Here is a 56587-nt window from a genome sequence, read left to right on the forward strand (position 1 = left end):
GTCGAGGACTTCATGAGCATCATCAAGTACAGCCACGTCCAGCACATCGAATCGACCGTCTCGGGGACGCTCGACCCCGACTCGGACGCCTTCGATGCCACGCGCGCGACGTTCCCGGCGGGAACGCTCACCGGCGCGCCGAAGGTCCGGGCGATGGAGATTATCGACGACCTCGAAGACGAGCCCCGCGGCGTCTACGGCGGCGGCGTCGGCTACTACTCGTGGACCGGCGACGCCGACATGGCTATCGTCATCCGGACCGCGACGGTCGAGTCCGACGGCTCGGAAGACACCATCACCGTCCGCGCGGGAGCCGGCATCGTCGCCGACTCCGACCCGACCGCGGAGTACGAGGAGACCGAACAGAAGATGGGCGGGGTGCTCGACGCCGTCCGCCGCATCGAGTACGGGACCGAGGAGGTGTCGCAATGACGGCGATTCGACTCGTCGTCGTCGACAACTTCGATTCGTTCACGTACAACCTCGTGGAGTACTTCTCCGAGCAGACCGTCGAGGGCGAACCGCTCGACATCGAGGTGCGCAAGAACACCGCGTCGCTCGACGAGATTCGCGACCTGAACCCCGACGCCATCGTCATCTCGCCGGGGCCGGGTCATCCGAAGAACGACCGCGACGTGGGCGTGACGAACGACGTGCTCACGGAGCTTTCGACCGAGATTCCGACCCTCGGCGTCTGTCTCGGCCTCGAAGCCGCGGTGTACGCCTACGGCGGGACCATCGGCCACGCGCCGGAGCCGATTCACGGCAAGGCGTTCCCGGTCGACCACGACGGCGAGGGCGTCTTCGCCGGCCTCGAAGACGGTTTCCCGGCCGGCCGCTACCACTCGCTCGTCGCCACCGAGGTTCCCGACTGCTTCGACGTCTCGGCGACGACCGACCACGACGGCGAGGCGCTCGTGATGGGCGTCCGCCACCGCGAGTTCCCCATCGAGTGCGTCCAGTTCCACCCGGAAAGCGTGCTCACGGGGTCGGGACACGGCGTCGTCAGAAACTTCCTCACGGCGGTCGCCGGCTTCGACGTGGCCTGAATCGGGTCAGACACGCCGAGGCGCGGTCGCGGTTTTTGCCGTTCTCTTCGCCCGATGGCCGTGCAGCCACCTCAGAGGACGTTGATGCCGAAGAACGAGAGCAGCAGCAGCGCCCCGACGACGATGGCGGCGATGGTGACCAGTCGCCACGCGACTTTGAGGAACAGTCGCCCGACGAGGATGACGACGGCGACGGCCACGAGCACCACGAGCATCTGACCGAGCGGCCCGGAGAGCAGGCCGCCGAGCTGTAACGGTGTGAGCGCGAGGGGAGTCAGTACCATACCCCGATATGACACCCGTAGAGCGGATAAGCTTGTGGGCGGTCTCGTCTCGCGGTTCCGGTGCGATTCCGCCGTCGAAACGACCGATTTCGGCACCCCTGAGCGGTTGGGTGATTTGAACATACGAATTCTGATATTTATCTGCATGTCGACTGTCCGGTCTCCCTTTATATCCTCTCCGGTGATGCGGCACTGTTCACCATGTGACCGATTCAGACGGCTCGTCTCCCCCCTCACGTTCTACTGGATATCACCGTTACGTCTGTCGATTTTCTCCGCCGAGATTTCACTTCCGCTCCGCTCTAACTACGGTTATGTGGCTTCCGTCCGTTCTATGAATCCGTGCACTTCGGACCCGGTCGTCGGCCGCCGACGTAATTGCACTAATTATGATACGTTCGGCGGTCGAACCTCCGAGTTCGAAGCCCTTAACCAACCACGCAACACACACCAATATCGTCACCAATGAGCGGAATTTCCGGACACTATCGACGCGACCTCGCCCGAACGCGGCTCGGGCGGGAGGGACAGTAAGATGAGCGACGCGAACCTCTCGACGGACGAACTCGTACTTCCGGTCAAGCGGACCGAAGGCGAGACCCTCGAAGAGCGGATGACGGGCAACGCCTACAACAACATTCTCCCCGCCCGTTACCTCCGCAAGGACGCCGACGGCGACCTCGTCGAGACGCAGGAGGACCTGTTCCCCCGCGTCGCGAAGAACATCGCGCTCGCCGAGGCCGTCTTCGAGGCCGAACAGCGCGACATCGAAATCACGGTCACTCCCGACCTCATCAAGCCGGACCACCCGCGCCGCGACGAACTCGCCGAGGAGGTCTTCGGCAAGGGCGTCACGGCCGACGACGACGAGGCCGAGACGACGCTTTCGGTCTACAACGTCAACAAGTTCGCCTACGAAACCCTCGTCCCCGAACTTCCGGAGGGCGTCCGCGAGGTCGTCGTCGAGAAGCGCGAGACGTTCGAAGAGATGATGGGACAGCTCTCGTTCATGCCGAACTCGCCGACGCTGATGAACGCCGGCGACGAGCTTCAGCAGCTTTCGGCCTGTTTCGTCGACTCGCCCGGCGACGACATCACGGACATCCACCAGACGGCCAAGGAGGCCGCCGAGGTGTTCCAGTCCGGCGGCGGCATGGGCTACGCCTTCTGGAAGCTCCGCCCCTACGGCGACGCGGTCGGTTCGACCGGCGGCATCGCCTCCGGCCCCATCACGTTCATGCGGACGTTCGACCAGATGTGCGAGACCATCGCGCAGGGCGGCGCGCGCCGCGGCGCGCAGATGGGCGTCATGCGCGTCAGCCACCCCGACGTCATCCAGTTCCTCCACGCGAAGAACAAGGACGTCTCGCTCGCGCACACGCTCCGCCTGAACGACCCCGACGACTTCACCCACACCAAGTTCGTCGACGCGCTCGACGAGGCGCGCGAACTCATCGACGAGGACGGTCGCGTCCCCAAGCACCTCCGTAACGCCGTCGAAGGCCATCTCTCGAACTTCAACATCTCGGTCGGTATCACCGACGGCTTCATGGAGGCGCTGTACAACGACGAGGAGTTCGTCTTCACGAACCCCCGCACCGAAGAGCCGCACGTCGCCACGCCCCAGACGAAGGAAATCTACGACATGTTCGGTCTCGGCGAGCACGTCGAGGTCGGTGAGGTCCTCTCGGTCCCCGCGAAGAAACTCTGGGACCAGATTATCGAGGGCGCGTGGGAGAACGGCGAACCCGGCGTCGTCTACCTCGAGCGCGCAAACAAGCAGCACTCCTTCGACGTCGAGAAACATCCCGACCACCGCATCCTCGCGACCAACCCCTGCGGCGAACAGCCGCTCGAGGAGTACGAGGCGTGTAACCTCGGCCACATCAACCTCTCGACGCTCGTCGCGGAGGACTCGCCCGACTGGCGCGTCTGGTACGACGCCCACGGCGACGAGTACGACTCGCTTGAGGCCGCGACGGACGCCTTCCTGGAAGACGCCGTCGACTGGGAGGAGTTCGACCACCGCATCGACAACGGCACGCGCTTCCTCGAAAACGTCGTCACGATGTCGGACTTCCCGGTCGAGAAGATCGAGGAGAAGGTCCGCGAACTCCGTAAAATCGGGCTCGGCATCATGGGGCTCGCCCAGATGTACATCCAGCTCGGCGTCCGCTACGGCTCCGACGAGGGCAACGAAATCGCCCAACAGCTCATGACCCACATCAACCACGGGTCCAAGCGGGCGTCCCACGAACTCGCCGAAGAACGCGGCCCGTTCGAGGCGTGGGAGGACTCGAAGTACGCGAACCCGACCGAGTACCGCGAGTGGTTCGAACACCACACCGGCGAGTCCGCCGACGACTGGGAAGACGGCTACCCCATCCGCAACCACAACACGACGACCATCGCCCCGACGGGTACCACGTCGATGGTGTCGAACACCACCGGCGGCTGTGAGCCCATCTACAACGTCGCCTACTACAAGAACGTCTCCGACGACGTGCAGGGCGACGAGATGCTCGTCGAGTTCGACGACTACTTCCTCCGCGTGCTGGAGGCCAACGACATCGACGTCGAGGCCGTCAAGCGCGAGGCCCAAGAGCAGATGGCCAGCAACGAGTTCGACGGCGTCTCCTCGCTGTCGACCGTCCCGGACGCCATCTCCGAGCTGTTCGTCGTGACCTCCGACCTCGCGGGTATCGAGCACGCGGGCGTCCAGTGCGCCCTCCAGAGCGGCGTCGACTCCGCCATCTCGAAGACCTGTAACTTCCCGAACAGCGCGTCGAAGGAGGACATGGACGAGGTCTACCGCTACATCTACGACCACGGCGGCAAGGGCGTCACCGTCTACCGCGACGGCACCCGCTCGAAGCAGGTGCTCACCACGCGCGCGAAGAACACCGAGTTCTCCGACGACGAGGAGGCCGCAGAGGCCATCGTCTCGCAGATTCGCGACGTGTTCGGCGACGTGGAGGCGTTCCTCGAATCCGAGGAGGTCTCGGACCTCATCGGCAGCGAACTCGAACTCGCCTTCGCCGATTCGCCGAGCGACGTCGGCAAGAAGCGCCCCCGTCCGGACGTGCTGTACGGCGTCACCCAGCGCATCGACACCGGCTACGGGAAGCTCTACGTCAACATCAACGAGGACGAACACGGCGAGCCGTTCGAGCTGTTCGCCAACATCGGTAACTCCGGCGGCTTCACCGCGTCCTTCACCGAGGCGCTCGCCAAGACCGTCTCCACGTCGCTCCGCTCGGGCGTCGACCCCGAGGAGATCGCGAACGAACTGAAGGGTATCCGGAGCCCGAAGGTCGCCTGGGACAAAGGCGAGCAGATTAACTCCATCCCGGACGCCATCGGCACCGCGATGCGCCGGTATCTCGACGGCGACATCGACAAGGGCTACCCGCAACAGCAGAACCTGACCGAGGTCGAAGCCGAGGCCGCCGCGACCGAGGACGCGGACACCGACGGCGGCGTCGCCGTCGACGACGGCCCCGGTGGCAGTTCCGACGCCGTTGCGGACCTGCTCGCCGCGGGCGAGAGCCCCGAGTGTCCCGAGTGCGGCGAGATGGACCTCTACTACTCCGAAGGCTGTAAGACCTGCCAGAACTGCGGCTGGTCCGAGTGCTGAACGCGAGACGGTAACTCGCCGCCGTCGCCGTCTCGTCCGTCACTCGATTTCCGCTCTTTTCTTTTGCGCTCCTCGACCCCACGAGTCTGCACTGTCCAGTCTCGTTGGCGTGTTCGACGCGAAGGTGTCGTCGAGGCCGGCGGGAGAGACACGCCAATCGTGGACTCTATCGCTCGCACAGTACCCTCATCTCTCGGGGACAGCCATCGCTCCCTCCGTCCCTCCGGATGGACCGCCCGTCGACAGCGGGAGAGATGTGGTGAGATAGAGTGAGATAGAGTGCGACTGTGGAGCCCGCGCTCGTATCGCTCCGGTGACCCGACGCTGTTCGAGACGAGATGTATCGACCGACGAGACGAGAGACGCAGTCACTCGACCGTTCCCTCGACTGCGTAGTACGGCACGTCGTGAACTGCGAGCGCGTCGGCCCACGTAGTCGGTCACGACTGCCATCGGTCTCGGCTCACTCACGGCGGTCGACCGGCCGCCACCCGGTGCAATTCGTTCTCCGCACGTCGCCGACGGAACGCGAAGACCGGCCTTCGACGAACCCAAACCACGCACAGCGACTGGGAAGGACAAGAACCACCTCGGTACGACCGTGCGTCTCGGTTCTGTACGTCGTCTGGTCGTCAAGCGGAGTCGTCGCCACTAGCTTTAGCTTTCTACCTTCGAGGGCTGCACGTCGCGACGTTACTCGCCGTTTGAGTGCGTGACGACTGTCGACGCGAGTGCTGCGGCTGTCGGGTCAGCGTCGAAAGAAAGGAAAAACGCCGGGAAGGGTCCCGGTGGTTAGCTATCGTTAGTTGTCGCGGCGGACCGCGAGGAGCGCAGCGGCGACGAGCGCGACGAGGGCGACAACGACACCGAAGCCGGGCGTCTGGGACGACGTGGTGGTCGTCTCGTCAGCCGTCGTGGTGGCGGCGGTGGTCGTCGTAGCCGCAGTCGTGGTCGTCGTGTCTGCGGTCGTCGTGGTGTCAGCCGTCGTCGTGGTGTCCTCAGCCGTCGTGGTGGAGGTTTCCACGGACTCGACGACGTTGCCGTCGACTTCCTCGTCGGACGCGACGCCACCGTCAGCCGTCACGGTGAACGTGTCGCCGACGCTCTGCTCGGAGAAGTCGAAGCTACCGGAGAACGAGCCGTCTGCCTGGACGTAGACCGTAGCGGTCTTCAGGAAGCGCGGCTGCGTGTCACCGTCGGACTCAACGCGGAGCGTGAGTTCCGTACCGGGCGCGACGTTCGAGGAGCCAGAGATCATCTGGTCCGCAGCGTTCGTCACGTTGACCGGGTCAGCGTCGAACGTGTGTTCGGCTTCGACGTGCTCGTAGGAGTCAGTCTGCGACGAGTTGTCGTCAACGAGCGCAAGGTTGGAGGAAGAGACCTCGTCTTCCTCGATCATCTTGAACTGGACGTTGAACGAGTCGTCGTCGTCGACGTCGACAGCGTTACCGGAGGTCTTCTCAGAGGACTGGAGAACACCGTCGTCGTTCTCGTCGCGGTACGCGTCAATTTCGTCCGAGTCGAACACGACGAAGTACGTGTCGTTGTCGCCGTCTGCGACAACAGAGGCGTTAGCGACGTCGAGGATCTTCGGGTCGCGGTTCGGGTCGGGGTTCGTCTGGTTGATCGTCAGACGGTAGGAGTCGTCGTAACCGTTGCCGGTCGCGAAGAAGTTAGGCGTCTCGTCGTCCTGGGCACCCGTCGTGCCCTCGAGACCGGAGGCCTCGATCTGGACGACAACCTGGTCTTCGAACGCGATCTGGCTGTCTTCAGTGATGTTGCCGTTCTCGAGCGCCTCGGAGACCTCGTCGAGGTCCGTCAGCGACTCGCCGGCCGGAGCGGTCCACGTGCGGACCGCGGAGACGCCGCCTTCCTCGAGGACGAGGGTCGCGACGTTCTCGCTGTCAGAGACTGCGCTGCCCGTGCGGACTTCGAGGTCGTAGTCGCCAGCGTCGATGAGGTTGCTGGTCGCGAGGCCGACTTGGGCCACGCCGTCGTTACCAGACAGGACGTCATCGTCGCCGTCTTCGACGTCGAAGACGCTGCTCGGGTTGTTGTTACCGCTGGAGGTGGACTTCGAGGAGTCCCAGAGGAGGATGACTTCGCCGTCGTCGTTACCGTCTTCGACGGTGACGTTAGCGGCGTAGCCCTGTTCGAAGCTACCGATGGAGACCGTTGCGGTGTCAGTGTTCTCGACGGTCACCGGGATGGCGACAACGTCGCCGCGCTGCTCGGTGATGACGGACTCGCCGAAGTCGGCGGAGCCCTCACCGGCGTCTTCCACGGTGATGGTGTCGGATTCGACGGAGACACCGGAGGCCGTGTCGGTCACTTCGACCGTGTAGTCGCCAGTGTCGAGGTCGAGTTCGCTCGCGTTGAACTCGAAGTCGTATTCACCCTGACCGTTGAGGTCGACAGTCATGCTCCCGTCGTCGACTTCGTCGCCGTCGTCGTCGAGGAGAGCGATCTTGACGTTCTCGCGGTCGGAGTTCGCGTTAACCGTACCTTCGATGAGGTCCTCGTCGGTGACGTTCAGGTCGTCGATGGAGACCTCGAGACCGAGGTCACGGACCTGAATCTTCTCGTCGAGGGTGCTACCGATGGTGACGTTGTAGCGCTGGAGTTCGCGGTTGGACGTATCGAACGTGTAGACCGCGGAGGTCGAGCCGGTCGAACCGGAGCGGAAGAAGCTCTCGACGTCGTCCTGACTGTCGTCAGATTCGACTTCGACAGTCGTGCCGAGGTTACCGTTCGTCGCTGCAACGGTCTCGCCCTTGTAGGCGTCGGTGACGGAGACAGAGTTGTCGTCCGTGACCGTGACCGTCGCGACGGTGACCGTCGAGTTGTAGTCGTCGTCGAGACCCTCTTCGAGTTCAGTATTGTCGAGGTCCTCAACGCCTTCGAGGTTCACGACGATATCGCCCGTCGCAAGGTCGTCCGTAGCGACGACGACCTGACCGGGGTTGGGCTGACGAACGTCGTTAACGAAGGACGACGGAACCGGGGCGTCGTCCTGGTAGAGCTGAAGGTTGCTCTGGACGTTCTGAACTTGCTTGTTGAACGAGAGCTCGAGCACGGTGTCGCCGCTCGCGTTGCGGTAGTGAACAGCCGAGATGAGCTCAGGCTCATCGTCACTGCTGATGGTAACAGAGTTACCCTGAACGTCAGCAGCCGACGGGTCGGACTCGTTGGTCACGACACCGACGGTGTACGAGCCAGCAACCACACTGCTGGCGTCGAGCGTCTCGTTAAGCTCGGTGTCCCCACCGAGCGAGCTGTTAGACGTGGACAGTTCACCGGAGTCGAACTGGCCGTTTCCGTTCGTGTCGAGATAGGCCGTTGCGTTGTTTTCGAATCCACTGAGCGTCGCGTTCACGTACACTGTGTCGTCGGACACAGTACCGGAAACGTTGGACGCATCAGCAGCAGCACTACCCGTAAACGCGATGGACCCGGCGAAAACCGAGAAGACCATCAGCGCAGCGAGGAGTACCGCGCGGATTTGCTTATTGCGTGTCATTGTTGATGGTGTTGCAGTCGGGGACATCGTTTTCATCGACCCTCGGACGGAACCAAGCCGGGCAGAACCCGGGCCGAGGCGAGGTACTCACAGATGCCTCCGTGGACAGGAGTACAGTTTGCTCTGTTGACCGTTCGCGGTAAATACTTTGTGTGATTGAATGGTCTCTGAAACGTTACCAATCGTGTCACACAGGCCTCGAAACCCGATTCTTCCCCACAAAGCATATGTACGTCTGTTGAAAATATATCTAGCGCGTGCGCACGCCACCTTGGGTAGGAACGGCGTCCCCGGTTCGCCGGGGGCGTACTCGTTCTCGATAACTAATCGTCGAGCCCCGGCTGTCGAAGCTCGACGTCGGCACTTCGCACAGATTTGGATGGCGACCGCGACCACAGGTGCACGTCCCTCGCGTGTACATTGGCGCTCCACGCGTACGTGCGAGAAACACATATCCTTCTGTCGTCGTTTATCATCGCCAGACGACAGCCACACCGAGTAGTGAAAAAGAACGACCGAGAACGTGTCAGAGATTCTTTAAACCGATTCGACGACGGAGTACCATCGCCCCCTTAAACGACATATAAACACTATATTAATGCCCGAATTGTTCGGAGAAACCATCCATTAATCTGGCACGTACATTTAAGTTACCCCGGAGATACGAGTCGGTTGGACACACCGCGACGGGTGCCGGGCAGGGATGACGGTTGCGCAGCGATGAACGCGTGCGCACCGGCGTCTTCGGCGAGCGATACCGTCCCGGGTGTCGGACACAACGCATGCAACTCAAACATCTCTTCACGGAAGACCGTGCAGTCAGTCCTGTCATCGGGGTTATCCTGATGGTGGCAATTACAGTCATCCTCGCGGCCGTTATTGGTACCTTCGTTCTCGGTCTCGGCGACCAAGTGAGCGAGACGTCCCCGCAGGCGAGTTTCGCATTTGATTACGACGGCACTGAATTGACCATCACGCATGAGAGTGGTGAGCAGATCAACGGTGATCTCGTCACCATCACGGGCGACGTGAACGTTTCGTCTCCGAACAACAAGTGGTCTGACCTCGGTTCAGGGACAATCTCCGCCGGTGAGTCGGTCGTCATCCAAAGTTCTAGCGACGACGCATTCACGCAGGATGAGACCGTTCGCGTCGTCTGGACCTCCGAGAGTGGGAGTACGTCGTCCACCCTTCAGAAGTGGACCTACAACGGATAGATGAACTTCAAGCAACTCCTCGCTGAGGACGACGCGGTCTCACCGGTTATCGGCGTTATCCTCATGGTCGCGATTACCGTCATCCTCGCGGCCGTCATCGGAACGTTCGTCCTCGGTCTCGGCGACCAAGTCGGCGATACGGCCCCACAGGCCAGTTTTAGCTTCGACTATCAGGATGCATCCGGGAGCAATCCGGACAACCTAACGGTGACTCACGACAGCGGTACTTCGATAGATAGCGAGAACATCAACCTGACCGCGTCTACGAACTTCGACTTCATCACGTCTGGAACGCCGGACGGAACAGAAATGAACAGCTCGAAGTCCTTCGCAGACATGGGCGTCTCTGACGACGTGACTGCGGGAACGTCCGTCCAAGTCGGAAACAGCACCTTCGACAGCGCAACGTTCCGCATCGTCTGGACCTCCGAGAGTGGCAGTAACTCCGCCACGCTCCAGAAGTGGTCCGGTCCCGACGCCTAAACGCGACACAACCTTCGCGGCAACGTTTTCTTCGGACCGACTGACTGCGCAGCGTTGCGGCTGGCACGACCACGGAACGCGTCGCTACCACGGCTGCGGCGAACGAAACGTGCTCTCACGAGAAAAGACGGTTTTAGTCGGTACGACGGGCGAGTGCCGGACTCAGACCGGACGGCCGCCCTCGGACGTGCCGACCAGCCACGTCCCGAGCGTGAGCGCGCCGGCACCGACGGCGAGCGCGTAGGACATCACCTGTGCGGCGTTCGGCAGCATTCCCGGCAGCATCGCGAGCGTCCCGACGATCATCAGCGCCATCCCGATGACGGCTTGCTTCGAACTGAGCAGTCCCATGTCCGTCTCTCCGGAAGCGTCCGATATGGAACTTGCGCTTTTGCTTCGCCGGTTACTCGTAGTCTCGCTCCCCGGCGGGGACGACTACGTCGAGCCAGTTCTCCTCGGGGGGAAGCGGACACTCGAAGGTGTCGGTGAACGCGCAAAACGGGTTGTACGCGAGGTTGAAGTCCACGACGACTTCGTCCAACTCGTCGAGGGGCGCGTCGGGCGTGAGTTCCATGTAGCGACCGCCGTTGTAGGTCTGCTGACCCGTCGTCTTGTCGCGGAAGGGGACGAACAGCGTCGGCGAGTCGTCGTGTTCCTGACGATACGCGCCGAGGGTCAGTTCGGCGTCGCGGAGTTCGAAGTGGAACGTGGCGACGCGGAGATACCGGACCTCGCCGTCGGTCGAGGTGTCCATCGTCACCGGCTCGGGGTCGTCGTGCGTCTCGACCGACGCGGTCACCCGGTAGTCGGGGTCGGGGTCGAAGTAGTCGAGGCCGTCGAAGTCGTCCCGTTCTTCCGGCGGAATCGGCGACTGAGGATGCGACCCGAAGAAGTCGTCTTTCTCCTCGCGTTTCGCCCGGAGTTCGGAGACGTAGGCGTCGGCGTCGAACGCGTCGTCGGTCATACGCGACGGTACCCACCGGCGACACCTACACCTGACGGTTCGAAGGCGCGTTCGAACTCGTTACGCGGACAGGTGGCGCTTGGCGGTCGAGATGCGTTTGAACTGCTCGTTCGTGAGCTCGATGTCCGCGGCCACGACGTTCTCGCCGAGCTGGTCGACGGTTCGTGCCCCGATAATCGGCGCGGTGACCTGCGGGTGGTGCATGAGCCACGCGAGGCTGACCTGTGCGGGCGACGCGCCGACCGCCTCGGCGACCCCCTCGATAACCTCGAGCGCGTCGAAGTTCGACGGCGTGAGGTAGGAGTCGGCGAACCGCTGGTCGTTCGCCGCGCGAGAGTCCGCAGGCGGGCGCTCGTCGCGGGCGTACTTGCCCGTGAGAAAGCCGCCAGCCAGCGGCGACCACGGCACGACGCCGATGTCGTAGTCGGCGCACATGTCGAGGTAGTTCCCCTCTATCTCGCGGTTGACGGCGTTGTACCGCGGTTGGGCGATTTTAAACGGCTCGTAGCCGCGCTTGTCGGCGAGTTCGTTCGCCTTGACGACCTTCCAGGCGTTGGGTTCGAGCGTCGAGGTGCCGAGGTAGTTCACCTTCCCGTCGCGGACGAACCCGTCGAGCGTCCGCATGAACTCCTCGACCGGCGTCTCGTCGTCCCACCGGTGGATGTACAGCAGGTCGACGTAGTCGGTGCCGAGCCGGTCGAGGATGCGGTCCATCTGGCGGCGGAGGTGTTTCCGGTTGAGCCCGCGGCCGTTGGCGTCTTCCCGCGTGGGCCAGAAAACCTTGGACGCGACGACGAAGTCCTCGCGGTCGCGCGCTTCGAGCCACTCGCCGATGTACGTCTCGCTCGCGCCGTCGCCGTACATGTCGGCGGTGTCGATGAAGTTCCCGCCGGCGGCGGCGTAAGCGTCGAGCAACTCGTGGGCGCGGTCGCGGCCGACCTCGACCTCGCCGTCGTCGGCCTGTCGACCGAACCGCCACGTCCCGAACGCGAGTTCGGAGACCGTCGTTCCGGTCCGTCCTAGTGGAACCATCGCGAGCGACATACCGAATCCGAAGACCGGACCGCGGTAAAGCCACTCGATTCACGATGGTCGAAGATGAGAAACCTGAGGCCGTGGCAGGTCGGCGCATCGAGCGTCTGAGGAGCGGGCGAGAACCTCGATGGAGGCGCGTGGCGAGCGCTCGCGAGGTCGAGAAACGGAGAGCGGGAGGTGGAAAGCGAGAGGTGGAAAGCGGGAAGTGGAGGGAGAACACCGCGTCTGTTTGATTCGCCGTGTCAGGCAACGCACGCACGATTACGGACAGGCGTGTCGGCGCGACCGGGTGACTACGACCGGGCGTAGTTGTGCCCGAGCACGAGCGCGAGCGCGTTGAGCGCGAGAAGCGCTCCGAAGACGGTGAACTCGCTCGCTTCGAGGCCGCCGAAGAGCAGGGGCACATACAGGAACGGGAGGGCGACCGCGGCCCAGAAGCCGACGAACCGAAGCGGTGCGGCGACGAGTTCGAAGCCGAGGCGGAGCGGTTGTTCTTCCGTTACGACCTCCCGGAGTTGGGAGAGGCGTTCGCGGGGGACCGTGGATGGGGAGTTCGACATTGGTTGGGGGGCACCTACGAGCACAACATGGAGTGGAGGGGTCATAATTACGTGCGAGAATTCCGTTCGTTTCATACTCGTTTACTTGAGACTATTCGGTAAACGTGAAATTTCACGGACCGACGAGCGGCGTTCTAATACTTCACAAACGCCGCTAACTCTTTTATTCACACAACAGTCAAGCGTTCTTGAACAGTCGTCGAATCCTGAATTTCCACGGTTCGACCGAGCGGACTCGGTCCTCGGTGCGCTCGGTGGCCCCCGTGTGGACCGTCGGGCGGGCGACGCTTCGACCGGCATCGTCCCGCAGGGAGCAGGGATTTAGCCCGCCGGCGCGACTGTCGATGCGATGCCAGACCTCAATCGCGTCGCAAAGCGCATGTACAACATCCACCCGAACGCCATGCACCTCACCGTCGGCGAGGAGATAGACGGCACGTTCACGCTGGAGAGCGCGGAGTTCTTCCAGACGGAGTTTCAGGCCGAGGGCCGACGCGACGGCGACGACGCGGTCTACCGGTTCGCGACGACCGAGGACAACGACGCTGTCGTCGTCGGTCAACAGCGACCCGGTGAAAACGGGTGGAGGATGGTCGGCGAAGTGGACTCGGTCGAGCGGGCGGACGCGTAGCCGCGCTTTTCAGTCGGTCGCGCGGACGCCGTCGCCGAACCGATAGCGGAGTTCGCGCCGAATCGCCCCGCGCTTCAGGAGGAGGAACCCGAGGAAGATGAGCGCGAACCCGCCGACCGTCGACGGGGTCGGAACTTCGCTCAGGAACGCCCACCCCGAAAGCGCCGCGAAGACGGGCGCGACGTACGAGACGAGGTTGATTTCGATGGGGCCGAGGCGGTCGAGCAGGTCGAAGTAGATGAGGAAGCCGAGCGCGCTCGCCGCGAGCGAGAGGTACCCGAGCGCGGCGACGGACTGGACGTTGAAGACGACCGAGCCGAGACGCTCGCCGAGTGCGACGGACGCGACGTGCATCAGTCCCGCCCCGAGGAGCATCGACCACGCCTCCATCGTCTCGATGGACAGCTCGGAGTCGACCCGGCGGGTCAGCACCGACCCGAGGGCGAAGGCGGCGGCCGCGCCGAAGATGAGGAGCTTCGCGACCGTGCCGCCGGCGAGGAGGTTGCTCGGGTCGAGCCCCGAGAGCACCGCGACGCCGACGAGGCCGAGGAGGAGGCCGACGACGCCGAGCGCGGTGAGCCGCTCGCTCGGGAGCAAGAGCCGCGCGAATCCAGTGGTGAGCACCGGGCTGAGACTCACGATGACCGCGGCGGCGGCGCTCGTCACGCCCGGGTCGGTCTCGCCGATGAACAAGAGCGCGTGGTAGGCGGCGATGAGGAAGACCGCGCCGATGGCGACTTCCGTCCACTCGGCCCTGCCGCGCGGAAGCGGCGAGTCGGTGGCGTACAGCGCGTAGGCGAGCATCACCACCCCCGCCACGTCGTACCGGAGGGCGGCGAAAAGCACCGGCGGAAAGAACTCGAGTCCGGCTTTGATAGCCATGAACGCGGACCCCCAGACGGCGGCGAGGACGACGAACAGACCGAGGTTTCGGTACCGTGTCACAGCGATGGTGCGCCCGGTGGGGGCCTGAACGTTTCGTTACGGGGTGGTTTCGCCGGTGCCGCGGGGCGAGAATCGCCCACCGGCCACCGCCAACACACCAGTCGTCCGTCGTCGCTCAGTCGTCGGCCTCGGCGGCCGCGCCGGCGTTCGTCTCGATGACGGTCACCTCGTCGGAGCCCTCGTAGAGGTGACACGCCGCGGGGTGCGGCGCCTCGCCGACGGCGGGGCGACGCGTCTCACAGGGGCTCTCGAAGCGTTCCCGAAGCGTCTCGCCGGCGCGGTCGGCCTCGCCCTCGGCGAGGTGGCCGAGCGCCGTGTCGACGACGCCCGCGACCTCGCCGCGGAGTTCGGCGTCGACGTGTCGCGCGCGCGCCTCCTCGATGAACGCTTCCGTGTCCGCTCGGTCGGGGTCGGCGGCGTCCCAGATGTGGTCCGGGTTGACGTCACCGACCGCCAGGGCGTCGCGGAGGTCCATCACGGCGCGGTAGGTCCCCTGTTCGATGTCGAGGTCGTCAGGGGGGATGACCTGCGGGCACCGCGTCCGAAAGCGACAGCCCGACGGCGGGTTTCGCGGCGACGGCACGTCGCCCGACAGCGCCTCGACCCGCCGGCCGTGTTCGGCCGTGGAGGGCCGGGGAACGCTCTCCAACAGCGCCTTCGTGTAGGGGTGTTTCGGCGACTCGAACAGCTCGTCTGTCGGGCCGAGTTCGACCACGTTGCCGAGGTACATCACGGCGACGCGGTCGCAGATGTGGCGGACGACAGAAAGGTCGTGGGCGATAAAGAGGTACGTCAGCCCGAACTCCGATTGGAGGTCGTCGAGCAGGTTCAGCACCTGCGCCTGCACGGACACGTCGAGCGCCGACACCGGCTCGTCGAGCACGATGAAGTCCGGTTCGAGCGCGAGCGCGCGGGCGATACCGATACGCTGGCGCTGGCCGCCGGAGAACTCGTGGGGGTAGCGGTCGAGGTGGTTCGCCGAGAGGCCGACCCGCTCCAACAGGTCGGCGACCTTGTCGCGCCGCCACTCGCGTTTCGACTCGCCGTCGGCGGACTCGGGAATCCCGTGAATCTTCAGCGGTTCGGCGACGATGTCGCCGACGGTCATTCGCGGGTCGAGACTGGAAAACGGGTCTTGGAAGACGATTTGGGCGTCCCTGCGGAACGCCTTGAGTTCGTCGTCGTCCATCTCGAAGACGTTCGCCCCGTCGAAGGTGACCGCGCCGCCGGTCGCCTCGCGCAGTCGGAGCAGCGTCTCGCCGGTCGTGGACTTCCCGCACCCGGACTCGCCGACGAGGCCGAGCGTCTCGCCGCGTTCGACCTCGAAGGAGATGCCGTCGACGGCCTTCACGCTCGTCGGGTCGCGCCCGAGGAGGCTGTCGACGAACGAGTCCTGCTCGAAGTAGTACTTCTGGAGGTCCCGAACCGCGAGGAGCGGCTCAGTCATCGGCGTTCACCTCTCGGTCGACCGCATCGGCCGCGTCGGCCGAATCGACGGCGTCCGCGGGGTCGTACTCCTGTTCGGCGAGGACGCACCTGACGCTGTGTCGGCCGTCCAGTTCGTACTCGGGGATGCGGGTCAGACAGTCGGTCATGGCTTTGGGACACCGGTCGGCGAAGTAACACGCGTCGGGCATCTCCGAGTCGAGAAGGCTCGGCACGTTGCCCGAGATGGGTTCGAGGCGACCCGAGGGGTCGTCAACGTCCGGAATCGACCCCAACAGTCCCTGCGTGTACGGGTGGACGGGGTTGTCGAAGATGTCGGCGAGCGGGCCGCGCTCGACGACTTCCCCGGCGTACATGACGCCGACGCGGTCGCACATCCGGGCGATGACGCCCAAGTCGTGGGTAATCATCAGGATGCTCATCCCCTCCTGTTCCTGCAGGTCGCGAAGCAGGTTGAGAATCTGGGCTTGGATGGTCACGTCGAGCGCGGTGGTCGGCTCGTCGGCGATGAGGATGTCCGGTTCGCCGGCGAGCGCCTGGGCGATCATCGCCCGCTGGAGCATCCCGCCGGAGAACTGGTGAGGGTACTCCTCGGCGCGGTCCTCGGGGTCGGGGATACCGACCTGGTCGAGCAGTTCGACCGCGCGGTCCATGCTCTCGTCGTCGACGTAGCTCTTCGAGGGGAGAAGCGAGTCCACGAGGAGCGAACCGAGACCGTAACCCTGCGTCCGCGAGCGCGTGCTTCGCGGGTTCGACCGGGCGCGGCGCTGGACCTCGACCGCCTCGGCTATCTGCTCGCCGACGGTTATCGAGGGGTTGAAACTGCTCATCGGGTCCTGAAACACCATGCTGAACGACGGGCCGCGGAGCGACCGCCGGACGCCCTTCGGGAGCCGCCGGATGTCCACGAGGTCGCCGTCGACGGCCTCGGGCTTCGACCCGCGGAACTCCTCGGCGAGGTCGGCGTTGCGGTACCATATCTCGCCTTGGGTCACGCGGCCGGGCGATTCGATGAGGTCGATGACCGAGAGCGCGGTCACGGACTTACCGGACCCGGACTCGCCGACGATGCCGAATATCTCGCCGTCTTCGACGTCGAACGAGACGCTCTCGACCGCGTTGACCTGCCCCTCCTCGGTGAAAAACCGAGTGGAGAGGTCGCGGACGCTGAGAATCGTGTCGGCCATCTCAGACGCCCCCCTCCCCTTCGATGCCGGGGTCGAGCGCGTCTCTGAGCCAGTCGCCGACGAGGTTCAGCCCGATGACCGTCACCACGATGGCGAGGCCGGGCATCGTCGAAATCCACCACGCGGTGGACTGGTACTGCCGGCCGAGGGCGATGTCGAAGCCCCACGACACGTCGGCGCCGGAGAAGCCGAGGAACGACAGCGCCGATTCGAGCAGGATGATGGCGGCCACCTGAATCGTCGCCAACACGAGGATGGGCGTGATGGCGTTGGGAAGGACGTGTCTGAGCATCGTCCGCCCGTCGCTCGCGCCGAGGGCCTTCGCGGCCTTCACGTACTCCTCCTCGCGGATGGAGAGCGCTTCGCCGCGGGCGACGCGGGCGAACCACACCCAGTTGACGAGCGCGACGACGACGATGACCGTCCCCGGGAGGACGACCGTCTCGGGCATTCCCGTCGGTAACCCGACCGCCGAGCGGAACGCCGGGGCGAGTCCGGTGGCGACGAAGGGGTCGGGGATGGGCGCTTGGGCCTGCCCCCAGACGCCGACGAGGGCGATCGCGAGCACGAGCGAGGGGAACGCGAGCATGATGTCCGCGCTCCGCATCAGGAGGTCGTCCACGCGACCGCGGTAGAACCCCGCTGACAGCCCGACGAGGACGCCGATGAGCGCCGCGAGCGACGTGCCGAACAACCCGACGAGGATGGACGTTCTCGCGCCGTAGATGATGCGCGAGAGGATGTCCCGCCCATTGCCGTCGGTGCCGAGCGGATGGGCGGCCGTCGCGTTCGTGTAGACGGTCTGCGTCTCGGTGACGACCTGACCGTCCTCGATGACGACGCTCCCGTCTTCCATCTTCGTCACCTCTTTCGTCTCTTTGGTGCTGAAGCCGAGCGGCGGCTGTCGGGAGTTATCGAGATTCTGTTGAGACGGGCTATACGGGGAGATAAACGGGGCGAAGACGGCCATCGCCACCATGAGGATGACGACGACGATGCCGAGCTTCGCGAGGAGACTCCGTCTGAGTTCCCGACGAAGGTTTCTGCGTGTGCGTTCCGATATCATAGAGCGTTAATCGTAGGCCACCTGCGGGTTGACGTAGGCGTACAGGGCGTCGACGAGGATGTTCACGAGGACGAACCCGACCGCGACGACGATGAGCGAGCCCTGTAAGACCGGCCAGTCGCGGGCGTTGATGCTGTTGATGATGAGCGTCCCGAGCCCCGGCCACGCGAAGACGGCCTCCGTGATGACGGCCCCGCCGATGAGCGTGCCGAGCTGGAGGCCGATGACGGTGATGACCGGAATGAGCGTGTTCCGAAGCGCGTGTTTGTAGCGGACCAGGGTCTCCGGGAGCCCCTTCGCCCGCGACGCGCGGACGTACGTCTGCCCGAGCTGGTCGAGCATCCCGCTGCGGGTGAGTCGCGTGATGAGCGCGGTGAAGTAGGTCCCGAGCGTGATTGCTGGCAGTGTGATGTGCCACAGCCACGTCACGAAGCCACGTATCGCCGCGCCCGCCTCACCGCCGACGAGAAGCATCGCGATGCCGTCGAGGCCGATGGGGCGCTGGCTCGTCGGGAACAGGTTCAACTGGACCGCGAGCACGAGGATGAGCATCACCCCGAGCCAGAAGTTGGGCGTGCTGATGCCGACCAGTGAGAACACGGTCGCGCCGTAGTCCGCGGGCTGGTGACGCCGCGTGGCCGACAGGACGCCGAGCGGAATCGCGATGACGACGGCGACGACGGTCGCCGCGATGGCGAGTTCCAGCGTCGCCGGGAGCTTCGCGACGACGCGCGCCGCGACCGGCGTTCGGGTCACGAGCGACAGGCCGAGGTCGCCGAACGGGATGCCCGAGACGAACTGCCAGTACTGCACGTACAGGGGCTCGTTCAGCCCGAGTTCGGCGATGACCTGCGCCCTTACCTCCGGGTCGACGTCGGGCGGTAACAGCACGTTCGCCGGGTCCCCCGGCGAGATGAACCGGAGGCCGAAGACGACCGTAATGACCCCCCAGATGACGAACAGCCCCTGGAGCGAGCGTTTGATGAGGAACCTCGACAGCGACATCGACTACTGCTGGCTCATCGCGTACGCGTCGATGCGCTCGTCGGAGCGGGCCTCCCAGGCGATGGCGTCGTTGACGCCGTAGACGCTGTACTGCTGGTTCAGGAATATCCACGGGCACTGCTCGTGGGCCATCGCGTTCGCCTCCTGGAGGGTCGCCTCGCGCTCCTCGCCGGACTGGTTGCCGGCCTGTTCGAGCAGCGCGTCGAACTCCTCGTTTTGCCACGTCGTGAGCGTCCCGTCGGAGGCGAGAAGCGCCTCCATGACGAGGCCGCCGTCGAACGTCGCCTCGCCCCAGCCGATGAGGAACCACGGCGGGCGGGCCTCGATGCTGCCCGCGAGCAGTTCGTCCACGAGCGACCCGAAGTCGCGCTGGCGAACCGTCGCCGTGACGTTCGGTAGCTCGTCGATGTAGCCCGCGACCGCCTGCGCGATTTCGAGGTCCTTCAGGTAGCGGCCGACCGGCGTGTTGAGTTCGATCTCCGCGCCGGCGTAGCCGGACTCTTCGACCAACTGCTCCGCCTGGTCCGGGTCGTACGGGTACGGGTCGAGGTCGGGGTTGTGGCCGACGAACTCGGGGAGCGTCGGCTGGCCCGTCTGCGCGCCGAAGCCGCCGAGGACGTTCTGGACGATGCTCTCGAGGTCGATGGCGTAGTTCATCGCCTGCCGGAACTCGACCGAGTCGAACGGTTCGACGTCGTAGCGCATCCCGTTGTAGATGATGCGGGTCGACGGGGCCGCGGCGACGCGCGCGTTGTCGGAGTTGGTGACGCGCTGGACCTCCTGGGGCGGGACGTTGACGATGAGGTCGGTCTCGCCCTGCAGGAGTTGGTTGACGCGAGTGCTGGCCTCGGACGCCGCGCGGAAGGTGAGGGTGTCGACCGCCGCGGGCTCCTGCCAGTAGTCCTCGTACGCCGTGAGGACGACCTCCTCGTCTTCGGTGTACGAATCGAGTTGGAACGGTCCGGTACCGTTCATGTTCTGACCGATGTACGCCTTGTCGTTCTCCTCGACCCACGACTGCTGCATCACGTCGAGGTAGGTCGCGAACTCGGAGAACACGATGGGGTTGAGCGAGGAGTTGTTGACCTTGACGGCGTTCTCGCCCTCGATGACTTCCGCGCCGGCGACGCCGGCGAGTTGGTCGCTCTGCGGACTGGCGAAGCTCACCTCCTCGTCGACGACGCGGTTGATGCTGTACGCGACGTCCTCGGGGGTGAGTTCGTCGCCGTTGTGGAACGTGACGTCCTCGCGGAGGTCGAACCGGACCGCGTTCTCCCCGTCGATGCGCTCGTAGTTCGTCCCCAGTGCGGTCTGAATCGACCCCGCCGCGTCGCGGGTCAGGACGCCCTCGTACGCGTGGAGGACGACGATGTCGGTCGTCGTCTCGCGGTGGTCGTGCGGGTCGAGGCCGGAGGGCATCTGGCCCTGCGTGATGGTCACGTCGAACGAGCCGCTGTCCTCGGTCGTCGTCGTTTCGGTGGTCTCGGTCTCCTCGCCGCCGGTCGTCGTCGTTTCGGTGGTCTCGGTCTCCTCGCCGCCGCCGCCGGAACAGCCCGCGAGCGCCGCCGACGCCGCCGCGCCGCCTGCCAACTTAATGTACGACCGTCGACTAATGTGTGAATTGGTATCAGCCATCGAAGGTAGATTGCGTCGGTCGTTCTTATATCCATTGCCTGTGATTCGGCTCCCGCATAGCGTTCTGCCCATATATTGTGCGCAGTTATGCTCCCGAGTCATCACCCCCCGAACACGGGGTACGTTTATTAGGGACTATCGCCGAACGATTCGTATGGCCGTGACCGGCCGTCCCACACTTCGGGACTTGTTCGACGAGTCGCCGACGCCTCACATCGCACACCCGCCGCGCACGCACCAACGACACTTCTACGTCGCGACGGACGGGTCGTACCGCCCGAACGGCGGCGGACTCGGTGCGGTGATAGAGACCCGCGACGGCGAGCGAGTCGCCCGTATCGCGCTCCCAGACGTGCCGCCGAACAACAACGTCTCGGAGTATCGCGCGCTCCACCTCGGACTGGACGTGCTCGCCAATCGCGCGCCGCCGGGCGCTCGCGTCGGCGTCCTCGTCGACCACGACGACCTCGCCGCGAACGTCAACAACGCGGTGCTCGCCGGCGACCATCCCGACTGGAAGTCGCCGAAGCGCATCGTCGTTCCCGCCGGCAGCGAACACCACTGGCGGGGGATTCAGGCCCGCATCGCCGGGTTCAAAGAGCTTCGCGCCGCGCGAATCGACAGCCGCGAGAACCCCGCGCACCCGCTGGCGAACGCGCCGGGGGAGTACGAACACGTCAACCGGCGGCCCGACCGCTGCGTGCTCCCCGACCCACCGGAGTTCGACACGGACTCCGGCACGGACGTGAGCTATCTCCCGCCCTCGCGGTTCGAGGGACGCGCGAGCGACTGAGCGCGAGGCGTCGACGGCGACCGCGTTCGCCCCCGCCTCCGTCGGGTGGGCCGCCGAGCGCGAGCCGTCTCATCGGGCCGTCGCCTCGTCGACGGCCGGTCACTACTTCGTCAAAAAGTTGACAACGCGGAGCGACGACGCTATCGCATGGACTCCGCGGAGACCGTCGACACGTTCGACCCGCGGCGACGCGGACTCTCGCCGCTCGGCGCGGCCGCGAGACGCCACGCACGCCGACTCGTCGCCACCGGCCTCTCGACGGCCGGTTTCGTCTTCGCCGCCGTCCGCGACCCCGGAATCCTGTCACCGGCCGCCGGCGTCTCACCGACCGCCGGTGTTTCGACGGATGTCGTTACCGCCGGCGGCCCGGCCTTGCTCGTTCGCCTCGAACTGGGCGTGCTCGCCGGCCTCCTCGCCGCCGGCGCTTCGCTCGTGTTTCTCGCCCAGCGCGACCCCGCAGTCGATATCCGCGCCGCGTGGGGCTGGTTCGCGCTCGCCGCCGCGGGGTTCCTCGTCGGAACCGCCGCCGCGCGTCAGGTCGCGCCCGCGCTCTTCGACCTCCTGGTCGAGTGGGGCCGCGTTACGGCCGACTCCCGCCAGTCGGCGCTCGAACTCGAACTGTTCTTCCCGGCCGCGGTCGGCGGCGGCGCGGCCGTCGCTCCGCTCTTGCTCGGATTACGCCGCGCCGGCGCGCTCTCTCGTCGACTCGCCGGCGGGACGAGAGGGCTGTCGCTCCTCTGTCTCGTCGCCTTCGCCGCGTGTTTCTCGCCGCCGGACTCGACGACGTTCGCGCTCTACGCGGCCCCGCCCGCGGTCGGACTGGGCGTCGCCGTCGCGTGGGTCGAGTTCGGGTGAGCGACTCGCCGAAAAATCCGAAGACCGACTGCGCGTTACGTTACTCTTCTTCCTGCGCGTCCACGACCGCCGTCGCCGCCAGCTCGAACGACCAGCTTTTTTCGGTTCGGGTTCGCTCCGCTCACCCTCCCCGGAAAAAGCTGGACCAAAAAATCCCTCGCTTCGCTCGGGTCCGTTACTCTTCCTGCGCGTCCACGACCGCCGTCGCCGCCAGATTGACGATGTCTTTGACTTCGTCGCCGCGCTGGAGGACGTGGACCGGCTTGTCCATGCCGACGAGCATCGGACCGATGGCCTCCGCGCCGCCGAGGCGCTGGAGGAGCTTGTAACCGATGTTACCCGCTTCGAGGTTCGGGAAGACGAGCAGGTTCGCGGGGTCGTCGAGCTCCGCGAAGTCGTAGGTGCCTTCGAGGATGTCCTCGACGAGGGCGGTGTCGGCCTGCATCTCGCCGTCGACCGGGAAGTCAACGGCGGGGTCGTCCTGCAGGAGCGCCGCGGCGTCGCGGGGCTTGCGCGTCCCCTCGTTCGTGACGCTCCCGAAGTTGGAGTACGAGAGCAGCGCCGCGCGGGGTTCGACGTTGAACTGGCGGGCCAGCTCCGCCGTGTGCTTCGTAATCTCCGCGAGAATCTCCTCGTCGGGGTCGAGGTTGACCGTCGTGTCGGCGCAGAAGACGACGCGGTTCTTGAACGTCATCATGTAGACGCCGGCCGCGTAGTTGGCGTCGTCGGCCGTGCCGATAATCTGCAGCGGCGGGCGGAGCGCCGAGGGGTAGTGGTGAGTCAGCCCCGTCAGCATCGCGTCCGCGTCGCCGACCTCGACCATGACGCTGGCGAAGTAGTTCGAGTCGCGGCGGACGAGTTCCTCCGCTTCGGACTTCGTGATTCCCTTGCGCTGGCGAAGCTCGTAGAGGCGGTCGACGTAGTGGTCCCACTCGCCGTCGCGGGGATTGGCGATGGTCGGGTCGAAGTCGAGGCCCAACTCCTCCGCCTTGCGCAGAATCGTCGTCGTCTTCCCGACGAGGATGGGCTCGGCGATGCCCTCCTCCTGCATCTGGTAGGCGGCGCGAATCATCTTCTCGTTGGAGCCCTCGGCGAGGGCGACCCGCTTGGGGTTCGACTTCGCCTTGTTGAGGACGACGCGCATCATCTCGCGGGACTTCCCGAGCCGGGCTTCGAGGCGCTCGCGGTACGCGTTCATGTCGAGGCGCTTGCGAGCCGCGCCGGAGGTCATCGCCGCCTGCGCGACCGCGGGTGCGACTTCGAACAGCACGCGGGGGTCGAGCGGCTTGGGAATGACGTAGTCGGCACCGAACTGGAGCGGGTGGTCGCCGTAGGCCTTGACGACCGCGTCTGGCACGTCCTGTCGGGCGAGTTCGGCGAGCGCCTCGGCGGCCGCGCGCTTCATCGCCTCGTTAATCTCGGTCGCGCGCACGTCGAGCGCGCCGCGGAAGATGAAGGGGAACCCGAGGACGTTGTTGACTTGGTTCGGGTAGTCGGAGCGCCCGGTCGCCATGATGACGGTGTCCTCGCGGGCCTCTTTCGCGTCCTCGTAGGTGATTTCGGGGTCCGGGTTGGCCATCGCGAAGATGACGGGGTTGTCGGCCATCGACCGCACCATCTCCTGGCTGACGACGCCGCCGACCGAGAGCCCCGCGAGAACGTCCGCACCCTCCATGGCGTCGGAGAGCGAGCCCTCGTCGACCGGCTTGGCGAACTCGGCTTTGTACTTGTTGACGTCGCCCGCTTCGACGCGCGACTCGGTGATGATGCCCGAGGAGTCGCACATCGTGATGTTCTCCTTTTTCGCGCCGAGGGAGACGTAGAACCGCGCCGTCGCGAGCGCGGACGCGCCAGCGCCGGAGAAGACGATGTCGAGGTCGTCGAGGTCCTTGTCCACGATGTCGGCGGCGTTCAGAAGCGCCGCGCCAGAGATGATGGCCGTGCCGTGCTGGTCGTCGTGGAACACGGGGATGTCCATCTGTTCACGGAGCTGTCGTTCGATTTCGAAGCACTCCGGGGCCTTGATGTCCTCCAGATTGATGCCGCCGAACGTCGGCTCCATGGCCTTCGTCGCCGCCACGAAGTCGTCCACGTCGGCGATGTCGAGTTCGACGTCGAACACGTCGATGTCGGCGAAGCGCTTGAACAGCACGCCCTTGCCCTCCATCACCGGCTTCGACGCCTGCGCCCCGATGTCCCCCAGCCCGAGGACGGCGGAGCCGTTCGAGACGACGCCGACGAGGTTGCCCTTCGCCGTGTACTCGTAGGCGGCGTCTTCGTCCTCCGCGATGTCGAGACACGGCGCGGCCACGCCCGGCGAGTACGCCAGGCTCAGGTCGCGCTGCGTGTTCGTCGGCTTCGTCGTCGCAATCTCGATTTTTCCGGGCGGGTCTTGTCTGTGATATTCCCGTGAGTCGTCGTCCAGTCCCATGACCCACACGTCCTCACGCAGGGGGCAAAAAGCTATTCAACAACGTCGAATTTTGACTTCGACAATAGTCGAATCCTCACCGGACGGCGGCGAGGTCGGGACGGCGAATCGACGCCGCTCCGCTCGAAAAATTACTCCGTTTCGATGTGAAGAATTTCCGGGCGTTCGAGTTCGACGGTCCCCTCGGCGTCGGTCACGGTCCGGGTCGGCCAGCGACCGGTCGCGGTCAGCACTTCGACGCCCTCGTCGGTGACGAGCGCCGTGTCCTCGCTTTTCGCCCCCTGAATGGTCGGGTTGTAGGCGTAACCCATCGGCGCGCGGACCTCGTCGTCGGCGTCGGGCGTGGCGAACCACTCGCGGCCGGCGAACCCGGCCGCGCCGCCCTGGTGGTGGTTCAGCCACTCCTCGGACTCGCCGACCGAGTCGTAGGCGTCACGGATGGCGTCGAACACGTCGCCGGCGGTGCCGCCTTCCACGGCGGCCTTTCGGGTCGCGGCCAGCGCCTCCGTCTCGACCCGCATCGCCCCCTCGTGCCGGGTTTCGAGCCACTCGGGCGCGTCGAACGCGACGGTGCGCGTGCAACTCGCGTAGAGGCCGCCGCGCTGGGCCGTCACGGAGACGAGCGCGTAGTCGCCGAGTTCCTCCTGTTTGGGCGTGTAGTGGCGGTACTTCTGGACCCGCCGCCCGCTGCCGACGAGCACGACCGGCGCTTCGATACCCATCGCGCTGAGCGTGACTTTCAGACCGGAGGCGACCTCGTGTTCCGTGTCGCCCGGTTCGAGTTCGCGACAGACCCGCTCGACGGCGCTCGCCGCGTCGCGGCCGAGTTCGCGGTAGGCCTCGATGTCGGCGTCGGAAAGCGGCTGGCGGACGGCCGCGGCGTCCACGTCCTCGAAGCCGGGCACGTCGAAGTCGGCGGCGGCGGGGGTCGGCGAGACCGCCTCGACGCCGGACGCCAGCGAGCCCTCGTACCACTGGAAGCGGTGGACGCGAACGTCCTCGTGGGGTACTTCCTCGTGGAGCAGCCGGGTCGCTTCGATGTTGTCCGTCACGACGTGGAACTCGTCGCCGTCGTAGCCGGCGGCGGCGACGCCCAAAGGCGAGTCGCGGTCGACGACGTTGTCGCCGCCGAGGAGCCACGCGAAGGAGTTCGGTCGGGCGAACCAGACCGCTTCGAGGCCGTTGTCGTCGAGGTAGCCATCGAGTCGGTCCGCTCGGGATTCGAGTCGCTCGTCCATGTTCGCGCGTCCAACCGAACCGACTTGAATGGGACGGCTCGGACAAGTGGGACGAAGCCCGTCGGGGCGTCCGGAGCCGACCGGTTCCGACCGGTGCCAGCCACGGGGCGGCGCTCCGGGGTGACGCCTTCGAGGACCATACCGACGAGATATAAGTTCGCGCGGTCCCGAGCCACGCGTATGACACCTCGGCTTCGCCGCCTCCTCGCGGGGGCCGCCGCGATGACCGGCGTCCTGATGGTCCTCGGCGTGTACACCGCCGCCTCGGGGGCCGGCCTCACCTGCGCCGGGCGCTGGCCGTTCTGCGACGGCTTCCTCGGCCTGTTCCCGGCCAACTGGGGCAGCTTCATCGAGTGGTTCCACCGCCTCGTCGCCATGCTCACCGGCTTCCTCATCCTCGGGACGACCGTGCAGGCGTGGCGCGAGGGCGTCGCGAAAGGCGTCCGCTACGCGCTCGTCGTCGCCACGGTCATCCTCCCGTTCCAAATCGTCCTCGGGGCGCTCACCGTCACCGAGTACGAGTGGGTCATCCTCACCGCCCACTACGTGGTCGCGACCTCCATCTTCACCGCCGTCGTCGCCGCCGCGGCGTGGGGGCTCGTCGACCGCGGCATCCCCCGCATCGCCGACGCGGTGAGACTGGCGCTCGTCGGCGCGCCCGTCATGCTCGTCCTCGCGCCCCACGCGTTCGTCTCCTTCGGCCCGACGACGCAAGCGGTCTACTACGTCGTCGGCCTCGCCACCTACGCCGCGCTCCTCGCGGTCACTCTCTGGGCGAACGCCGCCCACGGCCCGCGGGCGGACGCCTACGGCCGGCTCAGATTCGTCACCGCGCCCGCGAGCGTCGTGGTCGTCGCGCTCCTCATCGCCGGCCGGCAGGTGTACGGCCCGGCGCTCGAACTCGCCCACCTCGGCGGGACGGTCCTCGCGCTCGTCCTCGTCGTCGGCGCGGCGGTGCTCGTCCGCGGCGGGCTTCCGGTACCGCAGGCCGGCGCGACGAACGACGCGGACTGACGAGCGGACCGCAACCAGATCTGTCGTGCGCTCGCCCGGGTGTCGGAGATGCCTTCAATACTCGTCCCAATCGAGGCAATATTTACAACAGTATTGCCAGAAGTTGTACGACAATCCGAGACCAACGAAGGGGTGACGACGTTTCGCGGTTGGAGATATATCCCACCCATCTACACAATTCCCGGATATTTTTCGTCAATATCGGAACGAATTGACGAACGGACCGAAGAAGTGTTATACGGGGCTGTGCTACCTGAGGGCTGTTATGGAACGTCGCACCTTTCTGAAGGGCTCCGCCGGGGCCGCGGCCGCGTTCACGCTGGCCGGCTGTCTCGGCGGCGGCGGCAGCGGTAGCGAGACGATTACCATCGGCTCGGACATCCCGTACCGGCCGTTCGAGTACGAGACGACCGAGGGCGAACTCGTCGGCTTCGACGTCGACATCGCGCAGGCCGTCTTCACCGACGAACTCGGCTACGAACACGAGTTCCAGAAGACGAGCTTCGACAGCATCATTCCCTCGCTCAACAACGGGAACTTCCGCGTCATCATGTCCGCGATGACCATCACCGAGGACCGCGCCGAGCAGATCGACTTCTCGGACCCGTACTTCACGGCGTACCAGACGGTCATCGTCCTCAACCAGAGCGACATCTCCTCGAAGGAGGACCTCCGGGGCGTCACCGTCGGCGTCCAGAAGGGGACGACCGGCGAGAGCGCCGCGACCAGCCTCAAAGAGGAGTTCGGCGGCGACCTGACGATTCAGAGCTACGACCAGGTGACCGGCGCGTTCGACGCGCTCCGGAACAACCAGGTCAGCGCGGTCGTCAACGACAACACCGTCAACGCCGCGTTCGTCGAGCAGAGCGACAACGTCCGGTTCCTCGAGGGAGCCGGCGCCGCCGAAGAACAGGGCAAGGAGAACGCCCCACCGTACCTCACCCTCACCGTCGAGGAGTACGGTATCGGCTTCCGGAAGGACGACGACGACCTCCGCGAGGAGGTCAACGGCGCGCTCCAGACCATCCGCGACAACGGGACGTACGACGAGATTTACTCGGAGTACTTCTCCGGGTAACCCGAACCAGGACGCGTTTTTTATCCCACTACCGTGAGAAACACTACCAATGGCTGAATCTTACTCCGAGGGGCGAACCGGCGACGGTGAGTACCAAGAGCAGTTTTTGAACGACAAAACGCTCAGGCGACTGGGGGCGGCTGTCGCGGGACTATTCACGCTCGGAGTCGGCGGGTTCATCGCGGCGATTATCTTCACGCAGGTCGATTTCGAACTCTTCGTGGAGATTATCCACCCGCAGTTCGTCAACGCGTTCCTGCGAGTGCTCGGCATCGTCCTCGTGGGGAGCCTGCTGTCCGTCACCGCGGGCGTCTTCGTCGGACTCGGTCGGGTGTCGAACACGAAGTTCACGAACTCCGTTGCGACCGCCTACGTCGAGTTCTTCCGGGGCACGCCCCTTCTGTTCCAGTTGCTCGTCATCTACGTCGGGATTCCGGCGTTCTGGCCGCCGGGGCAGTTCCCCATCTCAGATTGGGGGTACCCCACGGCCATCATCGGACTGACGCTCAACCACGCCGCCTACGTCGGCGAGGCCGTCCGCGGCGGCATCGACGCCGTCCCGGAGGGACAGATGGAGGCCGCCCGCTCGCTCGGGATGTCCTACGTGCAGGGCATGCGCGAGGTCGTCCTCCCGCAGGCGTGGCGTAACGCGCTCGCCGCCATCGGCAACGACCAGGTCATCCTCGTGAAGGACACGTCGCTCCTGACGGTCATCGCCATCCCGGAACTCATCAGCGCGTTCCGCAACGTCAACTCGACCACGTTCGACCCGTGGACGCCCATCATCCTCGTCGCCATCGCCTATCTCATGATTACGATTCCGCTCGGCAAAATCGTCAACCACCTCGAGGCCCGCGCCGACTGGGGAGGTGACCGCCGATGAGTCTCCTCGAATTCGACGAGATTGACAAGTACTTCGGCGAGACGCACGTCCTGAAAGACGTCGACCTGAACGTCGAAGAGGGCGAAGTGTGCGTCATCATCGGCCCCTCGGGGTCCGGGAAATCGACGCTGCTTCGCTGTGCGAACCGCCTCGAAGAGATTCAAGACGGCGAGATTCGCCTCGAAGGCCAGTCCATCTCCGCGGCCGACGCCGACATCAACCGCCTGCGCCAGCGCATCGGCATGGTGTTCCAGAGCTTCAACCTCTTTCCGCACAAGACGGCGCGGGAGAACGTGACGCTCGCCCCGACGAAGGTCAAGGGTCTCAAGAAAGGCGACGCCGAGCGCCGCGCCGACGAACTGCTCGACCGCGTCGGCCTCCGCGCGCAGTCGAACTCCTACCCGAACCAGCTCTCCGGCGGCCAGCAACAGCGCGTCGCCATCGCCCGCGCGCTCGCGATGGACCCGCACGTGATGCTGTTCGACGAGGTCACGAGCGCGCTCGACCCCGAACTCGTCGGGGAGGTGCTCGACGTGATGCACGACCTCGCCGAGGAGGGCATGACGATGCTCGTCGTCACCCACGAGATGGGCTTCGCCCGCGAGGTCGGCGACCGCATCGTCCTCATGGCCGACGGCAAAGTCGTCGAGGACTCGCCGCCCGAGGTGTTCTTCGAGAACCCGAAGACCGACCGCGGCAAGCAGTTCCTCTCGAAACTGCTCTGAGCCGGGGTAGCCGGGCACACACCCGGATTCTTCCAACAAGCTTATCCCCCGAAACGCCGCTTGCTGCGGCATGAACTACGCTCCCCGCGAATTCAGTCACGAACCGCCCGATTGCGAACACACCAAGGCCGTTCTCTTCTGTCAGACCTGCGGTCGCGCCGCCGGTATCGACGAGTGGCCCGAACAGACGCACGACGGCCGGACGGTCCGACTCGATTGCCCGGACTGCGGCGAGGTCGTCTGGCGCGGACTGGACGACGAGGCGACCGAAGAACGTCGAGCGCCGACGCCGACGCCCTGAGCCGGCACCGAGCGTCCGAACCGACGACAGCCCTGTTTTACGGAACCATCACTTCGACGCCGACGGTGTCGTAGTCGGTCATCGCGGCCAGCCGCTCGGGAACCTCGTCGAGCGAGACGGTCTTCGTCACGAGCGACCCGGGGTCGACCGCGTCCGACGCGAGCAGCGAGAGCAGGTCGTCCGCGCTCGTCGGCGGCATCCCGCGCGCGCCGAGGAACGACACCTCGTGTCTCGTCATCCAGTCGGTCGGCAGCGACACGTTCCCCTTTTCGGCCTCGGTCGTCAGCCCGACCTGCACGTGCGAGCCCCGCGGCCGGACCGACCGGACCGAGTTCCGGCAGGTCTCCGCGACGCCGAGCGCGTCGAGCGAGACGTGCGCCCCGCCGTCGGTCAGCCCCCGGATGGCTTCGACCGGGTCCTCCGTGGAGCCGTTGACGACGGCGTCCGCACCGAGGTCGGCGGCCGCGTCCAGCGCGGAGTCGCGCACGTCGACGGCGACGACCCGCGCGCCGAGGACGTTCGCCACCTGAATCGCAGAGAGGCCGACGCCGCCGCAGCCGTGGACGGCGACCCACTGGCCCGCGCGGAGCCCGGCGCGGGCGTCGAGGGCGTTGTAGGCGGTCATGAACCGGCAGCCGAGCGCGGCCACGTCGGTCGGCGAGACGCCCTCGGGGAGCCGAATCGCGTTGTAATCGGCGGAGGGGAGATGCACCAAGTCGGCGAACGCGCCCTGCGCGGAGAGTTCGAAGCCGAGGGCGTTGGGGTGGTCGCCCGTGCAGACGTTGCCGTGGCCGGTCCGACAGTAGCCGCACGAACCGCACGCGAGGTTGAACGGCAAGGCGACGCGGTCGCCCTCCGCAATTGTCTCGACGCGCTCGCCGACTTCGACGACGCGGCCCGCGGGCTCGTGACCGAGAATCTGTCCGGACGGAACCGCGTCGTTTGCCCACTCGCCGTGGCCCATCCACGAGTGCCAGTCGCTCCGGCAGATGCCGCAGGCCTCGACCTCGACGACGACGCCGTCGGGGTCGCACGTCGGGTCGGGGACTTCGGTCACGTCGAGCGGTTCACCGTGTTCGCGGAGGACTGCGGCTCTCATACGCGCGGTTCGTCGGGCGGCCCCAAAAAGCTCCGCGTGGCGTCAATCTCGGGCGGCGGGAAGCGGTGGAAACGCGGCGGAATCGCGCGGGGACGCAGCGAACGGTCCCTCAGAAGAAGTCGTCGAGGCCGGACTGCCCGTCGTCGGTCGAGGCGTCGGACTCGTCGCTCTCGGTCGACTCGTCGGCGTCGGCGTCCCGGTCGAGCACGTCGTCGGAGCCGCCACCATCGCCGTCGGCGGCCGCGGCGTCGCCCTCGATGGCCACGTCCTCCATCCCGGCGAACGCGCCGCCGGCGTGTGCCTCGACCAGTTCCTCGCGGAGTTCGCCGGCGTCCTCGACGATGGACTGGACCTTGTTCGTCGTCTCGCCGCTCCCGGTGACGAAAGAGACGTGGGACTCGTCGAACTCGTAGTAGGCGGCCATGGCGACGGTCAGCTCGCGGGGCTTGCAGTGGTGGGTGATAGCCGAGAGGTACGGGAGGACCTCGCGGCGGGCGGTCGCCATGCTGAAGCCGCCCTGTTCCGCGATTTTTCGGACGACGGTGTCGCGGGTCTTGTCGCGGGTCGAGCGGTAGGGTGCGCCGCCGTAACGCGTCCACCCGCCGCGGGTCCGGTCGCGGGAGGCCGCGACGCCGGCGGCGAGGTTGTCGGTCGCGTAGCGCCAGTAGGAGTAGTTCTGCGTGGCGCGCACGCGGCCGAGCCAGCGGTCGGCGTTGGCGAGGAAGTCGTAGGCGCGGGCGAGTTCGTCGGGTTCGTAGACGAGCGAGACCTTGTCCTCGACCCACTTCGTGAGGTCGTCGGGCGTCTCGTCCACGTCGTAGGCGGTGTAGAGCGCCTCCTGTGCGGACTTTTCTTTGAGGACGGCGTCGAGGAACTCGAACAGGCCGACGGAGCGGTCGCGGTCGCCCATGACCACGTCCTCCTCGGTGATTTCCTCGCGGCCCTCGGCGATGGCCTGTAGGTCGTTGACGGCCGACCGCAGGTCGCCGCTGTTCATCTCGGCGATGCGGTCGAGGGCGTCGGACTCGAACGCCAGCCCCTCCTTGCGGCAGATGTCGCGGAGGACGGGGACGATAGAGCGGGCGGACACGTCGCGGAACTCGATTTCCTGACAGGCGTTCCGAAGCCCGCGGCTCATGTCGTAGAACTCGTTTGCGATGAGGACGATGGGCTGGCTCGACGACTTGACGAGCCGGGTGACGGCGCTGGCCCCGCCGCGGTCGTAGTTGCCGTGGATGTTGTCGGCCTCGTCGAGGATGACCAACTGCCGGGTGGACGTGCCCGCGGAGGAACCGGCGAGCGTCGCGTTCTTGGCGGCGCGGCCGGCGAAGCGTTCGATGACGTCGCCGGTCCGCTGGTCCGACGCGTTCAGCTCGACCGTCTCCCAGCCCATGTCGGCGGCGAGCGCGTGGGCCGCGGAGGTCTTTCCGATGCCCGGGCTCCCGTGGACGACGACGGCCTCCCGGTGGTCGTCCCACGTCTTGGCCCACTCCGCGAGGGCGTCACGGGCCTTGTTGTTGCCGCGGACCTCGGAGAGCGTCGATGGGCGGTACTTCTCCGTCCAGTCTACCATTACCGGAAGGAGGACCGAGGCGCGTTTAGTGGTTGCGGAGCGCCGCGCACTGGGCGGACGCGGACTCACCACGCCGCCCGCCGCGCCCGGTTCCGGGCGTCGACGAGCGACCACCCGAGCGCCGCGAGCGTGGTGAGACAGACGACGAACAGCGCCACGACGACGCCGACTCGTCCGACACCGGCGTAGTAGCCGGCGCTGTCGATGACGCCGGCGAACAGCAGACCGAAGGCGACGAGGCTGAGCGGCCGCGCCCACAGCTGGCTCCGAACGAGTCCGACGCCCGTCGCCAGAAGCGACACGCCGGTCAGCCCGCCCAACACGAGCGACGCGAACAGCGCGAACGGGTCGGTCCGCGGTTCCATGACGGGTCCGCGCTCGACGGTCAACACCCAGATGGCGAGCGTCACGGCTCCCATGACGAGCGCGTAGCCGCCGACCGTTCGCTCCCAGTCCATAGCGACTCCCTTCTGTCAGACGCGCTCCGGCCACAAATACGCATCTCCGCGTTCTCGCGCGGGAGAACGTGTGTGCGACCGGAACGTGTTCGAATCCGACTGCTCTGTCGGCCGCGGCCGCTCGCCGGACACTGTCCCGTGCCGACACGTGTCAATGTTCAGAAAACTTATTAGCGCCCTCCGAGTGGACTCCGTTCCATGTTTCCCGACGAAATCGTGACCCCGCGGCTCAGGCTCCGCGCCCTGTCGCGGGAGGTCGTCGACCCGTTGGACGCGTACGAACACTTCGCCGCCTCGCGGTCGGACACCATCGAAGAGGAGACCGAGTTCGTCACGTGGGGTCCCCACGAGACGCCCAAGGAGACGCTGGACTTCCTCGAACAGGCCGAAGAGGGCCACGAGTCCGCCGAAAACGCCATCTACGCCGTCTTCCCGCGCGACGGCGAGGACGGCGCGGGCGAGTTCGCGGGCACCGCCGGCTTCAACCCTGAGTGGGACAAGCGCCGGGCCGTCTTCGGCATGTGGCTCCGAAAGGAGTTCTGGGGCCGCGGCTACTCGGGCGAGCGCGCCGCCGCGTTCTTCGCCGCCGTCTTCGACGTGCTCGACCTCGAGGTCGCGCTCGCGTACGCCATGCCCGAAAACGAGGCGTCGTGTCGAGCCATCGAGAAGTACACCGACCGCTTCGGCGGGCAGGAAGACGGGCTGTTCCCCAACGAAACCGTCGACGCCGACGGGACGCCGCGCGACGTTCGCGGCTGGTCCGTGACCCGCGAACAGTGGGAAGACGCGACGGGCGGCGACTACGACGCCGAGTTCCGCTGGGAGGGTCGCGAGTGAGCGAGCTCTTTCCCGAAGTCGTCGAGACGCCGCGGCTCCGACTGGTCGCCCGCCGCCCGAAGCACGTCGGCGTCCACGAGGCCTACGACCTGTGTTCGGCCCCCGAGATGGACGACGTGACCCGGTACATGCCGTGGTCGCGCCACGAGACGCCGAAGGTGACGAAGGACTTTCTCGACCGCGGGGAGTCGAGTTGGACCGACGCGGAGAGCGCCGACTACGCGATTATCCCGCGCGAGGGCGAGGAAGGTGCGGGCGAGATTGCGGGGTTCGGCGGCCTCCACACCGAGTGGGACCGCCGCGTGGGCGAACTCGGCCTGTGGCTCCGGCCGCGTCACTGGGGCCGCGGTTACTCGGGCGAGCGCGCCGCGGCGCTGGCGGCGCTCGCGTTCGACGCCTTCGACCTCGACGTCGTCTCGGTGTCGCACGTCGCGGACAACGAAAAGTCCCAGCGCGCCATCGAGAAGTACACGGCGGCGCTCGGCGGCGGCCTCGACGGCCGCGAGCGAAACAGCATCGTCATCGACGGCGACCCGGCCGACGAACTCCGCTACAGCGTCTCCCGCGAGGACTGGCTCGACGCGACGGGCGGCGACTACGACGCCGAGTTCCGCTGGGACGTCGACCCCGACGACGTTCGCTGACCCCGACTTATTCTCCGCCGGGGACCGCGCCGGCGACGACGCGGCCGCCCTTCAGGACCGCCGCCGGGTCGTTCAGCACCGTCAGGTCCGACAGCGGGTCGTCGTCGAAGACGAGCAGGTCGGCGTACGCGCCGGGTTCGACGACGCCGCAGTCGTCCAGCCCGACCGCGTCGGCGGCCGTCTCGGTCATCGCCCGGATGGCGTCCAGCGGCTCCATCGCGTGTTGCGCCATGAACTGGACCTCGGAGGCGTTGCCGCCGTGGAAGTTGAACGGCGTGCCCGCGTCGGTGCCGCCCGCGATGCGGACGCCGGCCTCGGCGGCCAGTTTGAACGACTCGATGTGACGCTCGTAGACGGTCTCAGTCTTCGCCACGTCCTCCTTCGTCGCCGCCTCGGTGTTGCGGACGATGTGGTACGGCGCGGAGAGCGTCGGCACGAGCGTCGCGTCGCGCTCCAAGAACAGGTCGATGGCCTCGTCGTCGAGGAACGTCCCGTGTTCGACCGTGTCGACGCCGGCCCGGATGGCCGCTTTCACGCCCTCCCCGCCGTGGGCGTGGGTCGCGGTGTGGACACCCCGCCGGTGGGCCTCGTCCACGAGCGCGTGGAGCTCCTCCTCGGTGAACGCCACCGCGCCGGGGTCGCTGCCGGGCGTCGTCACCCCGCCGGTCGTCATGAACTTGATGAAGTCGGCACCCAGTTTCACCTGCTCTCTGACGGCCTTTCGGGCCTCGGTCGCCCCGTCTATCTCGCGGCCCATGTGGTGGCCGTGGCCGCCGGTAATCGTTATCGACCGGCAGTTGGCGACCGTCCGCGGACCGGGCACGTCCCCGGCGTCGATGGCGCGTTTCAGCGCCACGTCGATGTCTCGCGCGCCCATCACGCGAGCGCCCGTGACGCCCGCTTCGAGCGTCTTCCGAGCGTTTCGCGCCTCGACCAGCGTGAGTTCGGCGTCGGACATGCCGACCACGTCCTCGACGCTCCGCTCGCCCGACAAGGAGAAGTGGACGTGCGCGTCCACCAGTCCGGGGGTGACCGTCTTCCCGGCGAGGTCGACGACTCGCTCGTCCCCGCGGGGGTCGAGGTCGCCGACGGCCTCGATTCGCCCCGTCTCGGCGTCGGTTCGAACGTCCGCCTCGTCGATGACGCGGTCGCCGCGAATCACCCGTGGGCCCCGAAGTAACATGCCCGTCGCTATCGCACGGCGAGACTTGAACGTGACCCTCCGGTATTCGATGGCCGTCGGGCGGTCGCTGGACGCGTCGCCGTCATCACGTATCGGCACCGCGTACCGCGAGAGGCCCTCTCACGGCGGCCACGAGACATTTACGGGAGAACGACAATCGCTTCCGACACGATGTCAACGACACCTGAATCGACCCGCGGTTCCACACCATCGACGCTTCGGTCGGTCGGCAGCGGCGGCGTCGCCGGTCTCGGGGCGGCCCTCTTCGGCTACCTCGTGACCTACCTCCTCACCTCCTCGACCATCGAGAACTCGACGGCCAGCCAGGTGCTCGAAGCCCTCGGCTCCGACATCTCGACGTGGAAGGTCGTCGGCTGGGTGTTCATGAGCGCCCACGGCGTGACCACGACGTTCCCCGGGCTGTTCGGGACGACCTCCTCCGCGAACCTCATCGAGAGCGTCGAGGCGTTCTCGCCGGTGCTCTACGTCGCGCCCGTGGTCGCGCTCCTCGCGGCGGGCGCGCTCGCGGCCGTCGTCAGCGGCGCGTCCTCGACGCGGGCGGGCGCGCTGGCCGGCGCGGGAACCACCGTCGGCTACCTCGTCTTCGCGCTCGCGGGCATCGCGCTTTTCACCGTCACCGTCGGCGACGCGGCCGTCAGCCCCGACCCGGTCACGTCCGCGCTCCTCGCGGGCGTCGCGTACCCCGCGGTTCTCGGCACCGTCGGCGGCCTCGCGGCCACGGCGCTCCGGTAGTCGCGCCTGTCCGAGCGCTCGAATCTCCGTTCTCCGCTCCTCGCGTTCTTCGACTCAGAGGTCGCGAGCGACGAGTTCGCCCCAGTGGTCGAAGCCGTAGCGGTCGTAGAACGCCCGCGCCCGGTCGTTCGCCTCGTCCACGTCGAGGACGATTCGGTCCAACGGGAGGTCCTGCGAGCGCGCGTGGTCCAGTACGGCCTCCATGAGTTCGTCGGCGACGCCCGTGCCGCGGTAGTCGGCGTCGAGGAACAGCTCGTTGAGGACGGCGGCGTCCCAGATGAACGTCATCTCCTCGGGGAGCGCGAAGGCGTAGCCCACGAGAGTCGCGTCGTCGCCGCGGTCGTCGTCGCCGTCATCGCCGTCGCTCTCGACGCCGCCATCACCGTCTCCACCACCCGACACCGCCTCCGCGACGACGACGCACCCGGGGTCGTCGCTCGCGCAGCGCTCGACCCACGAGAGGTAGCGCTCGCGGTAGTCGTCGGTGAGCTTCGCCTCGTAGGTGGTGAGCTTGTCGTCGCCGCCGGTTCCCTCGCCGATGCCGAGTTCGAACCCGCGTTTCAGTTCCCAGAACGCGGCCGCGTCGCCCGGTTCGTAGGGTCGCACCTCGACGCCGTCGGGTGTCTCGCTCATGGACGCGGATGCGTCGCCATCGGTTATGAACGCTCGGAGTCGCGAGCCGCGGCCGCTCCCCCGTCCCGTTCCGACGACTCACTCCGTCCGCCCGCGCAGGCGCTCCGAGAGGAGCCGACCGCCGACCACGCCCGCACCGAGGACGATGAGCATCAACTCCGTCCCCGACGAGGCCAGCGGAGCGACCCGCTCGACGTTCTCGGGTTCCGCGCCCGGCGAGGGGTCGACGACGGTGCTGTAGTGGAGCGTCTCCGTCGTCGGCGGTGGCGACGCCGACGCCGGCCGTAGCTCGACGAACGTCTGGACGAACCCGCGCGTGCTCGACCACTCGGCGCGCCCGCTAATCGAGTAGAACGCGTCGTGCAGCGGGTAGAAGGCGTTGACGCCGTTTGTGAACAGGTCGGGGAAGATACCCCCACAGAGGAGCGCGGCGATGCCGACCCACGAGACCACGACGCCGCGAGCGCCCCACCGACCGCGAATCGCGGAGCGCTCGGGGTCACGAACCCGCGTGTCGTAGGCCACGACGGCGGCGAGGGCGAGCGGAAACAAGAGCGTGTGAAACAGCGCGCGGTGGCTGCCGGGAAGGAGCGTGCTGGTGAACGAGTCGAGGTCGGGGACCGCGGCGGCGGCGAGCGCGACGCCGACCGAGCGGGCGTCGAACCAGCGACCGAGGAGGGCGGCACCGACGAGTCCGCCGACCGCGACGTGGACGAGGGTCGATGGCATACCGCGTAGTGGTCGGGCGACGACCTTCAGGGTTCCCACGGGGTTCGTCAGGCGACGACTACCACTTTCGACACCCTTTTGCGGGACACTCACGCACGTTGTCCCATGACTCACTCCTCGGTCGGACCGAGGTGTTCGCGATGACCGCGGCACCGCGCGACGACCTCGCCCGCCGCATCGCGGGCGAGATTACCCTCTCGGACGACCCCGGCGCGACGCTCCGGAAGTGGCGGACCGACTTCGACATCTCCCAGACGGCGCTCGCCGAGCAGTTGGACGTGTCGTCGTCGGTCGTCTCCGACTACGAGAGCGGTCGCCGCGAGAGCCCCGGCATCGGCGTCATCCGCCGGATGGTCGAGGCGCTTCTCGACATCGACGAGGCCCGCGGCGGCAGTCGCATCCGGCAGTACGCCCGCGTCCTCTCGGCCGGCTTCGAGAGCGACATCGTCCAAGACCTCCGGGAGTACCCCACGTCGATTCCGCTGGACAGCTTCTACGACGCCATCGGCGCGACGCCCATCGTCGACGGCGACCAAGACCGCATCAGCGGCCACACCGTCATCAACAGCATCCAGGCCATCACGCGACTCTCCTCGGAGGAGTTCTACCGGCTCTACGGCCAGTCGACGAGTCGGGCGCTCGTCTTCACCGGCGTCACCCGCGGCGAGTCGCCGCTCGTCGCCATGCGCGTCGTCACGCCGACGCCGAACGCCGTCGTCCTCCACGGCCTCTCGGAGGACGAACTCTGGGAGCACGCGCCCGCGCTCGCCACTATCGACGGCTTCGCGCTCGCCGTGACCGACCGCGACCTAGACGAGATGCTCGAAGACCTGCGGAAGCTTCCCTGAGTCCGCCGTCGCAACTCGATTTTCCCGTTCTCTCCGATTCGATTCGAATTTCCAGAGTGTCCGTCCGAGGGCGAAAAAAGCCGAAGGGCGGCCGCGACGATGTCACTCCATGGATATTCGCGACCTCCAATCGCACCTCGAAACGGCGTTCGAATACCCCGTTGCGACCGACCGCGTACTCGAACGCGTCGGCGACATCGAAGTGACCGCGCCGAACGTCGACGACGCGGAGACCGTCGAGGCCATCCTCGACCCCCTCGGAGCCGAGACCTACGAATCGGCCGCCGACCTGTACAACACGATACTCGGAAGCGTGAGCGACGACTACATCGGCAGAAAGTTCTACGACGACCGGGGCGCGGACCCCGCTGACTCGTGGTCGATACTCCCCGAACAGGCGCGGTCGTTCTAACGACCTGCGCTTCGTCTCCGTACTCGCTTCGCTCGTGTGGTCGGTCCGCGCTACTCCACGTATTCGTAGCGGCGCTCGTTCATCCGACCCCAGCCCGTGAAGACGAACTCGGCTTCGGGTTGGGTGAACTCCTCGACCTCGATCTCCTTTTCGTGGTTGTGCACGTCGTGGATGAGCTCGTAGTCGTCGAAGGAGATCTCGGTTCGGGCCGCGAGCTGGTCGTCCACGTCCACGGCCTCGATTTCGTCGAGCCACGTCTCTTGGACCGTCTCGGCGTGAATCTCGGCCTGCGCGCCGGAGCCGTACGACCCGACGAGAAGCTGCTTGCCGGTCATGTCTTTCCCCTCGTCGGCGGCGGCGATGAGCGCCGACAGTCGGGCGATGTGGACCGAGCCGGTGTACCAGTTGCCGACGCGGCTGGAGATGTCGAGCGTCGGCTCGATGACGCGGCCGTACCAGTCGCGGTACTGTTCGGTCGTCTTCAGTTCGTCCATGTAGCCGCGGATGGCCTCCTCGTAGTCGTCCCACGTCTCGAAGTCCTCCTCGCGGGGCTGGCGGCCGATTTCGGCTTCGAGGTCGTCTTCGATGTCGGTGTCGCGGGTCATGTGACGGAACCCGAGGAGGGCCGCCTTCCGAACCATGCCGGGGAACGGCGTGTGGAACGGGATGTACTCGAAGAGGTCGGGGTGCGTGCGGCCCGCGACGCTCTCGTAGTCTTCGAGCGCCTCGCGCATGCGGGCGAGGTACACCTGCATGGAGCGCTTGCCGTCCACGGAGGGGAACTGCTGATTCGGCTTGAGGAAGTCGGTCTCGTCCATGCTGCCGTAGCCCTGCTCGGTCGAGAGTTCGACGAGGTCCGGGTCCTCGTCGATGAGCATCGCCACCGCGCCCGCGCCCTGCGTCGCCTCGCCGGGGTCGCCGCGCTCGTAGAGGGCGGTGTCGGTGGCGATGACGAGCGCCGCGCGCCCGCGGTTGCGTCCCGCCTTAATCCAGTTGTAGGCGTCGTCGAGGCTCTGGGTGCCGGCGATACAGGCGAACTTGCGCTCGCCCTTGTTCGCGTGGCGGAAGTCGCCGTCGTACACCTGTTCGAGACAGCCGGCGATGTACGTCGACACCGGCTTGGAGTTGTCGAACGCCGACTCGGTCGCCACGTCGATGCGGCCGATGTCCGCGGGCGTGAGCCCCTTTCGGTCCATCAGTTGCTTGGCGGCGTTCGCACCCATCGTGACGATGTCCTCGTACACGTCCGGGAACGACGACGTGTGGAGACCGAGGCCCTTCGTGTACTTCTCCGGGTCTTCGCCCTTCACCGGCGCGAAGGTGTTGGGGAGGTCTAACACGAGTTTGCCCGTCCAAATCTCCATGGCGTCGATGCCGACGGAAGTCATGGTCGATGCTACAGAACCGAGGGATAAGGTTTTGTCGATGGTGAGTTACGTCGGTTGTCGAACTGTTCCTCAAACGGGAGACGGTTGATGTGGGTACGTCGTGTTCCCCTCGATGACGTTCCCGTTGTTCGCGGTGTAGGATATCGACCGTGCCGCGTCGATGATGGCGTCTCGAAGATCGATGTCGCCGTCGTTAGCGGTCAGTTCGATATCGCCCTGCGAACCGCCGTACGACCGAACAGTCGAGCGCCGAAGGTCGATTCCTCCGCCGTTCGCAGTTATCGACACGCGCCGGGTTCCCTCAAGTATCGCGTCAGTCGCCGAAACGGAGCCCGACGAGATGAGCACGACTTCGTTGTTTCCGCCACCAGTTCCGCCACCAGCGGTCAGGTTTGCACCGTCCAAGACGATGTCACCGGTGTTTGCTCGTATCGTAATCTGCTTACTGGTGAGGACGCTCCCGGAGATGTTCACCGACGGAACGTTGTACGTGACTGACGAGTCGCCAGCATCGATATCGACGCCCTCCGGGATGACCAGCGGTGTATTGGCGTTGTAGTCGCCACCGTCGAGTTCAGAGATGGGGACGGACTCCTCGCCAGGGTCCTGGACACCATCGTCGTCCGTGTCGAGGAAGGGCTCATCGCCGCCTCCACTACCACCGTCACCGCCACCGCCGTCACCGCTTCCAGACCCGACCTTGACGGAAATCGTATCGTAGGAGCCACCAGCAGTCGCGTATGCGGTCGCGACACCATCCGCGACTGAGACAGTCGTCGTCGCGGTACCACTTCCACCGGTCGTTCCCGTGCCCAACCCACCCGTCAGTACAGACGAGTTGTTCGTCGCGAAGTCGACCACCACGTTCGCGACTGACATCCCGGTTTCACGATCTGTCACGTCGACGTTGCCATCGAACTGCGAGACGCTACTGCTGTTGACAACGAGCGTGTCGTTCGAACTGTAATAGCTGACTGCGCTCCCGCCGGTTGAGTCCATCGCGGGTCCGTCCCATACGACGTTGTATGGGCCGGTCGTCCCTGTTCCCGACCCACCGGCCACGACGTCTACATCCGCGTCCTGCCGGCGAGATGCATCGAAGCTATTCGCCGGATTGCGGTCGATGCTCGCCTGCAACGTGTAGGTTCCCGAAGTCGGTGTGTCGAGCGAGACAGTCACCCGTCCGTCGGTGTCCGTCCGGAGATTCGTCAGTCCAGTTCCTGTCTGGCCCTGTGCCGAGAGCGTCGTCGACGGGAGCGCAGTCGTGTTCACCGTCACGCCACTCACCGGGTTGTTGTACCTGTCTCGGACCTCGAACGTCGCCGACGAACTACTGGTCTCGACGACTGTGATATAATGTGCCGACGGTTCTTCGTCATCTGACCCAACTTCGACCGCTCCGACGCGGAGGTCGTACGTCACGCCCGTTTTCATCTCGATAAAGACGGTATCGCCGGGACCGTCGGTGACACTATAGACGTAGTCATCGTCGCTTTCCGGGTCGTTCAACTCACCGTCGTCTTCGAGCACGTCACGCCACTCGGCCGCCGACAGTTTCGTCGGGACCGTGATATTCACGCGTTCTGATGTGTTTGTCACGGAGACTGTCCGCGTCGCCGGGCTGACCGCCTGCGCGTCGACGGTCGCGGACCCGACACCGTTCTCGGAGTAGTTTCCACCGAGAAGGACGAGCGAAATCGTCCGGCCGTTTATCAGCGACTGCCCGGTGAGCGTTCCGTTGTAGCCGGTCTCGAACCGGTTGTACGCGATGGTGTTTTCGTACACCGTCGTCGGGGTGGACTGCATGACGTTGTAGTCCGGCCGGTATTCGAGCGATTTGGTGGGGTACGAGAGACCGCCGTCGACGTAGTCACTCGTCTCGGCTTCCGTCGTCTCGATGTTCGAGACCGCGAGTGTCCCGAGGTCCCGCGTCTGCAGCGTCCCCGATACGGGACCGGGGTTGACGAACAGCGTCCGACTCGGATACCGCGTCCCCAACGAAACCGTCGAAGGGCGCGCGGTCGGCTCCGACGAACTCTCGATGACTGCACCGCGAAGCGATTTGAACTGGTCGTGGACCTCTTGGTTGTGTAGGAACTCGACCTGTTCGTTCTGATTCGGGACGACGGTCGCTTGGTACATCGACATCGAGATGATGATGATACCAAACAGCAGCACTGCGCCGATTTGGACAGTAACCGCTCTTTCGTCCCCCCGAAATCCCATATGTCGTGAAGATACCCGAAACGGGAAAAAGACTCCTACAGAAGCGAGAGGCCGAGCTTAGTCTTCTTCTTCGACGACTTCGGGCTCCGAGAGGCCGCTCTGGAGGCTGTCGAGGCCGTTGACCCACTCGGTGACGAGTCCGAATTCGAGTTCGTCGAGAACCTCGATGTCGAGGTCGTCGCCGTCGATGACGCGGGTGCCGACCTGGACGATGTAGCCGAGCGCGCTGTCGAGGTCGTCGGCGGCCTCGGCGTCCGCGGCGGCGCGGATGTAGGCGTCCATGTCGTCTTCGAGTTCCGCGGGGCCGGCGACGATGAACTCCTCGGCGGCGAAGAAGGCACACGAGAGGCTCGTCTGGACGCTCCCGATGAGGATTTCGGCCTCCTCGTTCTCCGACTCGAACTCGGGTTCGGCCATGACGATGTCGTGGACGGTCGAGAGCTCGTCGAGCGCCTCTTCTTCGCCCAGCGTGTCGTCGTCGTAGGCGGTCAGAATCTTGGCGATGGCGATGGCCGCGTCGTTCTGGATGTTCATCAGAAGACGGCCGGTCTCCTCGCTTTCGAGGTCCAGGTCCTCTTCTTCGACGCGCGTCAACCAGTTCTGCCAGCGTTCCGGCGAGTAGTATCGTTCCTCGGCCTCGGTCATACCTACAACCTCCCGTGCCGGACTCAAATGCCTTTCTTATCCTGCTTGTGACCGTGCGAGGGCTCGACGTGGGAGAAGACGGCGCAATTCGACTCGTGCGCCGGTCTCGGCAGCCGTTCCGCGCTCCGCCCGACAGTCCCTATCGGTCGAGCGTCGCTTCGGTGTCGACGCCGTAGACCAGCGCGGGCGTCTCGACGTGAGCGTTCCTGACGGCGTCCTCGCGCCCCTCGTCGAGGAGCCAATCGACGCGCCGGGGGACGGTCTTCGGCCCCATCACCGCGCCGGGGCGGTCGGGGTCGTCGATGAAGTCGGTCTCCATGAGGAACGGGTCGCCCCGCTCGGCGGCGTCTTCGAGGCGGTCCTTGTCGCTCATGACGCTCGGCGTGCCGCCGGTCAGGTGGCCCTGCGCGTAGTGTTTGACCACGCGCTCTCCGGGGACGCCGCGCTCGTCGGCCCACTCGGCTACGTCCGAGAGGTCGGTCGTCGACTCCGTGTGGAGTTGGAGCGCGCAGTCGCAGTCCGCGGCGAGGTCGAGGCCGTGTCTGAGGACGGCGTTCGAGGCCTCCCAGACGGCGTCCGTGACCTCGTAGTGCGGGCGGCCGGACTTGAGCGCGAGCGCGTCGCCCTCGCGGACGAACTCGGCGGCGGTGTCGAGGCCGGCGCACATCAGGTCGCGGGCGGCCTCGGGGTCGTAGCCGCGGTCGTCGACGAGCTTCGAGACGAGACCGGGGTGGACGCCGAGGACGGGCCACGCGCGTCCGGGAAGTAGCTCGGAGGCCTCGCGGACGACTTCGACCGTCGTCTCGAAGACCGGGCGGAAGTCCTCGCCCGTCTCGACCTCGTGGCCGAGGAGCCACGAGGGCTTGTTGACGACGAGGAGGTGCGTGCCGCCGCTCCGGGCGAAATCCTTCACCGCCTCCAGCCCGCGACCGTGGTCCGGGTCGAGGTGGAGGTGGTTGTCCACGACCGGCGTGTCGAACTCCTGCATGGACGACTGGTCGGTCGGGGGAGGAAAAAGCGAACCGTTCGCGGTCGGTCGTGTCGAGTTGAGTCAGGCGCAGTCGGATCGTATCGGGGTCGACCGGGTCGTCGCCCGACTCAGTCGCCGTCCTCTGCGAGTTCGTCGAGCGTCATCGCGTGGGTCGCCGCGTTCTGGAGCGCGTCCGAGCGGCCGTAGCTCCCGGGCGCGATGGCGACCGTCCGCAGGCCGTAGGCGTTGGCCGTCTCCAAGGCGGGCTTGAAGTCGGTGTCCCGCGAGGCGACCGCGATGACGTCGGCGCGGTCCTCGACGGCGTACCGGGTGAGGTCGACCGCGAGCTTCACGTCCACGTCGCCGCTCGTGACGACGACCTCGAAGCCGCGCGCCTCGGCCGCCTGAATCAGCCCCGGCGTGGCGTGTTCGTCGAGGTAGAGCCGCGCCGCGCTCACCTGTCCGCCGAGGGAGCGAGCCGCCGCCCGGATGTCGTCTAAGTCCACGTCGAACTCGTCGCGGAGGACGTTCGGCCCGTCCACGAAGAGCGCCACTCGGCCCGACGGGAGCCCGTCGGGACCGACCAACCGCCGCAGGAGGTCCATACACCACCTCGCCCGGTTTCGGGTTTATAAATTTCGAGGGAGGGGCGACCGAAGCAGGAACGACGATTCGAGAATCTGTCGAGGATTTATTTTGGTTTACGGGTTCGTTCCGAATCCCCTTTGAAGAACAGGCTGAAATTGAAATTTCAGTCAAGCTAACAAATATTGCCACGGTCTCCCGAGTCATGTGTGCCCATGGCAGGCACACCGAACTTCGACAGACGAACCTTCCTGAAGCTCGCCGCGGCCGCCGGGTTGACCGGCGCGGCAGGCGTGACCACCGCGACGCCCGGTCGGTCCCCCGGGCCGAAGAAAGAAGAGATTCTCGTCGGCGTCTCGAAGACGGCCGACAGTCCGCGCAAGGCCGTGGAAAAGCACGTCCCCGGCAACGCGACGGTCGTCCACGAGAACAAGACCCTCAGTTACGTGGCGGTCAAGTTCCCGTCGGTCACCGCCGACCGCGCCCGCGAGAACTTCATCTCGGCGGTCACGAAGCGCGACGAGGTGAAGTACGCGGAGAAGAACGTCACCCACCAGGCGCTCTACACGACGAACGACCCGCAGTACGGCAGTCAGTACGCGCCCCAGCAGGTGAACGCCGACACCGCGTGGGACACCACGCTCGGCAGCGCCGACGTGACCGTCGCCGTGGTCGACCAGGGAGTCAAGTACGACCACCCCGACCTCTCGGCGCAGTTCGGCTCCGACAAGGGCCAGGACTTCGTCGACGCCGACGGCGACCCGTATCCGGACGTGCTCGCCGACGAGTACCACGGAACCCACGTCGCCGGCATCGCCGCCGGCACCACCGACAACAGCGAGGGCATCGGCGGCATCAGCGACTCCTCGCTCCTCTCGGGGCGGGCGCTCTCCGAGTCCGGCAGCGGCTCGACGAGCGACATCGCCGACGCCATCGAGTGGGCCGCGGACCAGGGCGCGGACGTCATCAACCTCTCGCTCGGCGGGGGCGGTTACACGTCCACGATGAAGAACGCCGTGTCGTACGCGACCCAGCAGGGGAGCCTCGTCGTCGCCGCCGCCGGCAACGACGGGAGCGGGAGCGTGTCGTACCCCGCCGCCTACAGCGAGTGCGTCGCCGTCTCCGCGCTCGACCCCGACGAGACGCTGGCGTCGTACTCGAACTACGGCACCGACATCGACCTCGCCGCGCCGGGGACGAACGTCCTCTCGTGTTGGACGACCGATACCGAGTACAAGGAGATCTCCGGCACGTCGATGGCGACGCCGGTGGTCTCGGGGGTCGCCGGGCTCACGCTCGCCGTCTACGACCTCTCGCCGGCCGACCTGCGGAGCCAGCTCAAGAACACCGCGGTCGACGTCGGCCTCTCCGAGAACGAACAGGGAGCGGGCCGCGTCGACGCCGCGAACGCCGTCACAACCGAGCCGGGAAGCGGCGGCGGTGGCGGCGGTGGCGGCGACTCGACCACCTCGACCATCGACGACTCGCTGTCGTCGTCGGCCGACTCCGACTGCTGGAGCTACGCGTGGGAGTACGGCTCGCCGTCGCAGGTCGTCGTCGACCTCAGCGGGCCGTCGAGCGCCGACTTCGACCTCTACGTCAACGAGGGCTCGGGGACGTGCCCCACGACCGGGTCGTACGACTACCGCTCGTGGACCACGGACAGCGAAGAGCAGATCGTCATCGACGACCCCGACACGTCGGCCGACCTCTCGGTGCTGGTCGACAGCTACTCCGGCGGCGGCAGCTACACCGTGACCGTCACGGAAAAGGAGTAACCGCGACCGCCGACTCGGTGGCGGGACCGGACCGATAGCCGACTTCATGAGCAGGTGACCGCCGCGCCCGCGACGCGTCGCGCGGCGTCACATTCCGGTTCTGCGGAACCTCGCGATGCGCTGATGCGACCGGAACGCGTAGTCTCACCTATGGGTGGGGACGAACCGACGGTCACCGTGGGGATTCTGGGATTCCACGACAGCAGGGAGACGAAAGCCATCAGCAACGCGGTCAGGGCGCTCGGCCACGAGGCCGTCTGGTTGCACGAGGAGGCGGTCGGAATCGACGTGTCGCCGTCGGGCGTCGCGCTCGACCCCGACGTCGACGTGGTGGTCAACCGGCTCCTGCTGTCGAAGTCGACGAGCCCGCTCGAAGACCTCTCTATCGCCAGTTGCTACGCCGCCGTTCGGCCCGTGCTCAACGACCCGCGGAGCGTCCTCTTCGCCGTCCACAAGCACGCGACGGGGAGCAGGCTGGCCGCCGCGGGCGTCCCGGTGCCGCACACGTACATGGCCACCGCGGACGCCAGGCTGAACGCCGCGCGAGAGGGGTTCGGGACGCCGGTCGTCTACAAGACTGCCGTCGGGACCAACGGCGGGGGGACGTGGCTGGTCGACCACGACCGGGCCGTCTCGGCGACCGTCGACGGCCGGCGAGCGTTCATTCAGGAGTACGTCGACGCGAGCGAACGCCACCGCGACCTCCGAATCTATATCGTCGACGACGAGGTCGTCGGCGCGATGTACCGCTACGCCCCGGCGGGCGACTGGCGCACGAACGTCGCGCTCGGCGGCGACGTCGAGGACGCGACGGAGGAACTCCCGCCGGAGGCCGCGGGAACGGCGCTCCGGGCGGCGAGGGCGCTCGGTCTCGACTACGCCGGCGTCGACCTCATCGAGAGCGACGACGGCTGGGTCGTCCTCGAAGTCAACCCGACCGCGGGGTTCCGCGGGCTCTTCCGCGCCACCGGTCGGTCGCCCGCGGCGGCCATCGCCCGCCTCGCAATCGAGCGCGCCGGCGGGCGCGTCGACCCGGCGCTCGTCGAACGGGTCGAGCGCTCTCTCGACGGGACGCGACCGGCAGACGCCCCTTCGGGAATCCGCGACGAGCGGGTCCCCGTCGTCGGCCACGCGGAGCGCGTGACCGTCACCGGCGTCAGCGGGTCGAAAGCGGTGCTCGCGCGCATCGACACCGCCGCGTCGACGACGCGAATCGACCCCCGGTTGGCGGCCGACCTCGGTACCGAGCCGCCGGACGTGGTTGACGACGGCGCGCCCCCGCGGGTGGATATCGTGGTCGAACTCGCGGGGGAACGGCGGACCGTGACCGCGGTGCTCGACGAGGACGTGGGTCCGGAGACGCCGCTTCGAATCGGCCGGGACCTGCTCCGCGACTACTACGTCGACGTGCGCCGGGGCGTCCGCGGCGACGCGGGTGACTAATCAAACCGGATATATCAAGCCATTCCGTTAATTGGCTCCACTTCCTATGACGACTGCGCCCCGTCCCCGATTCGAGAAGCCGTACTCACGCGACACGATTCGTTTCGACGACCCACCCGCGCTCGATAGCGTGGCCGTGTCGCGTCACGTCCCACGCCGGTCGCAACCCAACAGCCGGCGCACGGCGCGTCGAATCGACCACCGGACGCGGGCCATTCTCCGAAAACCGACCGACGGCGAGCGGACGGTTTCCCGTGGGAAACAATCACGATGTAGTTTATAATGATTTACTAAACGCGTCGCCGGGTTTTATGTATCTCATTAACATATAATGGAGTATGTCCGAGACAGCGTCCAGAAATAATTCGAATACGTTCACAATCGTAAACGAGGTAAACGACCACGGTGCGGCGACCCTCCGCGGCGACAACGGGTCGACGTACCACGTCACCTCCTACGAGAACAGCACCTTCCGCGACTACCTCGCGAACCACCACGCCGGCGACCGCGTGCGGATGGACATCGAGCGGGCCGGCGTTCGCGCGAACGTCTGGCAGGTGTCGGCGCTCTACCCCGGCGCTAACGAGTGACGCCGCGGGCCGCGGACGCTCACACGCGGTTTGTGACCAATCGGTCGGCCGACCTCCGCGCAGACGGCCCGACCGCTGTCGCGGCGGTGGGACGAAAAACGGTGGTCGAAACCGGGCGCTACTCGTAGACTTCGAGGACTTTGCCGGCCGCGATGGTCTGTCCCATGTCGCGGATGGCGAAGCTCCCGAGTTCGGCGATTTCTGACGACGGTTCGATGCTGAGCGGCTTCTGGGGACGCAGCGTGACGACGGCGGCGTCGCCGGCCTTGATGAAGTCCGGCTCTTCCTCTGCGACCTCGCCCGACGCGGGGTCGAGCTTCTGGTCGAGCGACTCGAACGTACAGGCGACCTGCGCCGTGTGCGCGTGGATGACCGGCGTGTAGCCCGCGGTGATGACCGACGGGTGTTGCATGACCACGATTTGCGCCTTGAACGTCTTGGCGACCGACGGCGGGTCGTCGGCCGGGCCGCAGACGTCGCCGCGGCGGATGTCGTCCTTGCCGACGCCGCGGACGTTGAAGCCGACGTTGTCGCCGGGGCCCGCCTCCGGGACCTCCTCGTGGTGCATCTCGATGGTCTTCACCTCGCCACCCGCGTCAGAGGGCATGAACCGGACGTTGTCGCCGGTCTTGAGAATCCCCGTCTCGACGCGGCCGACCGGGACTGTCCCGATGCCGGAGATGGTGTACACGTCCTGAATCGGGACGCGGAGCGGCGCGTCCGTCGGCGGCGACGGCTCTGGGAGGTTGTTGAGTGACTCCAGTACGGTCGGCCCGTCGAACCACGGCATGTTCTCCGAGGGCTCGGAGATGTTGTCGCCCTCGAACGCCGAGATGGGGATGAAACCGGCGTCGTCGGAGTTGAACCGTACCTGGTTCAGGAGCTGTTGGACCTCCTCTTTGACCTGCTTGTAGGAGTCCTCGCTGTAGTCGACGACGTCCATCTTGTTGACCGCGATGATGAGTTCCTCGATGCCGAGCGTTCGAGCGAGGAAGACGTGCTCGCGGGTCTGCGGCGCGACGCCGTCGTCGGCGGCGACGACGAGAATCGCGTGGTCGGCCTGCGACGCGCCCGTAATCATGTTCTTCACGAAGTCGCGGTGGCCGGGCGTGTCCACGATGGTGAAGTAGTACTTGTCCGTGTCGAAGCGCTGGTGGGCGATGTCGATGGTGACGCCGCGTTCGCGCTCCTCGGCGAGGTTGTCCATCACGTAGGCGAACTCGAAGCCCGACTTCCCCTTGGACGCCGCCTCCTCGCGGTGCTGTTCGATGATGTGTTCCGGGACGCTGCCTGTCTCGAACAGGAGCCGGCCGACGAGCGTGGATTTCCCGTGGTCGACGTGTCCGATGATGGCTAGGTTCTGGTGTGGTTTGTCTGCCATGGGTATCAGGGCGGTGTCGCCCAGTTTGGTAGAATATGACACCCAAAGGTAAATCCGTTTTCCCGGCTCGAAGCGCGTCTCGCGCCGGTTCGGACGAGTCGAGGAAACGGGTTATCAGGGGACGCGAAAACTCAGGAAATCAGTCATGTCGCGGCGCAGTCGGGCGAACCGAGAGGAGAACCGAACCCCGACGAACCACTCAGAACCCGCGCATCGCGGCGGCCATGTCGGCGAAGGTGGCCGTGCGGCGAACGGACTGCTCGTGAGCGTCGGACACGTCGGTGTTATCTTTTACAACAATCATAGTAACTAATTGTATCGGATGGGTAATAAATCTACCCCCGGAGACGACGGACGTCGGGTACCGCGCGGACCACCGTCCGAACAATATCAAAGGATAAAGTGCTCTCCACCCCGAGGTAGTGGCATGGCTGGCGAGGATATCGACGACGTGGACAAGGCGATTCTGTACGCGCTCCAAGAGGACGCCCGGAACATGTCGTCCGGCGACATCGCGAAGCGAACGGGAACCTCGGACAGCACCGTCCGCAAGCGCATCCAGCGACTCGAATCCGACGGCGTCGTCAAGGGCTACAGCGCGAGCGTCGACTATGGGAAGTCGGGCTATCCCCTCCGAATGCTGCTCTACTGCACCGCCTCGATTCCCAAGCGGGGCGAGCTCGTCCCCGAGATTCTGGAGATGGACGGGGTCGTGGCCGTCCAAGAACTGGTCACCGGCGAACAGAACCTCCTCGTCACCGCCGTCGGCGAGACGGACGGCGACATCACGTCTATCGCGCAGGAACTCCTCGATATGGGACTCACCGTCGCCGACGAGGTGCTCGTCCGCACGCACGAGACGACGCCGTTCGGGAAGTTCGACGCCGAGAGACACGCCGAAAACGACTCCTGAGCGGGCGCGCGCACGATATCCTCGCGACGAACGGGTCGTTCACGAATCGAACGGAGCGTTCACGAATCGAACGGAGCGTTCACGAATCGAACGGAGCGTTCACGAATCGGTCACCGAGCCCGACGAGCGACCGCAGCCACGGGTCGTCGCGGAACGTCGCCCCCGTGTAAATCGTCGCCGACACTCGGTCGTCGAACGGGCGGATAGTACGATACGAGGGTCGAAAAGAGCGTTCTAAGCCGATTTTGCCTCTCCAGGGCCGGCTGTTCGAGTCGTCCCGCACTCGCAAAACCATAATGTTCTATAATGGCTAATTTGCGAACGATTTGTGAATGTAGGTAGATTTAATAGACAATCTGTTCTCGGATGGGTGTAAGGACGACCAGTATCGGACGCCGAACGCGTTTCGGTGACCGTTCTGGTCAACGACGAATCGAACGATGTCAGGACACAGCTCGAAACCGACGGTCGGAGCACTCCCGGACGCGGTGGCGGACTCGCCACTCGCGCCCGTCGCACTAACGAAGCTCGTGTGGGCGCTGTTCGCCGCGAGCGTCGCCGTGCTCTTCGCCCGAGTCCGACTCGGCGGCGCGTGGGAGGTTCCCGGCGTCGTCGCCGTCGACGGCCTGACCGTGCTGCTGTGGGTGGTCGTGACGTTCTTCAGCGGCATCGTCCACAGCTACTCGCGCCGCTACATGGCCGGCAGTCGCCACGAGACGAGCTTCTTCGCCACCGTGTTCGGCTTCACGGTCGCCGTGATGGGACTCGTCGCGGCCGACCACGTCGCGCTGTTCTGGCTGCTCTGGCTGACGATGGGACTGGCAATGGCGAAACTCATCGGCATCATCGACGGCTGGAATCAAGCGCAGGCCGCCGCGAGCGTCGCTCGCAGGTACTTCCTCGCCAGTAGCGCGTTCCTCGGCGTCGCGCTCGCGGCCCTCTGGTGGGCGACCGGCGCGACGACGGTCTCCGGCATCGCCGCGAGCGCCGACGGGCTCGGCGGGCCGGTGTGGCTTCTCGCCTGTGCCGCGCTCGTCCTCGCGGCGATGATTCAGTCCGCGCTCGTCCCGTTCCACGGCTGGCTGCTCTCGTCGATGACCGCCCCGACGCCCGCCTCCGCGCTGATGCACGCCGGGTTCGTCAACGCGGGCGGCATCCTGCTGCTTCGGTTCGCCCCGGTCGTGACCCTCGACGCCACGCTCATGCTCGGCATCGTGGCCGTCGGCGCGACGAGCGCCCTGCTCGGAAAGCTGCTCAAGAACGTCCAGTCGGACGTCAAGAGCGAACTCGGCTGTTCGACCATCGGACAGATGGGCTTCATGATTATGCAGGCCGGCCTCGGCTTCTTCGGAGCCGCCATCACCCACCTCATCCTGCACGGATTCTACAAGGCGTACCACTTCCTCAGCGCGGGCGCGGCGGTCGAACACACCGCCCCGACGGACCACGGCGCCCACGAGACCGGTGTCGCGGGCGCGGTCGTCGTCCTGGCGACCGGGCTGGCCGGCGGCGCGCTGTTCGCGGCGCTCACCGGGAAGGGAACGCACCTCGACAGCGGGCTCCTGCTCGTGACGTTCGTCGTGCTCACCACGCTGCACGCGGCCCGCAACGTCGTCGCGCACGCCTCGCTTCCGACGACAGTCCGCTACGGCGCGGTCCCGCTCGTCTTCTTGCCGGCAATCACCGTCTACGCGCTCGCCTACGAGGCGGTTTCGAGCCTCCTGTCCGGGCTGCCGGTCGTCGAGGCACCGGCCGAACTGACCGCGCTCCACGCGCTCGTCGCCGGCGTCTTCCTCGTCGTCTACGCCGCGATAGAACTCGGCGTCCACGAGCGCAGCCACCGCCTCTACGTCGCGCTGTTGAACGCGAGCCAACCCGCCTCCAGCACCGTGCTGACCGCCACGGAGGACTACAATGAGTACTGAACACACCATCGAAGACAGCATCGACAAAGCGGCGACGACCGTCGGTTCGGTCTGGCCGATTCACTCGTTCGTGACGGCCAACCCGCTTTCGGGATTCGAAGACATGCCGTTCCACGAGGCCGTCACCCAGGCCGCTGACCTCGTCGGCGGTCGCGGCTACCCGACCCCCGAGACGTTCCGGGCGGCCCTCGACGACGGGCAAATCGACCCCGACGCGCTCGCCTCGGAACTGGCCGAGCGCGGCTACGACGACGACCCCGAAACGCTGCTGGAGCGCATGGACGCCGGCGTCGAGTCGGAGCCCTCGGACGCCGAGACTGACGCCGACACCGCGCGGGTCGACCGCGTGCTGACGAAGTGGCTGTCGGCGTTCCTCGACGAGGGACAGGCCCACTGGCCGATGCCGAACCGCGAAGACGGGTTCTACAGCGCCTTCCGGTCGATGGCCGCGTACGACGGGCAGATTCCCGACGACGGAATCGTCGCCGACCTACCCGAGTCGCCGGTCGAAACCGTCGAGGCCGCGCTGGAGTCGTATCCCCAGAGCCAGTGGGTCCCGATATTCGAGGAGCAACTCGCCGCGCTCCCCGGCTGGACCGGCTTCATCAAGCAACGCGCCGCCGACGGCGGCGAGTGGCAGTCCACGCACCCGATTACGCTCGAAGGCTACCTCGCGGCACGTCTCGCGCTCCTCGACGCGTTCGGCGTCGATGTCGAGCCGTCGACCGGTCCCGAACGCGGCGAGGCCGATGCGACCGACGAACTCGCCGACGCGTTCCTGAGCGCGTGGGAGGCGAGTTACCGCGGCGAGGTCGTCGACCGCGTCGCCGCCGAGAGCGAGGCCCTCGACGACAGCGGCTCCGCCGGTCGCCCGGACGCGCAGTTGGTCTTCTGTATCGACACGCGCTCCGAGGTCATCCGCCGCCACATCGAGGACACCGGCGACTACGAGACCCACGGCTACGCCGGCTTCTTCGGCATCCCGATGGAGTACCAGGGCTACGACGCCGAGGTGGCGGTCGACGCCTGTCCCCCGATTGTCGACCCGCAGCACCACGTCTCCGAGGTCCCGACCGACACGGAGACGAAGGCGAGCCACGACCGCTGGTCGCGCTTCCGCGAGACCGCGGGCGAAGTCATCGAGTCGCTGAAGACCAACCCCGCTACCGCCTTCGGCTTCGTCGAGAGCGCCGGAAGCGGGTACGGACTGGCCCTCGCGGCCCGCACGCTCGTCCCCGGGCGCGTCTCCGACCTGCTGGGAACCGCCGACGACGCGGTCCCCGACAACCACGAGTTCTGCGACCAGGCCGTCCACCGGCAGCACTCCTACGTCGGCGACCTCCCGGTGGGGCTGACCGACGAGGAGAAAGTCGAGTACGCCGCGAACGCCTTCGGACTGATGGGCTGGGAGGAGTTCGGTCGCCTCGTCGTGTTCACCGGCCACGCCAGCGAGACGGCGAACAACCCGTTCGATTCGAGTCTGGACTGCGGTGCCTGCGCCGGCAACCCCGGCGGACCGAACGCCCGCGTCCTCGCGGCAATCTGCAACGACGAGACCGTCAAAGCCGAACTCCGCGACCGCGGGTTCGACATCCCCGAGGACACGGTGTTCGTCGCCGGCGAACACAACACGACGACCGACGAAATCGACCTGTTCGACGGCGACGTGCCCGAGAGCCACGCCGACGGCCTCGACCAGCTGCGCGCGGACCTCGCGGTCGCCCGGGAGAATGCGACCGCCGAGCGCGCCGAGTCGATGGGAGCCGACGGCTCCGCGGGCGTCAGGGAGACCGAGCGCCGCGCCGCCGACTGGGCCGAGACGCGTCCCGAGTGGGGACTGGCCGGCAACGCCGGCTTCGTCATCGGCCCCCGCGAACTGACGAGCGACCTCGACCTCGACGGCCGCGCGTTCCTCCACTCGTACAACCACTCGACGGACCCCGACGGCGACGCGCTCGAAGCGATTCTGACGGGCCCGATGGTCGTCACGCAGTGGATTAACGCCCAGTACTACTTCTCGACGGTCGACAACGCCGTCTACGGGAGCGGGTCGAAGGTGACCCAGAACCCCGTCGGCAACGTCGGCGTCTACCAGGGCAACGGCGGCGACCTGATGACCGGACTTCCGCTCCAGTCGCTGATGGCCGCTGACGACAGGCCGTACCACCAGCCGCTCCGCCTCTCGACGATTATCCACGCGCCGGTCGACCGCGTCTCCGACGTGCTGGCCGACCACGCGGAACTGACCGAACTGCTCGACAACGACTGGCTCTCGCTGACGATCGTCGACCCGACGCAGGACCACCGCGCCTTCCACTACGAGGAGGAACTGACGTGGACGCCGGCGTCCGAACAGATAGCCGCCGAGGTCGAAGCGCGTCCAGAGTCGCCGAACGCGCCCGCCGTCGCGGACGACTGACCGTCCTCGCGGACAGGCGGCAGCGACCCCGGTGACCTCCACTTTTCTGACTCTCTGTCACCGCCCAGTACGACGCGGATAGCGACCTCGCGGCACGTCGCAACTCCGTTTCGGAGTTCTGTATCGTAGTAGTCGGTTTATCGCTCCGAGCGCCGTCCAGGCCGCGACCGCTCCCGGACGGCAGATTTCGCCACCTGGTTGCGGGTTCGTGGTGTTTACCCCCGCAACTCGCCCCCAATTCATGCAAGATAATGAACAGACCGAGCGAACAGATACCAAAGCATTACTTATCGCAGTTCGCAGGGGCCTGTATGGGCCTTCGCAAGCCGCCGTTGTACGACGTCCACGCGGACGCCGGGGCGACGTTTACCGAGTTCGGCGGATGGGACATGCCTGTGGAGTACGACTCCATCAAGGCCGAACACGTGGCCGTCCGAGAATCGGTCGGCATCTTCGACGTTTCGCACATGAGCGAACTCGAGGTGTCCGGCCCGGACGCGACCGCGCTGATGCAGCGCCTGACGACGAACGACGTGACGGCCCTCGAACCGGGTGATTCGCAGTACTCGGCCATCGTGAACGACGAGGGCGTCATCATCGACGACACCGTCGTCTACCGACTCCCCGACCGCGACGAGCGGGTCTACCTCTTCATCCCGAACGCCGGCCACGACGAGGAGATGTACGACCGCTGGACCTCGTTCCGCGACGACTGGGACCTCGACGCCACCGTCGAAGACGTGACCGAGGACTGGGCGATGTTCGCGGTACAGGGCCCGGACGCTCTCGATTCGGTCACCGACGCCGCGCCCGACGCCGCCCTCGGCGACCTCTCGAAGTTCCAAGCGACGTTCGCCGACGTGGCGGGCGTCGAGTGCTGGGTTGCCCGGACGGGCTACACCGGCGAAGACGGCTTCGAGGTCCTCTGTCCGTGGGACGACGCCGAGACCGTCTGGTCGGCGCTCGACGCGACCCCCTGCGGGCTCGGCTCCCGCGACACGCTCCGACTGGAGATGGGCTACCTGCTCTCGGGACAGGACTTCGACCCCGAGACTGAGCCCCGGACCCCCTACGAGGCCGGCATCGGCTTCGTCGTCAAGCTCGACACCGAGTTCGTGGGCCGCGACGCCCTCGAACAGCAGTCCGAGGCCGGCGTCGACGAGACGTTCGTCG

General features: G+C 66.3%; 51 protein-coding genes (2 of these 51 cut by a window edge). 25 read left to right on the forward strand and 26 right to left on the reverse strand.

Going from position 1 to position 56587, the window contains the following annotated elements; all coding sequences use genetic code 11:
* Window positions 1-432: the end of an anthranilate synthase component I gene (trpE, locus tag DEQ92_RS10645; RefSeq protein WP_004975137.1), read on the forward strand. 1143 nt of this gene lie to the left of the window's left edge; only the last 432 of its 1575 coding nucleotides appear in the window; its start codon lies off the left edge, out of view; the stop codon is at window positions 430-432.
* On the forward strand, window positions 429-1049 hold the full coding sequence (trpG, locus tag DEQ92_RS10650; RefSeq protein ID WP_050459627.1) for an anthranilate synthase component II: 621 nt from the start codon (window positions 429-431) through the stop codon (window positions 1047-1049). The genes trpE and trpG overlap by 4 nt, the downstream gene beginning before the upstream one ends.
* A gap of 71 nt (window positions 1050-1120) precedes the next feature.
* Here the strand turns inward: trpG and DEQ92_RS10655 are convergent, their stop codons facing one another.
* Window positions 1121-1333, reverse strand: a complete 213-nt coding sequence (locus DEQ92_RS10655; protein ID WP_004975139.1) for a hypothetical protein — start codon at window positions 1331-1333, stop codon at window positions 1121-1123.
* Between the two features lie 535 nt (window positions 1334-1868).
* Between DEQ92_RS10655 and DEQ92_RS10660 the strand changes: the two genes are divergently transcribed.
* Window positions 1869-4970, forward strand: coding sequence for an adenosylcobalamin-dependent ribonucleoside-diphosphate reductase (locus DEQ92_RS10660; protein ID WP_115805100.1), 3102 nt, complete (start codon window positions 1869-1871; stop codon window positions 4968-4970).
* A gap of 802 nt (window positions 4971-5772) precedes the next feature.
* On the opposite strand, the gene DEQ92_RS10665 is transcribed toward DEQ92_RS10660, so the two are convergent.
* Window positions 5773-8526: a BGTF surface domain-containing protein gene (locus DEQ92_RS10665; protein WP_342764749.1), complete on the reverse strand. Its 2754-nt coding sequence runs from the start codon at window positions 8524-8526 to the stop codon at window positions 5773-5775.
* 746 nt (window positions 8527-9272) lie between these two features.
* Here DEQ92_RS10665 and DEQ92_RS10670 point away from each other — a divergent pair.
* Both DEQ92_RS10670 and DEQ92_RS10675 read left to right on the forward strand, forming a co-directional pair.
* Window positions 9273-9707 carry a type IV pilin gene (locus DEQ92_RS10670; protein ID WP_115805102.1) on the forward strand — a complete coding sequence of 145 codons (435 nt, stop codon included), beginning with the start codon at window positions 9273-9275 and terminating at the stop codon, window positions 9705-9707.
* Entirely contained in the window at window positions 9708-10190 is a 483-nt protein-coding gene (locus tag DEQ92_RS10675; protein WP_115805103.1) for a type IV pilin, read from the forward strand.
* A gap of 162 nt (window positions 10191-10352) precedes the next feature.
* On the opposite strand, the gene DEQ92_RS10680 is transcribed toward DEQ92_RS10675, so the two are convergent.
* From DEQ92_RS10680 to DEQ92_RS10695, 4 genes are all read right to left on the reverse strand, one after another.
* Window positions 10353-10541 (reverse strand): hypothetical protein, encoded by a 189-nt coding sequence (locus tag DEQ92_RS10680; RefSeq protein ID WP_004975161.1) that lies wholly within the window; start codon window positions 10539-10541, stop codon window positions 10353-10355.
* 52 nt (window positions 10542-10593) lie between these two features.
* Window positions 10594-11154: a DUF1684 domain-containing protein gene (locus DEQ92_RS10685; RefSeq protein ID WP_004975163.1), complete on the reverse strand. Its 561-nt coding sequence runs from the start codon at window positions 11152-11154 to the stop codon at window positions 10594-10596.
* Between the two features lie 60 nt (window positions 11155-11214).
* Window positions 11215-12198, reverse strand: a complete 984-nt coding sequence (locus DEQ92_RS10690; protein WP_004975166.1) for an aldo/keto reductase — start codon at window positions 12196-12198, stop codon at window positions 11215-11217.
* Window positions 12199-12482: 284 nt separating this feature from the next.
* The gene (locus DEQ92_RS10695; protein WP_004975169.1) at window positions 12483-12749 is read right to left on the reverse strand and encodes a hypothetical protein; all 267 of its coding nucleotides are present in this window, start codon (window positions 12747-12749) and stop codon (window positions 12483-12485) included.
* Window positions 12750-13098: 349 nt separating this feature from the next.
* Between DEQ92_RS10695 and DEQ92_RS10700 the strand changes: the two genes are divergently transcribed.
* Window positions 13099-13380, forward strand: coding sequence for a hypothetical protein (locus DEQ92_RS10700; RefSeq protein ID WP_004975172.1), 282 nt, complete (start codon window positions 13099-13101; stop codon window positions 13378-13380).
* Between the two features lie 9 nt (window positions 13381-13389).
* Here DEQ92_RS10700 and DEQ92_RS10705 read toward each other — a convergent pair whose 3' ends face one another.
* The 6 genes from DEQ92_RS10705 to DEQ92_RS10730 form a co-directional block, all read right to left on the reverse strand.
* Window positions 13390-14325: a DMT family transporter gene (locus DEQ92_RS10705; protein ID WP_004975175.1), complete on the reverse strand. Its 936-nt coding sequence runs from the start codon at window positions 14323-14325 to the stop codon at window positions 13390-13392.
* Between the two features lie 115 nt (window positions 14326-14440).
* On the reverse strand, window positions 14441-15772 hold the full coding sequence (locus DEQ92_RS10710; RefSeq protein ID WP_115820756.1) for an ABC transporter ATP-binding protein: 1332 nt from the start codon (window positions 15770-15772) through the stop codon (window positions 14441-14443).
* On the reverse strand, window positions 15765-16958 hold the full coding sequence (locus DEQ92_RS10715; protein ID WP_004975181.1) for an ABC transporter ATP-binding protein: 1194 nt from the start codon (window positions 16956-16958) through the stop codon (window positions 15765-15767). The genes DEQ92_RS10710 and DEQ92_RS10715 overlap by 8 nt, the downstream gene beginning before the upstream one ends.
* Before the next feature lies 1 nt (window position 16959).
* Window positions 16960-18024 (reverse strand): ABC transporter permease, encoded by a 1065-nt coding sequence (locus tag DEQ92_RS10720; RefSeq protein ID WP_115805106.1) that lies wholly within the window; start codon window positions 18022-18024, stop codon window positions 16960-16962.
* A 6-nt stretch (window positions 18025-18030) separates the two neighbouring features.
* Window positions 18031-19029, reverse strand: coding sequence for an ABC transporter permease (locus tag DEQ92_RS10725; RefSeq protein ID WP_004975185.1), 999 nt, complete (start codon window positions 19027-19029; stop codon window positions 18031-18033).
* Window positions 19030-19032: 3 nt separating this feature from the next.
* Window positions 19033-20619, reverse strand: coding sequence for an ABC transporter substrate-binding protein (locus DEQ92_RS10730; protein ID WP_004975189.1), 1587 nt, complete (start codon window positions 20617-20619; stop codon window positions 19033-19035).
* A gap of 199 nt (window positions 20620-20818) precedes the next feature.
* Between DEQ92_RS10730 and DEQ92_RS10735 the strand changes: the two genes are divergently transcribed.
* Both DEQ92_RS10735 and DEQ92_RS10740 read left to right on the forward strand, forming a co-directional pair.
* A complete protein-coding gene (locus DEQ92_RS10735; RefSeq protein WP_004975191.1) occupies window positions 20819-21457 on the forward strand; it encodes a ribonuclease HI in 639 nt (212 codons plus the stop codon).
* 147 nt (window positions 21458-21604) lie between these two features.
* Window positions 21605-22312, forward strand: coding sequence for a twin-arginine translocase subunit TatC (locus DEQ92_RS10740; protein ID WP_004975195.1), 708 nt, complete (start codon window positions 21605-21607; stop codon window positions 22310-22312).
* Window positions 22313-22487: 175 nt separating this feature from the next.
* Here DEQ92_RS10740 and DEQ92_RS10745 read toward each other — a convergent pair whose 3' ends face one another.
* Both DEQ92_RS10745 and DEQ92_RS10750 read right to left on the reverse strand, forming a co-directional pair.
* Window positions 22488-24743, reverse strand: coding sequence for an NADP-dependent malic enzyme (locus tag DEQ92_RS10745; RefSeq protein WP_004975197.1), 2256 nt, complete (start codon window positions 24741-24743; stop codon window positions 22488-22490).
* 131 nt (window positions 24744-24874) lie between these two features.
* On the reverse strand, window positions 24875-25981 hold the full coding sequence (locus DEQ92_RS10750) for a Xaa-Pro peptidase family protein (RefSeq protein ID WP_004975200.1): 1107 nt from the start codon (window positions 25979-25981) through the stop codon (window positions 24875-24877).
* 222 nt (window positions 25982-26203) lie between these two features.
* Between DEQ92_RS10750 and DEQ92_RS10755 the strand changes: the two genes are divergently transcribed.
* From DEQ92_RS10755 to DEQ92_RS10775, 5 genes are all read left to right on the forward strand, one after another.
* Entirely contained in the window at window positions 26204-26995 is a 792-nt protein-coding gene (locus DEQ92_RS10755; protein WP_193363460.1) for a COX15/CtaA family protein, read from the forward strand.
* 265 nt (window positions 26996-27260) lie between these two features.
* The gene (locus DEQ92_RS10760) at window positions 27261-28073 is read left to right on the forward strand and encodes a basic amino acid ABC transporter substrate-binding protein (protein WP_115820757.1); all 813 of its coding nucleotides are present in this window, start codon (window positions 27261-27263) and stop codon (window positions 28071-28073) included.
* A 49-nt stretch (window positions 28074-28122) separates the two neighbouring features.
* Window positions 28123-28956: an amino acid ABC transporter permease gene (locus DEQ92_RS10765; protein ID WP_050459615.1), complete on the forward strand. Its 834-nt coding sequence runs from the start codon at window positions 28123-28125 to the stop codon at window positions 28954-28956.
* Entirely contained in the window at window positions 28953-29681 is a 729-nt protein-coding gene (locus tag DEQ92_RS10770) for an amino acid ABC transporter ATP-binding protein (RefSeq protein WP_115820758.1), read from the forward strand. The genes DEQ92_RS10765 and DEQ92_RS10770 overlap by 4 nt, the downstream gene beginning before the upstream one ends.
* Window positions 29682-29751: 70 nt before the next feature.
* On the forward strand, window positions 29752-29982 hold the full coding sequence (locus DEQ92_RS10775; protein ID WP_004975210.1) for a hypothetical protein: 231 nt from the start codon (window positions 29752-29754) through the stop codon (window positions 29980-29982).
* 37 nt (window positions 29983-30019) lie between these two features.
* Here DEQ92_RS10775 and DEQ92_RS10780 read toward each other — a convergent pair whose 3' ends face one another.
* The 3 genes from DEQ92_RS10780 to DEQ92_RS10790 all read right to left on the reverse strand — a co-directional run bounded on the left by DEQ92_RS10780 (window position 30020) and on the right by DEQ92_RS10790 (window position 33112).
* On the reverse strand, window positions 30020-31081 hold the full coding sequence (locus tag DEQ92_RS10780; protein WP_004975212.1) for a zinc-binding dehydrogenase: 1062 nt from the start codon (window positions 31079-31081) through the stop codon (window positions 30020-30022).
* Between the two features lie 109 nt (window positions 31082-31190).
* On the reverse strand, window positions 31191-32654 hold the full coding sequence (locus DEQ92_RS10785) for a replication factor C large subunit (RefSeq protein ID WP_004975215.1): 1464 nt from the start codon (window positions 32652-32654) through the stop codon (window positions 31191-31193).
* Between the two features lie 65 nt (window positions 32655-32719).
* On the reverse strand, window positions 32720-33112 hold the full coding sequence (locus tag DEQ92_RS10790; RefSeq protein ID WP_004975218.1) for a hypothetical protein: 393 nt from the start codon (window positions 33110-33112) through the stop codon (window positions 32720-32722).
* Between the two features lie 198 nt (window positions 33113-33310).
* Between DEQ92_RS10790 and DEQ92_RS10795 the strand changes: the two genes are divergently transcribed.
* Window positions 33311-33949: a GNAT family N-acetyltransferase gene (locus DEQ92_RS10795; RefSeq protein WP_115805111.1), complete on the forward strand. Its 639-nt coding sequence runs from the start codon at window positions 33311-33313 to the stop codon at window positions 33947-33949.
* Complete coding sequence (locus tag DEQ92_RS10800; RefSeq protein ID WP_004975221.1) at window positions 33946-34593, forward strand: GNAT family N-acetyltransferase; 648 nt, start codon at window positions 33946-33948, stop codon at window positions 34591-34593. Before DEQ92_RS10795 ends, DEQ92_RS10800 begins: the two co-directional genes overlap by 4 nt.
* A 7-nt stretch (window positions 34594-34600) precedes the next feature.
* Here the strand turns inward: DEQ92_RS10800 and DEQ92_RS10805 are convergent, their stop codons facing one another.
* Window positions 34601-35776 carry an amidohydrolase family protein gene (locus DEQ92_RS10805; protein WP_115805112.1) on the reverse strand — a complete coding sequence of 392 codons (1176 nt, stop codon included), beginning with the start codon at window positions 35774-35776 and terminating at the stop codon, window positions 34601-34603.
* 171 nt (window positions 35777-35947) lie between these two features.
* On the opposite strand from DEQ92_RS10805, the gene DEQ92_RS10810 reads away from it, so the two are divergent.
* Window positions 35948-36529, forward strand: coding sequence for a hypothetical protein (locus DEQ92_RS10810; RefSeq protein ID WP_004975225.1), 582 nt, complete (start codon window positions 35948-35950; stop codon window positions 36527-36529).
* Window positions 36530-36583: 54 nt separating this feature from the next.
* On the opposite strand, the gene DEQ92_RS10815 is transcribed toward DEQ92_RS10810, so the two are convergent.
* The gene (locus DEQ92_RS10815; protein ID WP_004975227.1) at window positions 36584-37162 is read right to left on the reverse strand and encodes a GNAT family N-acetyltransferase; all 579 of its coding nucleotides are present in this window, start codon (window positions 37160-37162) and stop codon (window positions 36584-36586) included.
* Window positions 37163-37240: 78 nt separating this feature from the next.
* Window positions 37241-37891, reverse strand: a complete 651-nt coding sequence (locus DEQ92_RS10820; RefSeq protein ID WP_004975228.1) for a metal-dependent hydrolase — start codon at window positions 37889-37891, stop codon at window positions 37241-37243.
* A 140-nt stretch (window positions 37892-38031) separates the two neighbouring features.
* Between DEQ92_RS10820 and DEQ92_RS10825 the strand changes: the two genes are divergently transcribed.
* Together DEQ92_RS10825 and DEQ92_RS10830 are read left to right on the forward strand one after the other, a co-directional pair.
* Window positions 38032-38739: a helix-turn-helix domain-containing protein gene (locus DEQ92_RS10825; protein ID WP_004975230.1), complete on the forward strand. Its 708-nt coding sequence runs from the start codon at window positions 38032-38034 to the stop codon at window positions 38737-38739.
* A 109-nt stretch (window positions 38740-38848) separates the two neighbouring features.
* Window positions 38849-39151, forward strand: coding sequence for a hypothetical protein (locus DEQ92_RS10830; RefSeq protein ID WP_004975234.1), 303 nt, complete (start codon window positions 38849-38851; stop codon window positions 39149-39151).
* 50 nt (window positions 39152-39201) lie between these two features.
* On the opposite strand, the gene hmgB is transcribed toward DEQ92_RS10830, so the two are convergent.
* The 5 genes from hmgB to DEQ92_RS10855 form a co-directional block, all read right to left on the reverse strand.
* A complete protein-coding gene (gene hmgB / locus DEQ92_RS10835; protein ID WP_004975237.1) occupies window positions 39202-40539 on the reverse strand; it encodes a hydroxymethylglutaryl-CoA synthase in 1338 nt (445 codons plus the stop codon).
* A 69-nt stretch (window positions 40540-40608) separates the two neighbouring features.
* Entirely contained in the window at window positions 40609-42765 is a 2157-nt protein-coding gene (locus DEQ92_RS24075; protein WP_115820759.1) for an Ig-like domain-containing protein, read from the reverse strand.
* Window positions 42766-42822: 57 nt separating this feature from the next.
* Window positions 42823-43410, reverse strand: coding sequence for a DUF2150 family protein (locus tag DEQ92_RS10845; RefSeq protein ID WP_004975254.1), 588 nt, complete (start codon window positions 43408-43410; stop codon window positions 42823-42825).
* 139 nt (window positions 43411-43549) lie between these two features.
* Window positions 43550-44398: a TatD family hydrolase gene (locus tag DEQ92_RS10850; protein ID WP_050459607.1), complete on the reverse strand. Its 849-nt coding sequence runs from the start codon at window positions 44396-44398 to the stop codon at window positions 43550-43552.
* Window positions 44399-44508: 110 nt separating this feature from the next.
* On the reverse strand, window positions 44509-44985 hold the full coding sequence (locus DEQ92_RS10855; RefSeq protein ID WP_004975259.1) for an NYN domain-containing protein: 477 nt from the start codon (window positions 44983-44985) through the stop codon (window positions 44509-44511).
* 195 nt (window positions 44986-45180) lie between these two features.
* Between DEQ92_RS10855 and DEQ92_RS10860 the strand changes: the two genes are divergently transcribed.
* The 3 genes from DEQ92_RS10860 to DEQ92_RS10870 all read left to right on the forward strand — a co-directional run bounded on the left by DEQ92_RS10860 (window position 45181) and on the right by DEQ92_RS10870 (window position 48776).
* Entirely contained in the window at window positions 45181-46743 is a 1563-nt protein-coding gene (locus tag DEQ92_RS10860) for a S8 family peptidase (RefSeq protein ID WP_115820760.1), read from the forward strand.
* 150 nt (window positions 46744-46893) lie between these two features.
* Window positions 46894-48186 carry a RimK family alpha-L-glutamate ligase gene (locus tag DEQ92_RS10865; protein ID WP_004975267.1) on the forward strand — a complete coding sequence of 431 codons (1293 nt, stop codon included), beginning with the start codon at window positions 46894-46896 and terminating at the stop codon, window positions 48184-48186.
* A 338-nt stretch (window positions 48187-48524) separates the two neighbouring features.
* The gene (locus DEQ92_RS10870; RefSeq protein WP_004975269.1) at window positions 48525-48776 is read left to right on the forward strand and encodes a hypothetical protein; all 252 of its coding nucleotides are present in this window, start codon (window positions 48525-48527) and stop codon (window positions 48774-48776) included.
* A gap of 118 nt (window positions 48777-48894) precedes the next feature.
* On the opposite strand, the gene tuf is transcribed toward DEQ92_RS10870, so the two are convergent.
* On the reverse strand, window positions 48895-50157 hold the full coding sequence (gene tuf, locus DEQ92_RS10875) for a translation elongation factor EF-1 subunit alpha (protein WP_004975270.1): 1263 nt from the start codon (window positions 50155-50157) through the stop codon (window positions 48895-48897).
* A 427-nt stretch (window positions 50158-50584) separates the two neighbouring features.
* Here tuf and DEQ92_RS10880 point away from each other — a divergent pair, with 427 nt between their 5' ends.
* From DEQ92_RS10880 to gcvT, 4 genes are all read left to right on the forward strand, one after another.
* Window positions 50585-51070, forward strand: a complete 486-nt coding sequence (locus DEQ92_RS10880; protein ID WP_004975272.1) for an Lrp/AsnC family transcriptional regulator — start codon at window positions 50585-50587, stop codon at window positions 51068-51070.
* Between the two features lie 440 nt (window positions 51071-51510).
* A complete protein-coding gene (locus tag DEQ92_RS10885; protein ID WP_115820761.1) occupies window positions 51511-52995 on the forward strand; it encodes a proton-conducting transporter membrane subunit in 1485 nt (494 codons plus the stop codon).
* Window positions 52985-55414, forward strand: coding sequence for a DUF2309 domain-containing protein (locus tag DEQ92_RS10890; protein ID WP_115820762.1), 2430 nt, complete (start codon window positions 52985-52987; stop codon window positions 55412-55414). Before DEQ92_RS10885 ends, DEQ92_RS10890 begins: the two co-directional genes overlap by 11 nt.
* Window positions 55415-55725: 311 nt before the next feature.
* On the forward strand, window positions 55726-56587 hold the 5' portion of the coding sequence (gene gcvT, locus DEQ92_RS10895) for a glycine cleavage system aminomethyltransferase GcvT (RefSeq protein WP_115820763.1). 230 nt of this gene lie beyond the right edge of the window; only the first 862 of its 1092 coding nucleotides appear in the window; it begins with the start codon at window positions 55726-55728; its stop codon lies off the right edge, out of view.

Origin of the sequence: Haloferax sp. Atlit-6N (assembly GCF_003383195.1) — an archaeon.
Taxonomy (GTDB): Archaea; Halobacteriota; Halobacteria; order Halobacteriales; family Haloferacaceae; genus Haloferax; species Haloferax gibbonsii.

What these genes read in the sequence shown, in the direction of transcription:
- DEQ92_RS10690 (WP_004975166.1), bottom strand. Translation starts at nt 12,198, where the DNA reads ATGTCGCTCGCGATGGTTCCACTAGGACGGACCGGAACGACGGTCTCC.
- DEQ92_RS10890 (WP_115820762.1), top strand. Translation starts at nt 52,985, where the DNA reads ATGAGTACTGAACACACCATCGAAGACAGCATCGACAAAGCGGCGACG.
- DEQ92_RS10675 (WP_115805103.1), top strand. Translation starts at nt 9,708, where the DNA reads ATGAACTTCAAGCAACTCCTCGCTGAGGACGACGCGGTCTCACCGGTT.
- DEQ92_RS10795 (WP_115805111.1), top strand. Translation starts at nt 33,311, where the DNA reads ATGTTTCCCGACGAAATCGTGACCCCGCGGCTCAGGCTCCGCGCCCTG.
- DEQ92_RS10885 (WP_115820761.1), top strand. Translation starts at nt 51,511, where the DNA reads ATGTCAGGACACAGCTCGAAACCGACGGTCGGAGCACTCCCGGACGCG.
- DEQ92_RS10685 (WP_004975163.1), bottom strand. Translation starts at nt 11,154, where the DNA reads ATGACCGACGACGCGTTCGACGCCGACGCCTACGTCTCCGAACTCCGG.
- DEQ92_RS10880 (WP_004975272.1), top strand. Translation starts at nt 50,585, where the DNA reads ATGGCTGGCGAGGATATCGACGACGTGGACAAGGCGATTCTGTACGCG.
- DEQ92_RS10725 (WP_004975185.1), bottom strand. Translation starts at nt 19,029, where the DNA reads ATGTCGCTGTCGAGGTTCCTCATCAAACGCTCGCTCCAGGGGCTGTTC.
- DEQ92_RS10755 (WP_193363460.1), top strand. Translation starts at nt 26,204, where the DNA reads ATGACCGGCGTCCTGATGGTCCTCGGCGTGTACACCGCCGCCTCGGGG.
- DEQ92_RS10865 (WP_004975267.1), top strand. Translation starts at nt 46,894, where the DNA reads ATGGGTGGGGACGAACCGACGGTCACCGTGGGGATTCTGGGATTCCAC.
- trpG (WP_050459627.1), top strand. Translation starts at nt 429, where the DNA reads ATGACGGCGATTCGACTCGTCGTCGTCGACAACTTCGATTCGTTCACG.
- DEQ92_RS10715 (WP_004975181.1), bottom strand. Translation starts at nt 16,958, where the DNA reads ATGGCCGACACGATTCTCAGCGTCCGCGACCTCTCCACTCGGTTTTTC.
- DEQ92_RS10790 (WP_004975218.1), bottom strand. Translation starts at nt 33,112, where the DNA reads ATGGACTGGGAGCGAACGGTCGGCGGCTACGCGCTCGTCATGGGAGCC.
- DEQ92_RS10860 (WP_115820760.1), top strand. Translation starts at nt 45,181, where the DNA reads ATGGCAGGCACACCGAACTTCGACAGACGAACCTTCCTGAAGCTCGCC.
- DEQ92_RS10810 (WP_004975225.1), top strand. Translation starts at nt 35,948, where the DNA reads ATGTCAACGACACCTGAATCGACCCGCGGTTCCACACCATCGACGCTT.
- DEQ92_RS24075 (WP_115820759.1), bottom strand. Translation starts at nt 42,765, where the DNA reads ATGGGATTTCGGGGGGACGAAAGAGCGGTTACTGTCCAAATCGGCGCA.
- DEQ92_RS10750 (WP_004975200.1), bottom strand. Translation starts at nt 25,981, where the DNA reads ATGGACGAGCGACTCGAATCCCGAGCGGACCGACTCGATGGCTACCTC.
- DEQ92_RS10745 (WP_004975197.1), bottom strand. Translation starts at nt 24,743, where the DNA reads ATGGGACTGGACGACGACTCACGGGAATATCACAGACAAGACCCGCCC.
- DEQ92_RS10670 (WP_115805102.1), top strand. Translation starts at nt 9,273, where the DNA reads ATGCAACTCAAACATCTCTTCACGGAAGACCGTGCAGTCAGTCCTGTC.
- DEQ92_RS10720 (WP_115805106.1), bottom strand. Translation starts at nt 18,024, where the DNA reads ATGATATCGGAACGCACACGCAGAAACCTTCGTCGGGAACTCAGACGG.
- tuf (WP_004975270.1), bottom strand. Translation starts at nt 50,157, where the DNA reads ATGGCAGACAAACCACACCAGAACCTAGCCATCATCGGACACGTCGAC.
- DEQ92_RS10695 (WP_004975169.1), bottom strand. Translation starts at nt 12,749, where the DNA reads ATGTCGAACTCCCCATCCACGGTCCCCCGCGAACGCCTCTCCCAACTC.
- DEQ92_RS10850 (WP_050459607.1), bottom strand. Translation starts at nt 44,398, where the DNA reads ATGCAGGAGTTCGACACGCCGGTCGTGGACAACCACCTCCACCTCGAC.
- DEQ92_RS10735 (WP_004975191.1), top strand. Translation starts at nt 20,819, where the DNA reads ATGGCCGTGACCGGCCGTCCCACACTTCGGGACTTGTTCGACGAGTCG.
- DEQ92_RS10775 (WP_004975210.1), top strand. Translation starts at nt 29,752, where the DNA reads ATGAACTACGCTCCCCGCGAATTCAGTCACGAACCGCCCGATTGCGAA.
- DEQ92_RS10760 (WP_115820757.1), top strand. Translation starts at nt 27,261, where the DNA reads ATGGAACGTCGCACCTTTCTGAAGGGCTCCGCCGGGGCCGCGGCCGCG.
- DEQ92_RS10665 (WP_342764749.1), bottom strand. Translation starts at nt 8,526, where the DNA reads ATGAAAACGATGTCCCCGACTGCAACACCATCAACAATGACACGCAAT.
- DEQ92_RS10805 (WP_115805112.1), bottom strand. Translation starts at nt 35,776, where the DNA reads ATGTTACTTCGGGGCCCACGGGTGATTCGCGGCGACCGCGTCATCGAC.
- DEQ92_RS10855 (WP_004975259.1), bottom strand. Translation starts at nt 44,985, where the DNA reads ATGGACCTCCTGCGGCGGTTGGTCGGTCCCGACGGGCTCCCGTCGGGC.
- DEQ92_RS10825 (WP_004975230.1), top strand. Translation starts at nt 38,032, where the DNA reads ATGACCGCGGCACCGCGCGACGACCTCGCCCGCCGCATCGCGGGCGAG.
- DEQ92_RS10870 (WP_004975269.1), top strand. Translation starts at nt 48,525, where the DNA reads ATGTCCGAGACAGCGTCCAGAAATAATTCGAATACGTTCACAATCGTA.
- DEQ92_RS10820 (WP_004975228.1), bottom strand. Translation starts at nt 37,891, where the DNA reads ATGCCATCGACCCTCGTCCACGTCGCGGTCGGCGGACTCGTCGGTGCC.
- DEQ92_RS10660 (WP_115805100.1), top strand. Translation starts at nt 1,869, where the DNA reads ATGAGCGACGCGAACCTCTCGACGGACGAACTCGTACTTCCGGTCAAG.
- DEQ92_RS10655 (WP_004975139.1), bottom strand. Translation starts at nt 1,333, where the DNA reads ATGGTACTGACTCCCCTCGCGCTCACACCGTTACAGCTCGGCGGCCTG.
- DEQ92_RS10845 (WP_004975254.1), bottom strand. Translation starts at nt 43,410, where the DNA reads ATGACCGAGGCCGAGGAACGATACTACTCGCCGGAACGCTGGCAGAAC.
- hmgB (WP_004975237.1), bottom strand. Translation starts at nt 40,539, where the DNA reads ATGACTTCCGTCGGCATCGACGCCATGGAGATTTGGACGGGCAAACTC.
- DEQ92_RS10830 (WP_004975234.1), top strand. Translation starts at nt 38,849, where the DNA reads ATGGATATTCGCGACCTCCAATCGCACCTCGAAACGGCGTTCGAATAC.
- DEQ92_RS10710 (WP_115820756.1), bottom strand. Translation starts at nt 15,772, where the DNA reads ATGACTGAGCCGCTCCTCGCGGTTCGGGACCTCCAGAAGTACTACTTC.
- DEQ92_RS10700 (WP_004975172.1), top strand. Translation starts at nt 13,099, where the DNA reads ATGCCAGACCTCAATCGCGTCGCAAAGCGCATGTACAACATCCACCCG.
- DEQ92_RS10780 (WP_004975212.1), bottom strand. Translation starts at nt 31,081, where the DNA reads ATGAGAGCCGCAGTCCTCCGCGAACACGGTGAACCGCTCGACGTGACC.
- DEQ92_RS10740 (WP_004975195.1), top strand. Translation starts at nt 21,605, where the DNA reads ATGGACTCCGCGGAGACCGTCGACACGTTCGACCCGCGGCGACGCGGA.
- DEQ92_RS10680 (WP_004975161.1), bottom strand. Translation starts at nt 10,541, where the DNA reads ATGGGACTGCTCAGTTCGAAGCAAGCCGTCATCGGGATGGCGCTGATG.
- DEQ92_RS10815 (WP_004975227.1), bottom strand. Translation starts at nt 37,162, where the DNA reads ATGAGCGAGACACCCGACGGCGTCGAGGTGCGACCCTACGAACCGGGC.
- DEQ92_RS10770 (WP_115820758.1), top strand. Translation starts at nt 28,953, where the DNA reads ATGAGTCTCCTCGAATTCGACGAGATTGACAAGTACTTCGGCGAGACG.
- DEQ92_RS10785 (WP_004975215.1), bottom strand. Translation starts at nt 32,654, where the DNA reads ATGGTAGACTGGACGGAGAAGTACCGCCCATCGACGCTCTCCGAGGTC.
- DEQ92_RS10765 (WP_050459615.1), top strand. Translation starts at nt 28,123, where the DNA reads ATGGCTGAATCTTACTCCGAGGGGCGAACCGGCGACGGTGAGTACCAA.